The organism is Rheinheimera pacifica (assembly GCF_024809855.1).
In the GTDB taxonomy this organism is placed as follows: domain Bacteria; phylum Pseudomonadota; class Gammaproteobacteria; order Enterobacterales; family Alteromonadaceae; genus Alishewanella; species Alishewanella pacifica_A.
In genome coordinates this window covers 114,609-160,829 of the sequence record NZ_JANUEM010000011.1, presented here as the reverse complement: position 1 = coordinate 160,829, position 46,221 = coordinate 114,609, and the positions used below count along the sequence as shown (strand labels likewise).

Here is a 46,221-nt window from a genome sequence, read left to right as displayed (position 1 = left end):
CTTTGAATTCTGATGTAAAACGTTGCTTGGACATGGTGCCCTCCTAAAGTTGTATTCTAACCTAAGGAGTGTCTAGTGTTTTAGGGGAAGTCCAGTATGCCCTGGAGAGTAAACTAAAAACCAAGGCAGCAGAGGTGAAACACCAGCAAAGACAGGACATCGCCAAGCCCTTGCTACATCAGCTGAGGGACTGGCTGGAGAAATCCAAAGACACCATTCCAGCAGAAAGCGCGCTGGGTAAAGCCATCACCTACAGCCTAAACCAATGGCCAAAACTAATGCGCTATCTGGACGATGGCAGGCTAAACATCGACAACAACCGCGCCGAGCGAGCTATAAAGCCATTTGTTATCGGCCGCAAGGCCTGGCTGTTCGCTAACACCACATCAGGTGCCACTGCCAGTGCGGTACTCTATAGCCTGGTCGAAACCGCAAAAATCAATGGTCTGGAGCCGTATGACTACCTGAGCAGACTGTTAACAGAATTGCCACGGGCAGATACAGAAGATAAACTCAGGCAGTTGCTGCCATTCTAAACAAAGCGGCAATCACGCCGTAAGGTGTGGTTCCTGTTACGCTTACTTCGTTATCAATTGGTTTGGCGAAGAACCAAGCTCTTTTCTTCCTATCTTCTTCAAACACTGCTATTGGCAAAGCAATCAATGGGTCATTTGGATCGCCGACGACAACCCAAACAGAATGAATTGCTTTTTCTTCAATTGTTACTGGAAAATCTACATACACGAAGAATGAATTATTATTAATCTGTGTACTTACATCAAACAAGTGAGCATATTTTGAGCTCCATGCTGCTACTTGCTCATCACTTTGAACGCATGATGACCCATAAGAAGCAAAACTTAACAGATATAAGAAAACAAAACACCGCATTCTCGATTCACCTAAAAACCAACGCCGCGCACATGGGCGGCCGAAACAGAGCAAAGTGGCGTGTAGACCGTCAAAGCCCGCGTGTTTTGCGGGCGAATGCTACGCTTTGTTATCTTTCTTCATTGATAGTCAGCAGTAAAAGAGATCATTCACAGCCGCTCTACAAATGTTTGATTAAATCTTGAATGGTGTCGGGCTCAAAAAATCTCTTGTTGATCTCACCATTCACTATAAAGCCTTCATTCAACAACTCACCCAGTTGCTTCTCCGCTTCTCTATCAAACATTCCAGGATAAATCCCTTTATAAGTATTGAACGTAGCTCTCATCTTGCGGCATGCTTCGTCTGCGATAGGTATAGAAATGGACTCGCCCGAATTGAAGACAGGAATGAATATTTCTAATATATCGTTTTTTAGCTTTTGTCTAAGCTTTCTATGGTCTGATATTTTTGAGAACCACAAACCCAAAAAAAATGTCAGAACGCCAGGAATCCAGCCATTCATAAGGCCATTGAGCGACATTTTCCACCAAACTATATCGTTAATAAAAAAATCCATTAAACCTACTCATATAACTCAATCTGTTAGCAAACCGGAGCGCGGACTACCTGTACAAGATAACGTTTGGTTAAGAGGCGGGCTTTGCCAGTCCCAGTGAGCGAAGCGAGCGACTTGAACCAGTTGTTATACATCTTCCGCTCATATTTTAATCGAGAGGCGGTAGGCTTTTATCACACCTTTGAGCATTAGAGTGTGCTAGCACCTTACCTACAGAGGTTACAGTAAAGCCAGTGTGGATGTTATCCCACCATTCTCTAAGAGTTTTTAAGTTTGGCCTTTTGTCCCACTCGCTCAAGAATGAATTTACGTTATTTTGCCTTATGTTTTCGTCCTTGGAGTAAAGGTCATATATGGAGTGGATTGCTTGCTTCTGTTCTTCAGGAAGGTTCTGTTGGATACTGATTAATTTTCCGTCATGAATCATTGTGGTATTTAACGACAGTTCATTAATGCTGTTTTTGCTGCGAACGAAAAGCCTAACGTAGTCACTATTAAAGGCGTGCTCAATCAATATGCTGGTTGATAGGTTGTGGTTCTTTAGTATGTCAATGGCTTTATTATAATCCGCTGAGTTCTTTTCAATGCCCACATCAACATAGCCTGGTAACTGCTCCGGATAATATTGAGCTACTTTTTTCAAGCTCCCAAAGTGATTTAAGCGTATAGCATCCAATATGTCTAAGTGGTCAAGCCAGTCCTGCCCAACTGGAAGATCTCTGTAGAGTATTTTTCCAAATAGATCATTTAAGACGTCTAGCCCTTGATAAATATCTCCGCTTGTAGGAATAAAGCTGTCTAATGCATGCCTTACAGTCAAGGCTAGCAGGGCGTCATCAGAAACTTTATCTACAATCTCTACCGCAAGACTGATGCCTGCGCGTGCGATCCGATTTTCGCCTTTTTGGAATCTATATATTAGCAGTTCAGATAATAGATCATAGTCTACTGGTCTTTCAGTAGAAGCTGCGGTTTTCTGAGCTTCAACAAGAAGCAATTGGAAACTAGGATCTGCAAATGCTTCCAATGCACCTTCAACCTGAGTAATTTTAGGCATTAGCCTGTTTTCGAACTCTGTAACTCTATAATTTGCAATATTGAGAGCTTCTTGAGTGTAGTCATTTCTCAATTGCAAGTTCATTTCTTGGTAGATTTCTCTCGCGCGTTTTTCATCAATTCCAACATGCACTACCATTTGCTGAGCTTGAATGTTGGTGGAGCTATCTCCGCCTTTTTGATTCTGGCTATTAATCATCCTTATTGCCGCCTACTTTAAAATTTCCACCAATTTGTATATTTGTTGAGTTGTCGCCGCTCTTCTGGATTTGCTTATTTCGTCGGCTGGGAATTAACCAGCTAGCTATTGCAATTGGTATTGCAATAGCTATTCCACTAAAGAGCCACTCTTTATTGTTTAAAATCCATTCCATATGCATGCTCTCTGGCTATGATGTATAACATTTTATTTTTGATCATGCTCGTTTTCTAAACTCCTATAGAGGAAACACATCAGAATAGTCAATTGAAAAATAACTATAAGTACTTGACCTTGGTTATCGCGTTCCCAGAAAAACAAGCATGCGTTATATTTCGGAGGCCGTGCGTTATATTTCTATGCCTCACTGCCATAAGTACCTAATTTATAGCATGTAAATAAAAACAGCAATTACTTATGCGCAATGTTAACAGGATATCTGACCTGAAATGCCTGATATTTCAAATAGCACTGTATATAACAACTAAAACATCCATTTCACTGAAGGCACAAACCAGACCTTTAACAGGGCAGTTTGTTCTGTGGCTTTACAGTCTATTCCCTAAACCAACTGCTGATACTGCTGTAAAAAATCGACAAAGGCAGTTACCCGTGCGGGGCGGAAGCGGCCTGGTGGGTATACCGCGTAAATACCGCCTTGTGCTAAGTGCCAGTTTGGCAGTAGCCGGATTAACTTGCCGCTGCTTACCAGATCGCGGGCACTGTAGTCGGGCAGTATGCCCATACCGGCACCGGCCAGCATTAGTGCAGTAATGGTTTGGGTAGAACTGGTTTTAAGCGGTGCCTGTAAATACTGGCTATGCTGCTCTGTGGTGCCGGTGTGCGGATTAGTTTGGCTAAAGCTCCACTGCTGCGGCTGGTTAAGCGGGGTAAAGGCAATAAAACGCATAGCGGCTAAATCGGCCGGGTGTTGCGGTATGCCTGTTTGTTCCAGATAGCTGGGGGTGGCCAGTAGCCATTGTTCAAAGCTGCCGAGTTTACGGGCCTGCTGGCCGGAGTCTTTTAACCAGCCGGCCCGAATGCTTAAATCTATACCTTCTTTGATCAGATCTTTTACCTGATCACTGCTGCGAAACTCAACCTCCAGCGCCGGATGCTGTGCCATAAAAGCCACCACAGCAGGGGCCAGAATACGGTTGCTATAGTCTTCCGGCGCGCTTAATACCAGCTTGCCCTGTAATACCTTGTCGCTGCTTTGCAATTGTTGCAACGCTTGTTGCAGCTCGTCCAGCAGTGGCAGGCAGTCGTGCAGCAACTGCTCTCCGGCGCGGGTCAGGCTAAGTTGGCGCGTAGTGCGGCGAAATAGCGCCACACCTAATTGCTGCTCCAGCGCTTTTAACTGCAGGCTAATAGTGGTTTTACTGCAGCCCATTTGTTCAGCCGCCGCGGTAAAGCTGCCGGCCTGCTGTAAACGCTGCACCAGTTGCAGGCTATTTAAATCGGCTTGATTAGGCATAGTTGTTTTAATTTATTAAACAGTGATTTTAATATTAAGCTATTTTTCTATGTTAATCGAGCCGCGATAATGTCTGCACATTAATTGTTCAGGCAGCAACCTTGTGAGGAAAATAGTATGGAATTAGTAATTTTAGGTGCATCAGGCTTTATTGGTTCGGTCATTACCACAGAAGCATTAGCGCGCGGCCATCAGGTAACCGCGGTGGTAAGCAGGCCACAGCGGGTAGAAGCCAAAGCGGGCTTAACAGTAGTGGGGTTGGATATTAACGACACTGCAGCGTTAACTAAGCTGCTGAGCGGCAAAGCCATAGTGATCAGCGCCTTTAGCGGCCACGCGCAGCAAGACGTAAAGGGCTACTATTTAAAGGCGTTTAATTCAGTATTTACGGCGGCAACAGCTGCTAAAGTAGGCCGTTTGCTGGTAGTGGGTGGTGCGGCAACGCTAAAGCTGCCTGATGGCAGCCGCTTATTGGATAGCCCTGACTTTCCGGCAGAATACCGCGCTACTGCCGAAGGTGCGGCAGAGGTATTGCAGCAGTTACGCAGCCAAAACACGCTGAACTGGAGCTTTTTGTCACCGGCGGCAGAGATTTTTCCCGGCGATAAAACCGGCAGCTTCCGGCTGGGGTTAGATAATTTACTCACCGACAGTGAGGGTAACAGCCGGATATCTAACGGCGATTATGCCGCAGCTATGCTGGATGAAGCTGAACAGCCGCAGCATATAAACCAGCGTTTTACTCTGGCGTATTGATCCGCAAATAAGCCGGAAAGTTAAGCTAAGCAGCGGCAACTCTCTAGGTTGCTGCTGCCTGCATTGTCAGCCTTCACCTTGTCCTTCAGTGGTTAACCTGTAGCCATGTTGCGGCATCTTTGCTTATGTACTTGCTTATAGAGCTTGACCTTACCATGTGGGTAAGGTTCATACTGCTACTGCTGAGATACCGCAGGAGACAGTGATGAATATTGGTCAGGCAGCCGCCGCAAGTGGCCTTAGCGCAAAAATGATCCGCCATTATGAGCACAACGGGCTGTTGCAGCCCACGCAGCGCAGTGAGGCCGGTTACCGGCAATATCAACCTAAAGATATTGAAATACTTCAGTTTATCCGCCGCGCCCGTGTACTGGGCTTTTCACTGGCCGATATTGCCGGGCTGTTGGCGCTATGGCAAAACCCGCAACGTTCTAACACTGTGGTTAAACAGGTAGCGCAGCAGCATTTGGCTGAAGTCGAACAGAAGCTAAAGGAGCTGCAGGCAATGAAACAAACGTTGCAACTGATGATAGCGCAATGTGCGGCAGATGGTGGCGCACATTGTGCCATTTTACAGCATCTGGCAAAACCAGCAGCAGAGGTAAAATGATGTCGAAAATAACGCTTAATATCAGCGGTATGCACTGTGGCTCTTGTGTTGGCAAGGTAGAGAAAATCTTACTGGCTGTACCGGGCGTACAGGCAGCAGCGGTTAACCTGGCAACAGAGCAGGCGCAGGTAGAGGGCAGTGCCAGCGTAGCGGCGTTGCTGGCGGCACTGCAGGGCGGTGGTTATACAGCCACAGCGCTGGCACCAGAGACAGATAAACAGGCAGAACAACAGAAAGCGGCGCAAAAGCAGGCCGAGCAGGCGGTGTTGCTGCGCGATCTGTGGTTAGCTGCGGTTTTAACCTTACCGGTATTTCTACTGGAAATGGGGGCACACCTTATTCCGGCGTTTCATCACTGGGTAATGGCTACCTTAGGCCAAAGCCTGAACTGGCAAATTCAGGCCGCGCTGACAACGCTGGTGCTACTGGGGCCGGGGCGACGCTTTATTCAAACCGGCATGCCGCTGCTGCTAAAAGGGCAACCGGAAATGAATTCTTTAGTGGCGCTGGGTACCTTATCGGCCTGGGGTTTTTCAGTAGTGGCGACCTTTATGCCGCAGCTACTGCCACAAGGCAGCGCGCAGGTGTATTTTGAAGCGGCGGCGGTCATTGTTACGCTGATTTTGCTGGGCCGGTATCTGGAAGCGCGCGCCAAAGGCCAAACCGGGGCCGCGATAAAGCAACTGCTTAATTTACAACCTGCTACTGCAACACTGATAAAAGATGGCCAACAACAGAGTGTAGCGCTGACACATATTCAACCGGGTGATTTGTTGCTGGTACGCGCCGGTGAGCGTATTGCGCTGGATGGTATTGTAGAGCTGGGCGAGTCTTATATTGACGAATCAATGCTAAGTGGCGAGCCGCTGCCTAAAGCCAAACAGCCTGGTGATACGGTGTATGCCGGTACGGTAAATAAACAGGGCGTATTGCAGGTGCGGGTAAACAAAGCCGCAGGCGATACCGTACTGGCGCAAATTATTGCCCTGGTACAGCAGGCACAAAGTGGCAAATTGCCCATTCAGGCGCTGGTAGATAAAGTAACGGCGATCTTTGTGCCGGTGGTTATTGTGCTGGCGGTTGTCACTTTTGTTACCTGGCTGCTGTGGGGGCCGGCACCGGCACTTGGCCCGGCACTGGTAAATGCGGTGGCGGTGCTGATTATTGCCTGCCCTTGTGCTATGGGGTTGGCCACGCCTACTTCTATTATGGTGGGTACCGGTCGCGCGGCGCAGTTGGGTATCTTGTTTCGCCAGGGCAGTGCGCTGCAAACTCTGCGTGATTGTAAGGTGGTAGCACTGGATAAAACCGGCACCCTGACCCTGGGTAAACCACAACTAACCGACACCTTAATACAGCAAACGGATTTTAGTCAGCAAGATGTTTTGATACTGGCAGCAGCGCTGGAGCAACAATCTGAGCATCCGCTGGCGGAGGCCTTATTGGCTGCAGCGGCAAAGCAGCAAATGGCATTGCCGCCGGTAAGAGATTTTACTGTGCACAGCGGCATGGGGGTAAGCGGTACTATTAACGGCCAACAGGTTGCCATTGGTGCTGACCGTTTTATGCGGCAACTACAACTGGATGTCACTGCACATGAGACGCAGGTTGAGACATTAGCCAAGAGCGGCAAAACCGTGTTGTATCTGGCGGTGGAACATAAACTTGCGGCAATACTGGCCGTGGCTGATACGCTTAAACCCGGCTCAGCAGCGGCGGTAGCTGCGATGCATCAATTGGGTTTAAAAGTGGCAATGGTAAGCGGCGATAACCGCCATACTGCCGATGCTATCGCCAGGCTGTTGCAGATTGATACCGTAGTAGCTGAAGTGTTGCCACAGGGCAAGGTTGAGGCAGTAAAGCAATTACGCACAAAGTTTGGTGCTGTTGCCTTCGTTGGCGATGGTATTAACGATGCCCCGGCGCTGGCCGAAGCCGATATTGGCCTGGCGGTGGGCAACGGTACTGATATTGCTATAGAAGCAGCCGATGTAGTGCTGATGCAGGCAGATATTATGGCAGTGGTGAGTGCTATTGGTGTCAGCCGCGCGACTTTGCGTAATATCCGGCAGAATTTGTTCTGGGCCTTTGGTTACAACGCCCTGTTGTTGCCGGTAGCGGCCGGGGTGCTGTATCCGGCCTTTGGTATAGTGTTATCACCGATGCTGGCGGCCGGGGCTATGGCGTTATCCAGCGTGTTTGTGGTAACCAATGCGCTGCGGCTGCACCGGCTCACGCTTTAAGCTGTTAGTGCTGTAACCCAGCTTAAATACAGCGGCAGGCCAATTAACACGTTAAGCGGGAACGTTAGCCCCAGTGCCGCCAGCAATGCCAGACCAATATCGGCATCCGGTATGGCGGCGCGGATAGCGGCCGGGGCGGCGATATAAGAAGCGCTGGCCATTAATGCCGCCAGCACCAGTACACTGCCGCTGCTAAGCCCCAACAGCAGGCCCAGGCCAATACCCAGCCAGGCCAGCACAAAGGGCGCCAGCAGGGCAAACAGCATTAGCCGCCATTGCTTAACCGGCAATGGTGCGCACACTCTGGCCGTGCACAGGCCCATCTCTAGCAAAAACAACGCCAGCAAGGTGTTAAAACCGCCCAGTAGTACCGGGGTAATGTTGGCTAAGCCGTCGTGGCCATACAGCCAGCCAATTAGCAAGCCGCCGCCCAGCAGCAATACGCCACGGCTGGTAAGCGCCTCATGCAATATTGCCAGTGAGCTGGCTTTACTGCCGTTAACATAACGGTATAACCACAGCATGGTAACAATGGCCGGTAGCTCCAGCAGCACCAGATATAAGGTGGTTTGTGGCTGCATAGGCAAGTTATGTTGCATCGCCATAGCCATGACTACGGCAAAGGTGCCTGCACTGACTGAGCCATAGTGCGCCGCTACGCTGGCCGCATTGGCACTACTGAGGCGCACCAGTTTGCGCAGCAACGGATACAACAATAGCGGCAGTGCCACGCCGGTGGCGGCAATTAAACCAAGCTCAGGCAATATTGGCCGTAGCGGTACGCCATGTAGCGCCATACCGCCTTTTAACCCCAGGGTTAGCATCAATAAAATCGACAGGGTTTCGTAGATTGGCAGCGGCACTTTTAAATCCGATTTTACCAACCCGGCCAACAGGCCCAGGGCAAAAAACGCAATAACAACATCAGGCATGGCAGTGCTCCTTTAAAACAAACGGGCGCAGTTTGCCGAAAAAAAACTATATTGACTAATTAATAGTTTAATTATGATATATAGATAATTATCTATATATTGCGGTGGGCACAGCAGCATGGACGTAAGGCAACTCAGTTTCCGGCTATTACAGGTGTATATTAAAGTGGTACAGGCAGGTGGTATTTCGGCGGCTGCCCGTGAATTACATTTAACCCAGCCTACGGTATCGCTGCAGCTGAAAAAGTTGTCAGAGGTGGTAAAAGAACCGTTATTACTAAACAGCAATAGCGGCCTGCAGCCTACTGCTGCCGGCCTGGCGTTATACCAGGCGGCCTGCGATGTATTAAGCCGGTTTGATGATTTAAACAGCGAGTTAAATGAGCTTAACCAGGGCCGGCGCGGCAGTTTAAGTATAGCGGTGGTTAATACCGCGCAGTATTTAATGCCGCGTATTCTGGCGCCGTTTTACCGGCGTTTTCCGCAGATTGAAGTTACCCTGCATATCGGAAACCGTGCGCAGATTTTAAGCCGCTTTGAACAGCAGCAAGACGATATATACCTGTTTAGCCATCCGCCGGGTGGCGAGCATGTACTGGCAACGCCAATAGTGAAAAACCCGTTGCAGCTTATAGCGCCTTCAGATCACTGGGCAGTGGAGCGGCAGCAACTGAGTTTTGCACAGCTGAAACAAGAGCGGTTTTTACTGCGCGAACCCGGCAGTGCCACAAGGATGATGTTTGAAGCCTGGCTAAGCAGCCAGGGCATACAGCTTAGCCATAGTATGCAAATTGAAAGCAACGAAGCTATCCGTTTAAGTGTGGCGGCGGGGATGGGCTTGTCGGTTATTTCCGGCCATACCCTGCTGGAAGGGCGGGAAAAACTGGCCGTGCTGGATGTGGCGGGCTTTCCGCTGAACAGCCATTGGTATCTGGTACGTAATGCCGGTAAACGCTTATCTTATGCGGCGCAGTCGCTAACGCAGTTTATTGCCGCGCATTTGCCTGATTGCATTGAAGCAGACTGGTTGTTAGACAAGCTGAAAATATAACACCGGTGCGGCAGTTCAGTGCGGCACCGGTGTAGCGGGCGGTTGCCGTGTTACTTCAGTATTTCATCTACTGTACCCTGTGCCAGCGGGTGATAACCCGGGCGTGCTTTTTCATAGACGGCACGGGCAAAGGCCAGGCCCTCTGGCGTAGATGCCAGTTGGCGGTACAGCGGGATAATAAGCTTGCGTCTGCCGATATTAATCAGATATTGCTCCAGCGGGGCAGCAATTTCCTGATAACCGGTTTTAAGTGCCAGCAAATACCAGGCATGGGCTATTTCACTATTGCCCGATTGCGTCAGGCTGTAGGTGGCGTCTAGCTCGGCCATTTGCTCCGGCGTTATGGCCAGTGGCAGATTATTAATAAAATACAGCCATTCGTGTACTGTCCAGTTATCGGTGGGCAGGCTGCTTAGTTCACTATTACCGGCGAGCCAGTTATCGGCATGTTGTTGTACCTGATTAAATGCATCAGACTGCGGTTGCGGCGTACCCTCAGGTAAGCCCGGTTGATAGATCCAGGTTTTTGCTTCATCCAGGGATACTATGCCGGGGTATTTTTGCAATAAATGCGTATTTAAATATTTAACAAAGCGCCCGGTATCCAGGCTTTGAAAGGCGTGGTCGTCAAAGTATTGCCGCACGAACGGGTCGAACTTATCGCGGCCAAACTTTTGCTCCAGGTACATTAAAAACAACTGGCCTTTGGTGTACGGCACGCCGCTAAAGGCGTCGTCCGGATCACGGCCGTTAAGGTCGATATACAAAATGCTGTCGTTAGCGGGTAGTTCTGCCAGTTCTTCTTTTAAACTCTGTACCGACAAGGCTTGTTCCATAATGGCGCGATCAACGCCGAATACCTGCTCCATAATGCGGTTTTCAACATAGGAGGTAAAACCTTCGTTCAGCCATAAATCACGCCAGCTGGCGTTAGTTACCAGGTTACCCGACCAGGAGTGCGCCAGCTCGTGGGCAATTAAATTTACCAGGCTGCCATCACCGGCTACTACGGTGGGGGTAATAAAGCTTAGTACCGGGTTTTCCATGCCGCCAAACGGGAAGCTGGGCGGTAATATCAGTAAGTCGTAGCGGCCCCAGCGGTAAGCACCATACAGCTGTTCGGTGGCATCTATCATGGCCTGGGTACTGGCAAATTCTTCTGCTGATGCCTGCAGAATATAAGGTTCGGCATAAACGCCGGTTTGCTCACTCATGGCTTTAAATTGTAAATCACCGGCGGCAATGGCAATTAAATATGCCGGAATAGCCTTGGGCATAACAAACTGGTAATCGCCATCGCGAATCATGCCCGGTTCATTATTGGCACTCATAATAGCCAACACATCGTCACGGGTTTGAATGCGGGCGCTGTATGTCATGCGCACGGCCGGTGTGTCCTGAATCGGGATCCAGCTGCGGGCATGAATAGCCTGGTTTTGGCTAAACATAAAGGGCGTGGTTTTACCGGCGGTTTGCTCCGGCGTTAACCACTGCAGGCCCGAGGCTTTATCGGTAGAGCTATAGTAAATACGTAATGTTTGTGCCTGAAAGGCTGGCTTTACCGTAAGTTTGCTGCCCAGTACGGCATCGCGCTGCCCCAGCGTAAAAGGCACTTTTTGCCAGTTACCGTCGGCACGTTTAGCGTAAATGCGGTCTATAACCAGATCGCGGGTGTCCAGATACACCGTGTTGCTATTGTTGTTGAGCCAGTTAAGTTGTAAATCGGCAAAGCCGGTTAAGGCTTTTTGCTCAAAGTTCACGGCTAAATCCAGATGCAGATGCTTTACTGTTACCGCATCAACGTTGGCATAGGTATAGGCGTCGGTAGCAGCCATTGCACTGGTAGCGGTAAAAGCGTAGCTGCTGCATAAAAAAGCAGTGCTAAGGGTAAGCAGGCGTGCAGACATGGGGGTTTCCTTAAAAGCGAAAGAAGGCAGAGTGTAAAGGCAAACTCAGGCCAAATACAACTCTACAAATAGTAACAACTTAAGCCGCGCTGTTTTGCTGTAATGCGCGTTAAACACCACAGGAGTTTCAGATGAAATTAGCCACTATTACCACAGCTTTGGCATTAACCCTTAGCGGCGCCGTGCAGGCCAGCCCGCTGCCGGATTTTCCGTTTATTAATGTTACCGGTGCCGCCAAACTTGAAGTTGCACCCGACAAAGCCCGTATTCAGTTTGTGATCCGCCAAACGGCAGACAAAGCCGATGCTGCAACCGAAGCAGTGTATAAGCAGGGGCGCGAATTAATGCAGTTTCTGGCGCAGCAGGGCATTACCGAGGCCGATATTGATGCCGCCCAGATTAATAAAGAAGCCTTGTTTAAAGACTACAACAACAGAGCTATTACCGGTTACGAAGCCAGCCAACCTATTATGGTAACGCTAAATGAGCTAACCAATTATGTTGCGGTAATGGATTACCTGTTCAAACAGCCGCAAATTTTTTCAATAAGCGGCAGTTTTGACAGCAGCCAGCGTGAGCAATACGAGCAGCAGTTAAGCGAAAAAGCCGGTGCTGATGCCCGCCGCCGGGCTAACAGTTTAGCCGCAGCACAAGGCGTTAAAATCAGTTCTGTATTTGCTATCAGCGAAGCATCAGGCTGGGGCGCCATGGCTGGTGATTTTGGTTTCGGTGGCGGCTCGGTCAGCTATGGCGCTATGCGCAAAGCCGATATGGCTGAAAGTAGCAACAGTAACTTAATCGTGCCAAAGCATATTCAGTTAGAAAAATCAGTGAATGTAATTTACAAACTTAAGCCCTGATCCGGGCTGTTTGTCTCAATGCTGTCGTGTCCGGGCCGGTAATAGGCTAAGGTAAGCCTTCATTTTAGCTGTATAAGGAAACCTGATGACACTTCAGTTTAGCCCTTTGCTGGTAGCGGCAGTTAGCGCCAGCCTGTTAGTGGCGTCGTGTTCAAAACAGAATACGCCGCCACCGCCTGCACCACAAGAAACACAACCTCTGCTGCAAACCAGTTTTAACGCCAATTTTGCTACCTATTTTGAAAAAATTGCTTCAGATGAAATGCAGGGCCGTGCCCCGGCAACTAAAGGTGAAGAGCTCACTGTACAGTATCTGGAGCAGCAGTACGCCCGTATTGGCTTAATGCCATACAGCGGCGACAGCTATCGCCAGAGTGTACCGGTAGTGCAGATAGATCCGGTTAAAGTATCGGCATTAACACTAACTGATAACAACGGCGCCAGCACTAAACTTACCTATAAAACCGATATGATGGCCTGGTCTACCCGAATGCTGGGGCAAATTGATGTTGCCGACAGCGACGTGGTATTTGTTGGTTATGGCATAGTAGCACCGGAATATAACTGGAATGACTACGCTGGTTTGGATGTAAAAGGTAAAACCGTAGTAATACTGGTAAACGACCCCGGTTACGCCACCCAGGACCCACAGCTGTTTACCGGCAATGCCATGACATACTACGGCCGCTGGACCTACAAATACGAAGAAGCCGCCCGCCAGGGCGCGGCTATGGCGCTGATAGTGCACGAAACCGATGCCGCCAGCTATGGCTGGAATGTGGTAGCGGGCACCTCGCCAATCCGGTTTGAGCTGGCTAACAACAATAAAAACCTGCACAAAACTGAAGTAGAAGGCTGGTTGTCGCTGGATGCCGCCGAAAAACTGTTTGCTGCCAATGGCACTTCACTGGAGCAACTGCGTCAGCAGGCGCTGAGCAAAGATTTTAAGCCGGTAGCGCTTAATGCCAAAGCGGCGGTCAGTATTAGTAATAATTTGCGTGAGCTTAGCTCCAGCAATGTTATTGGTTATATTGAAGGCAGTGAAAAGCCCGATGAAGCTATTATTTATATGGCGCACTGGGATCACTTTGGCCTGGATTTCAGCCGCCCGGATGACAAAGTGTTTAACGGTGCCCAGGATAATGCCGGTGGTGTTGCCGCTTTACTGGCACTGGCTGAGCAGTTTAAAGCCAGCCCGGCGCCAAAGCGCTCGGTGGCATTTTTAGCCGTAACGGTAGAAGAGCGCGGCTTACTGGGTTCTGCCTGGTATGCGAACAATCCGTTATTTGCTTTAGATAAAACCGTAGCCGGTATTAATATGGACGTGATTAACGTATACGGCCCGATGCGTGATGTTATGGTGTTTGGCTATGGCAGCTCAGAGCTGGAACCAATACTGGAAAAATACGCCAAAGCGCAAAATCGCTATATAGCGCCTGAACCGACACCGCAGGATGGTTTTTACTACCGCTCAGACCACTTTAACCTGGCAAAAAAAGGCGTACCTATGTTGTATGCCCGTGGCGGCGTTGACAGTTTTATTCACGGTAAAGACTGGGGCCTGGAGCAGCGGCGTATTTATGTGCGTGACTACTACCACAAAGTAAATGATGAGTTTGACCCCAACTGGGATTTACGTGGCGCGCAGCAGGATTTACACCTGTACTATCAGGTAGGGCACGAGCTGGCTAACAGCGATAGCTGGCCAAACTGGTATCAGGGTAAAGAATTCCGCGCCGTGCGTGATGCTTCTTTACAGCAGCAATAGTGCTAATGGCACCTGCAGGCAGTTTGCTGCGGGTGCCTTTGTGGTTTTGTTAAACGCATTGCTGGTGACAAGTATAAAATAAGCAACAGGGCTGAATTATGGTGTCGAAGTTGGGCTGGCAATTAGTGCAGTTGGGCCGCAAGTTGTGGGTACGCACGGTGGCTTTTGCTGTGCTGGCATTGTTTTCAGCATTAGTTGCTGTGCTGGTGCAGGATCATATACCGGAAGCGCTGTCGGACATTATCGGTGCCGGTGCTGCTGAGAATATCCTTAATATACTGGCCTCCAGTATGCTTACGGTTACCACCTTCTCACTCAGTGTGATGGTGGCGGCCTATAGTGCATCTACCACTAATGTGTCGCCGCGTGCGACCCGTTTGTTAATGGAAGACAGCACTACACAAAATGCACTGGCAACTTTTGTTGGTTCGTTTTTGTTTAGTATTGTCAGCATTATTCTGCTTAATACCGAAGTGTACAATCAACGTGGCCGGGTGGTGTTGTTTCTTGCTACCATTTTGGTCATTGTACTGATTGTTGTGATGATCCTGATTTGGATCAGCCATTTGTCCAGCCTTGGCAGAGTAGGAGAAACCGCAGGTAAAGTGGAAGATCAGGCTTATGCGGCATTAAAACGGCACAATAAATACCCCTGGCTGGAGGCCCAGCCGCTGCAAAGTTTGCAGCAGATCCCCAAAGATGCCAAGCCAGTGCTGACAAATACCATCGGATATTTACAACATATTGATATTAAATCCATTAATAGCTGGGCAACAGAAAATAACTGCCATGCCTATGTGGCTGTGCGCCCCGGTGTATTTGTTGAGCCTTGCCGGCCATTGCTGTGGCTAAGCCCGGCACCGGCAGATACCAGCTCGGTGCCGCTGGATGCGTTTTGTATCAGTAATTACCGCACTTTTGATCAGGACCCGCGTTTTGGTTTGCTGGTACTGGCTGAAATTGCCTCTAAAGCCTTATCACCAGCGATTAATGATCCCGGTACTGCCATCGAAATTATTGGCCGTGGTATGCGGGTATTAAGTAACTGGCAAGTACCATCAATTGATAAAGCAACGATACAGTATCCGCAGGTATCAGTGCTATCGTTGTCATTAACCTGTTTATTTGATGATTTTTACACCCCAATCGCCCGTGATGGCGCCGCTATGCTGGAAGTGCAAATTCGCCTGCAAAAAAGCCTGCTGGCACTGGCCGGGCAGCGTGCAGAGTTTCGCCCGCATACGCTGCGCCATTCTGCAGCGGCGCTGGCCCGGGCTGAACATGCAATGGCCTACAGCGAAGATATTAAAACGTTAAAAGCACTGCACCAGCAGCTGTGCGACAGCTAGCGCCATAGCTGCAGGTTGTCGCCCCAATGTAGTTTACGCTGCAGTAAATTCAGGCTGTGCTGCTGCCCGGCTGAGTTATCATTTAGCCAGTAAATAAATACCGCTACAAACATGCTGCTTAATGCCAGCTCCTGGCCAATTCTTGCTACGCCACTGGCCGTTAAACCGGCTGCTTCCCGCAGCCACTGCACTGTGCGGCTGATGCGCAAAAGACCACCCAGTTGCAGATGAATATGGCCGGGTTCCAGCTTATACAACAGCATTTGCCCGGTGACTTTATGGCAAGGCGAAAGCGCCGCCAGCCACTGCTGCATGGCCTGTTGCAATCTGGTGCTGGCAGGTAAATCAGCACTTATCGGCATACTTAGCATGGCGGTATCTGCGCGGTCAAACCAGGCATCAACCAAATCATCTTTGGTCCGGTAATGCTGATAGATATCTGCCAGTTGTATCTGCATGGCGATGGCTATCTGTTGTAAGGTTAACTGCTCCCAGCCGGTTGTTGCCGCCAGTTGCAGTGCGGCATCCAAAATTTGTTGGCGCATAAGCTTTACCTGTTATCTGCTGTAGGGTTGCTGCTGGGTTTAAGTATAGAGATCTCAGTGCAAACAGCTGGTAAAGCGGCTTAAAAGCACTATAGTTTTGCAGTGTGTAAACTAGCAGGAATAATATGTTATGCAGAAATATCTGACAGAAATACGCTGGGGGGTTATTTTTACCGCGGTTATGCTGCTCTGGATGTGGTGTGAGCAACTGGCAGGCTTGCACGGCAGGCATATTGCGCAGCATGCCACCTATACCAACCTGTTTGCGATACCGGCAATATTGATTTATGTGCTGGCGCTACGGCAGAAAAAGCTACGCGATTATAGCGGCACTATGAGCTGGAAGCAGGGCATGCAAGCGGGTTTGGTAATCACTTTGGTGGTAGTTTTATTAAGCCCGGCGGCGCAGTGGCTTACACATATGGTTATTACCCCGAATTATTTTCTTAATATGCAGGCTTATGTTGTGACACAAGGCATGATGACCACGGAGCAGGCTTTAGAATACTTCAGTTTAACTAACTATATGCTGCAAAGTGCAATTGGTGCCGCCATTATGGGGGTGCTGACTTCGGTTATTGTGGCGTTTTTTCTGCGCAGTAAAAGCCAGCACTGAGCTGAAGCTTTTTTATCAATGGCAATTTAGGCCTGATTTTGTAGCTAATTAAGGAGTTGTTAATGCGGTATATCAGCGTACTGTTAATGTTATTTCTGCTGTCTTGCGCCAGTGATAGCACTATATGGTATCAGGGCCAGTGGCAGGTAACTGAGGCAAAGTTTCCCGGTGTCAGTGCAATGGGTATGGAAGACGCCAAAGCCTGGTTTGGTACTAAGGCAACCTATACTGATACCAAAGTGAGCTTTGCCGAAGCAGTATGCGACAAGCCGCAATTTACCCTTACAACTTTAACAGAGGGCGAGTTTTATGCGTTATACCGGGCCCGGTTTGAGCAGCTTGAAATAACCACTGAAGCCACTGAGGTGCTTACCGTAGGTTGCCCGTCAGACTGGCTGGCACCTGGGGCGGTGTTAATTAAAGTAACCAATAATAAGGCTTACACCGTGTGGGACGGTGTATTTTTTAAGCTGGATAAGCTGTAACCGGCCGCAACAGCGGCCAGCGGGGTAAACAGGTTATTTGGCGTTATTACCCAGCACAGAATCGGGCCAGGCCGGGTTGCCATCGTTAGCGGCGGGGGTTAACCCTAATATTCGGCACATCAGGTTATACAGCTCAATATTAGTAAATGCAGGTATAGTTTTGCCGGCTTTAAATGCCGGCCCGTGGCCAATAAAAATAGCCTGCATATATTCGCTGGCGTTGTCATAACCATGGCTGCCATTGGTTTTACCGGCAGCTGCCATTTGCTGGTAATTCACCTCTGCTTTTTGCTGAATTAACCGCCAGCCAGGCTCGGGGATCACCAGCAGCGGTGCTATACGTTTGCTGCCGGTGTAGTGCCAGCGCGCAGGTAAATCGGCTTTTTTATACACTTTAGCCTGTGGCGGTAAGTTGCGGCTTAATTGCTGATAAATATGCTCCAGCTTGCCCCCTTTAGGGAAGATAGACACAATTTCCGCTGTCCACAGCGCCAGAGCTGCGTCGCTGCTGTTAAACAATTTATCCAGCACGATAATTTGCTGCGGCGGTGTCTCAACCATACCGTGATCAGATACCAGCATAATATTCAGCTTATTGTACAAACCGCGCCGGGTTAAACCGGCCAGCAAGTGGCCAAGCGCCTGATCAACGTCGGCTATAGCAGCGGCTACTTCGGCTGAATTGGGGCCAAAAGCGTGGCCTGCTTCATCTACAGCACTAAAATACAGTGTTAGAAAACGTGGCCGTTCTGCATCCGGTAAATCCAGCCATTGCAGCACTGAGTCTACTCTTTCGTTGTGGCTGACATTGCCATCATAGCGTTGCCAGTAGCTTGGGCGCACATTTTTTATTGCAGCCTCTGAGCCGGGATAAAAATACGTAGCGGCTTTTACACCCTGAGATTCAGCCGTAACCCATACAGGTTCACCTTGCCACCAGCGGGCATTAGTGACTTCTTCAGCCTTGCTTAACCGGAAAGTGGCATCGAAATCAGCATCAAATATATTGTTTTCTACAATACCGTGGTTAGCCGGGTACAAGCCAGTAACAATACTGTAGTGGTTTGGAAAGGTTTTACTGGGAAACACCGGCTGCATACTGTCTGCCGTTAAGCCTTCCTGTGCCAGCTTATGTATGTTAGCGGCGGGGTATTGCTGCAGATATTGTGCGGCAAAGCCATCTATTGAAATCAGCAGCAGGCTGTCGGCTTGTTCTGCTTTAACTGCTGTTGCCGGTACCAGGCTGAATAACAGAGTAATTTGTATAATACGCAAAAAGATCATAGCTATAAGGTTTTCCGCTAAAAACTGTGTGTAGTGTACGGGTTGAATAACAAACTAAAATGACAGATCCGATAAAGTACCAGCTAAACGCTACAAAGGGCAGTGCAAAAATTCAAAGCGTAAAAAGCCAGTTTGTAACTAAGCGTAACCAACTGTTTTTAATGGTAAAGCGCCATAGCGTTCATTGCGTGAAATCCTTACTCTGAGCCGTTGTTACATTACCCTCAGGAAGATTACATGAAATCAGTTTATTCTTTACGTCTGCTGGCGCTTGGTGCCTTGCTGGGCCTGGCCGGTTGCGGTGGCGGCAGCAGTGATAATACTACAGCGGAGACTTATCTGCAGTTTTACAATGGCGCGGCCGGTGCCGGTAATACTTCGTTAAAGGCCGGTGATAAAGCCATTGGCAATGCTACTTACGGTGATGTCAGTGCCTTGGTTGCTGTAGCGCCAGATTCTTACACACTGGAACTAACCGATGTGGCCAGTGCTGACAAGTTGCTCAGTAAAGAAATGTCGCTGGCAGAGGGCAATAAAACACTGTTTATATTGACGCAAAAAGATGAGCAGTTTGATTACCTGGACCTGAGCTTTAAGCGTGATGAAAGCCTGGATAAACAATTTAAGCTGCATTTGGTCAACTTATCTGCGCAGCATCCAACGCTGGATGTTCATCTTAGTGCCGAGAGTAAAGGCTTTGCCGATGCCGAGCTGGTTGATTCGTTATCTTTTCAGGAAGTCAGTTCAGTTGCCGATGGCAAAGAGTTGGGTAGATTTAATGTGTACCTGACACAGGCTGGTGGCAATACGCCGCTTTTTGTGGCCAAAGGCGTTAATTTTGCCTACACCAGCAATTATGTAGTGATTGTACGCGACAAGTTTGGCCCCTTAGCCGGGCAGTTATCTGTGGATGTGGTGCTGAACTCTTCCACCGTAGCAGCTTATGATCATAGTGATGCCAGTGCCCAGTTCCGCTTATACAATAGCCTGGAACAGGATATTAGCGTTGCACTGGACAACCAGAGTGTTGCCAGCGTTGCCAGCGGCCAGTTAAGCGATTATTTGCCACTGACAAAAGGTGACTACAGTTTATCTGCCCGTGACAGTGACGGCGCTTTATTACTAAACAGCGCTTTATTAAGTGTGGCTGCCGGTAACAGTAAAGCGGTGTTGTTATATGCTAATGAGCAACAAAAGGTAGAAGCCTTAAGTGTTACTGAACCCGATAAACCGCAGGCGCAGGCGCATGATGTGGTAGTTGCTAACCTGGTAGCCGATTTTACCCAGCTACAGTTTTATTTTGTCCGCTCAAACGAAACCATTGCTAATGCCAGATACAACGTGAAAAACCTGGCATTTAAAAAGCAACAAACCCTGAGCCTGCCAAAAGATTACTATGCTATAGCACTGGTGCAGGTAGCAGAGAACGGCAGCACCACCTTACTGGACAAAACTGACAGCATAATGTTAACGCCGGGCGAGCACTATATACTGCTGGCCGAGCAAGACGACGCTGCACCATCAGGCTATAAATTAAAGCTGGTGCATTAATTTTATAGCAGATAAAACTGTAGTTAATAAAAAGGCGATCATCGGATCGCCTTTTTGCTGTGCTTAGTTTGTTAAGTTAAAAGCGGTAATTGGCCTGAATGGCAAACAGCTGGCCTCTGTTGCTGTAATCGCCCTGATAGCCGCTGTTATACAAGGCTTGATCCTGCACATTGTATTCACGCTCGTTTACACTGACATCGCCGGTAAACAGGTAGCCATAGGCAAGATCCAGGCTCAGGTTGTCGGCTAACTGCCAGTTGGCGCCTACTGTTAGCCATACCCGGTCATCGGTTGGAATACGCGCGGTTTTGTGTTCCTGGCTGATGGGGTTTTCATCAAAGGCCACACCGGCTTTTAGCGTTAAATCGCTCTGGTAAACATAGGTAGCGCCAAGGGCAAACGACCAGCTGTTTTGCCAGTATTCCGGGATATAACCAATATAACCTTCGGCATTCAGGTTTGCCGGTGACTGGGTATTTAAGGAAATACTGGGGTTAGCGTCGTTGCTGACAATGTCGATGCTTTGAAATTTGCTCCACTGGGTCCAGGCCGCGCTAAATTGCAGTGATAAGGCTTCGGTTACCTGCTGATCCAGGCTAAAAGCAGCACTGGCCGGGGTGGTTAATGCCAGCTTGCTGGCTTCAGTCAGGCGGCTGTTTGCTGCCAGTTTGCCGGTAGATAAATCAATAGCCGGCAGGTTTGGTGCCACAACAACATAGTTAGGGTTACCTACCACATTGGCACCGGTAATAGGGGTGTTGGTAATTTCTGAATCACCCTTTAAGGTATAACGCACCGCCGAGTGGTAGGTTAGTGCCAGGCGGGTACCGTCAACCGGCTCACCATGAATACCCAGCGTATAACCAAAGGCAATATCGTCGCCTTCTACTTCGTAGTGGCTGTTGCAATAAGCATCGTTATACACCGGCGCGCCAAACATAGCGTTAGTGGTTTGTTCACCCAGCTCACATAAACCGCTGTGGTCTTTAAATTTAGACAAAGTCCCTTCAACGCGGTTAATCGAAATACCGCCGCCAATAGACCATTGCTCATTTAGTTTATAACCAATGGCGGGCTGCAGGCTTAATACCTGTATGGCGGTTTCATCGGCAAAATAACGGCCAACAAAATCGTCATCGTAATCAGACGACAAACCAAAGGGCACATAAAAACCAATACCCCAGCTTAATTTGTCTGACACCTTGTCGCTGTAAAACACAAAAGGCACCAGCTCATTCAAACTATTTTCACCGTCGGTACGACCAACAACAGACTGGCCATTAGCACTTTGTGCCTGCGCATTACGGTAGTTGGTTTTAACGCTAATAAGATTAAGGCCGCCAGAGAGCTGCGCACCGTCCAGTTGGGTTAAGGCCGCAGGGTTAGAGTAAACCAGAGTAGCGTCAGTAATTTGCGCACCCCGGCCTGCGTAAGCATTACCCATACTGCTGACCGATTGTTCAAATAATTTATAGCCTTCAGCGTGGGCCGTCACACTGATAAGGGCGGAAAAAACAGCTAAGGACACGGCAGATTTTCTAAGCATATATACACCTGTTGAACGTGAAAGAGGGCGCAGTATAAAGAGGTCAGACCATGGAGTACAGGCTCTAGCTCTCACGTAATTGTAGTTTGGTCGTGCTGAACGTGATGTTAATGACTAAAAATTAGTGTTTTTAACCAAGTAAAACCGGCATTAAGAATGGAGAGTTGCATGAGTTTTTTTTATATCGTTGAAAATATTAATGAATTTCTTTTTTTCGGTGCTGGCATGGCCTCTGCATTAGCAGTATTAACTTGCTCAGTTTTTTGTTTTCCAAAGGATGAATCATGAAAACGTCATACAGTTTTAAACTTACTGCTGCTGCAGCCATACTGGCCAGCGTTTTGTTAACCGGCTGCAATCAGGCCAACAGTTCAACGGCCGCCACCACGGCTGAGGCTGTTATCGCCGTACCGGTAGAAGCCGCTCTGGCCCGCAATGGCGAGATTAGCAGCAGCTACCGCACAACGGCTACGCTTGAAGCAAGGGCTGAAGCAGAAGTGATCAGCAAAGCGGTAGGCATAGTGCAGCGTATTCTGGTTGAAGAAGGTGATGAAGTTAGCGCCGGCCAGTTACTGGCGGTGCTGGACAACGAGCGTCAGCAGTACAGCCTGAATAAAGAAAAAGCTGAATTAAACCGTCTGGGCAGTGAGCTAAAACGGATGGAAGAAATGTACCAGCGTAAATTGATCAGTGCTGATGTATTTGAAAAACTACAATGGCAGCATGATGCACTGCAGGCTACGGTAAGTCTGGCTGAGCTGGCGTTGAAAGAAACCGAAATTCGTGCGCCGATAAGCGGTGTGGTATCACGCCGTTATGTTAAAACCGGACAACTGGTAAATCAGCATGTTACCCAGTCATTGTTTCATATTGTGTCTAACCAGCAACTGGAAGCGGTAGTACATTTGCCTGAGCAGCAACTGGCACAGGCCCGTGTTGGCCAAACTGCGCTGCTGCAATTTGCCGGTATGACACCGGTAAGCGCTGAGCTGGTGCGTATTTCGCCGGTAGTGGATGCTGGCTCAGGTACTGTACGTGCAGTGTTAAAAGTGGCTAATGCACAACAACAGTTAAAGCCAGGCATGTTCGCCCAGGTGCAGTTGCAGTTTGATGTTAAAGCCGATGCATTATTGCTGCCCAAGCGCGCACTGATGAACACTGACAACAGCCAGACAGTGTTTGTGATTGACAGTGAAAACAAAGTTAGCCGCAAGCAGGTAAATTTAGGGTATCAGGCTGATAATACTGTAGAAATACTGTCTGGCCTGGCGGTAGGCGATCAGGTGGTGATTGCCGGGCAGTCAGCCCTGAAAGATGATGCCCTAGTAAATATAGTAACAGTACGCGAGTTTTGATCGAAAAAAACAATAATATAAGCACACAGGACCCGATGCCATGAAGCTGGTTGATATAGCTGTAACCCGCCCCGTTACTATCTGGATGTTTACACTGGGTATTTTACTCTTTGGTTTGGTGGCCGCCGGCCGCCTGGCAGTAAATTTACTGCCGGATTTATCTTACCCGTCGTTAACCGTACGTACTGAATTTGTTGGTGCTGCCCCGGCTGAAGTAGAGCAGTTGGTTAGCAAACCGATTGAAGAGTCTGTCGGTATTGTTAAAGGCGTGCGCAAAGTACAGTCGGTGTCGCGCTCTGGCCGCTCTGATGTGGTAATGGAGTTTGACTGGGGCACTGATATGGATCTGGCGGCGCTGGAGGTACGGGAAAAACTCGACGTACTTATGCTGCCGCTGGAAATTGAAAAGCCGTTGCTGCTGCGCTTTAACCCCAACCTTGACCCCATAGTACGGCTGGCATTAAGCCGTGATAACGCGGGTGAAGCGCTAAGCCCGGCGCAACTGGTTAGCCTGCGTACTTTTGCCGAAGAAGATTTACGCCGTGCGCTGGAATCATTACCCGGCGTAGCCGCCGTGCGGCCGGATGGTGGTTTAAGCCAGGAAATACAAATTTTGCTTAACCCGGAAAAGCTCAGCCAGCTGCAACTGGATATCAGCCAGATCACCGAGCGCTTACGCCAGGAAAACCTTAACCAGGCCGGTGGCCGGTTAGAAACGCCCAGTTATGACTACTTAGTGCGTACAATCAATCAGTTTGCCAACCTGCAGCAAATTGAAAACTTATATGTAGCAGAAGTAGGTGGCAGCCAGATCCGTTTGTCGGATATTGCCGAAGTGCGCGACAGCTTTGTTGACCGTCAGAGCATTACTTATATAGATGGCAAAGAAGCGATAGAAGTAGCCATTTATAAAGAAGGCGATGCTAATACTGTGCAGGTAGCGAAAACGCTGCTGGCGCAGTTACCCCGCCTGGAAAAATCCCTGCCTGCCGGCTACCGCTTAACGCTGGTGTATGACCAGTCTGAATTTATTAAACAGGCCATTGATGAGGTGAAATCTTCCGCTGTTGTCGGTGGTTTGCTGGCAATGCTGGTGCTGTATCTGTTTTTACGTAACGTCTGGGCTACGCTGATTATTTCAGTATCAATACCGGTATCGGTTATTGCTACCTTTAATCTGATGTACGGTCAGGGTATTACACTGAATATGATGAGCCTGGGCGGTATAGCCCTGGCAGTAGGTTTGCTGGTAGATAATGCTATTGTAGTGCTGGAGAACATTGCCCGTCACAAAGAGCTGGGCAAAGATGCTTTTACGGCAGCCAAAACCGGCACCCGTGAAGTGTCGATGGCTATTACGGCTTCTACATTAACTACAGTAGCGGTGTTTTTTCCGTTGGTGTTTGTTGAAGGTATCGCCGGGCAGTTGTTCCGCGATCAGGCATTAACGGTAACGTTTGCCTTACTGGCCTCGTTAGTGGTGGCATTAACCCTTATTCCGACAATGGCTGCGCGCGAGGGTAAAGCTAAAATGGCTGCGTCGGAACCGGTATCAGAGCCTGACACGGCGCCACAAATTCGCCGCTGGTATTACTGGCCAAGCTGGCCATTGCGTATGCTGGGCCGGGCGCTGCGCGGTTTAATGTTGTTGTTGGTTGCCGCGCTAACCTTAGTATTTCGCCTGGTTAGCCGTACTCTGGCCCTGGTATTTAAACCTCTGCTTTGGGCGGTGCAGTGGCTGCTTAACCGGCTGGAGGCGCTATACCGCTTTGCCCTGCAAAGGGCGCTGGCGTTAAAAGGTGTAACGATAGCCGTTACGCTGGCACTGGCCGGTGCCTGTTTTGCTTTGCTACCACGCCTGGGTGCCGATGTTATACCGGCTATGAGCCAGGGCGAGTTTTATGTTGAAGTACAACTGCCGGTAGGCAGCTCTATTGAGCAAACCGACAAAGTATTAGTGCGGCTGGCAGCAATTGCGGCAGAGCAAAGCGCAGTAAAACGCAGCTATGCCCAGGCTGGTACCGGTGCTCAAATGACCGTTGATCCCAGCATTGGCGGCAGCCACTGGGGCCGTTTGAATATCGTGCTGCAACATGGCACCAATGCGCAGCAAGAGCAGCAGGTAATAGCCACCTTACGTGATTACCTGGCGCAACTGCCTGACGTTACGGTAAAAATAGACCGGCCACAATTGTTTAGCTTTAGTACGCCGCTGGAGGTGGAACTATCCGGCTATGAACTGCCTGAGTTGAAAACTGCAGCAGACAATCTGGTTACCGCGCTGGAAGCCGACGCACGTTTTACTGATGTAAAAACCAGCCTGCGCCCCGGCCAGCCTGAAATCACGCTGTATTTTAACCATGGTTTGCTGTCACAGCTGGGCATGACCTCGCACGAAGTCGCCAAAAGAGTGGCAGCGTATGTGGGCGGGGAACTGGCCGGACAGTATTCGGTAAATGATCGTAAAGTAGATATCCGCGTGCGGTTAGCCGAGCAATATCGCCAAACCGAACAGCAACTGGCACAGCTGATTATTAACCCCGGTAGTGCCAAACCATTGCCATTGTCTGCCGTAGCCCGCATTGAGCGCGAAACTGGCCCCAGCGAAATTACCCGCATTGGTCAGCAACGGGTTGCAGTGGTAAGTGCTAACCTGGCCTTTGGTGATTTAGAGCAAGCCACCCAAAGTGCAGCAGCTATTTTAGCCGCCCAGCGTTTACCCTACGGCGTAACAGCGGCGGTTATGGGGCAAAGCGAAGAAATGCAGCGTGCTTATACCTCATTAACTATGGCGTTGTTACTGGCGGTATTTTTGGTGTATCTGGTAATGGCATCGCAGTTTGAAAACCTGCTGCAGCCACTGTTGATCCTGTTTACCGTGCCGCTGGCCGGTGCCGGTGCCATTCTGGGCTTATGGCTTACCGATACCCGATTGTCTGTTATCGTATTTATTGGCCTTATTATGCTGGCCGGTATAGTGGTTAATAACGCCATTGTACTGATTGACCGCATTAACCAGTTGCGTGGTGAGGGCTTGGTATTACATCAGGCGGTTATTGAAGCCGGGGCCAGCCGTTTACGGCCGGTATTAATGACTACTTTAACGACTATTCTGGGGTTGTTACCAATGGCATTGGGCGGTGGCGACGGCAGTGAAATCCGTGCGCCTATGGCTATTACCGTGATCTTTGGTTTGGCGCTTGCCACTATGCTGACACTGCTGTTTATACCTGTGTTGTATGCACTGGCGAGCCGCGATACCCCGGTTGTACAGCAAAGCAGCGATCAGGAGATCAGCGTATGAGCCAGCAACCGCTTGCTATAACCCGCTTTGCGCTGACACGGCCGGTTACCATTTGCATGATATTTTTATCAATGCTGGTGTTTGGTGTTATTGCCAGCCGTATGTTGCCGCTGGAGAAATTCCCCGGTATTGATATTCCGCAAATTTTTATTAATGTGCCGTACAACAATGCTACGCCAACCGAAATAGAGCGGCTTATCACCCGGCCGCTGGAAGAAGCGTTGGCCACGGTAACCGGCATTAAGCAAATGCGTTCCTGGTCAAATGAAAACAGCGCAGAAGTGTCGCTGGAGTTTAAATGGGAAGAAAACATTAACAGCAAAAGCATTGAGGTGCGCGAACGGTTAGACAGCATCCGCCATTTGCTGCCCAAAGATGTTGAGCGTGTACTGGTATTTCAGTTTAACACCAACGATATGCCGATATTTCAGCTGCGTATTTCCAGCGAACGTGATCTAGCCATGGCGTACGATCTGTTGGAGCGGCAAATAAAACGGCCACTGGAGCGGGTGCAGGGGGTATCTAAAGTTGAGCTGTATGGCGTAGAAAAGCGCCAGGTAGTGATCCGGCTTAACCCCGACAAAATGCGCGCACTGAATATAGACGCAGCAGCACTGGTAAGCACGCTGCAAGGCTATAACTTTGCTATGACCGCCGGAGAGCTGCGCAATATCGACAACAGTATTCTGGTAAAACCGGTAGGCGAATACCGTGAGCTGGAAGAAATTGCCTCATTACCACTGCGCCCCGGCTTAAGTTTACGTGAAGTGGCTACCGTGCAACTGGAACTGCCAAAACGTGAGGATGGCCGCCATCTGGATCAAACCTATGCCGTGGGCATGAATGTGTATAAAGAGTCGGGCGCTAACCTGGTTGAAGTGGCTAAAGCTGCGCTGGCAGTAGTGCAGGCGGCAGATGACGATCCGGCTTTTAATGGCATCAGCCTGTACATTATGGATGACACCGCTAAAGGCGTAACAACTTCGCTGGCCGATTTACTCAGCGCCGGTGGCGTAGGGGCGCTGTTATCCTTTGCTGTGCTGTATGTGTTTTTGCGCCATATTGGCACCACTATGGTAGTGGTACTGGCGGTGCCGGTATCTATTTGTATTGCGCTGGGCATTATGTATTTTCTCGGTTACAGCTTAAATATTTTAAGCATGATGGGGTTAATGCTGGCGGTGGGCATGCTGGTAGATAACGCCGTAGTGGTAACTGAGAGTATTTTTCGTGAGCGTGCTGCCGGTGGTGATGTAAAAACGGCTACTGCACGCGGTGTGCGCCGGGTAAGCCTGGCGGTTGTAGCCGGTACGGCAACTACTGCCATTGTGTTTTTGCCGAATATTGTTGGCCAGAAAATGGAGCTGACCATCTTTTTAGAGCATGTGGCTATTGCCATCTGCCTGTGTCTGGCAGTTAGCCTGTTGATGGCATTAACACTGATCCCATTGTTAACTACGCGTTTAAATGTACAGCCGGTAAAAGATCAGCAGGCCGGTGCTTTTGAAGCAAAGTACCGTAAAATACTGGGCTGGGTAATGTATCACCCGCGTTGGTCGGCGTTTATTGCAGTGTTATTGCTTAGCAGCATTGTCATACCAATAGGGGCAGTGTCAGGTGGGAATGATGACAACGAAGATACTGACCGTATTTTTTTAAATTACAATATTCAGGGTAACTATGCGCTGGCAGAAGTAGAAGCTGAAGTGAGTACTATGGAAGCCTATTTGTATGCTAACAAAGACAAGTTTGATGTTGAGTCGGTGTACAGCTATTACCGTGCCGGTTATGCCAACTCGATTATTATTTTAAAACCACAGCTAAGTCAGCCTCTGGCGCAGTTAAAAGAGGCCATCCGTAAAGACTGGCCTGCACTGGTAAGGTCTAAACCGTCTTTTGGCTGGGGCAACAATGGCGGTATGCAGGTGCATTTGCTGGGCAGTTCTACTGAAGTACTGCTAAAACTGGCTGCCGATATTGAGCCTATGCTGGCTGCTGTTACCGGGTTGGAGGATGTCAGCTCTGAAATTGCGCTGGGCCAGCAGGAAATTCAGATCACGTTAAAACTTGATCAACTGCAGCGTCACGGTTTAAACGCACAGCAGGTCGCCAATGCGGTATCACTGGCCTTACGTGGTACCAATTTGCGCACCTTTCGCAGTGCCGAGCAGGGTGAGCTGTTAATGCGTGTACTGTACGATGAAAAGGTGAGTCATTCACTGGCTGAACTGTCGGCATTGCCAATCCTGACCAAAGACAATGTTGTTATCAGCTTACAGCAACTGGCTGAATTAGCTATTGCCCCAAGGCTGGACCAAATTCGCCGCTTTGACCGCCAAACCGGCATCGCCATCAGAATGAATATGGCGAAAGATTATAAAATGGATACTGCCCGCGAAGACATTACAAAGGTCATGGATAAGCTGGCATTGCCTCCGGGTTATCGCTGGTCGTTTCAGGGCAGCTTTCAGCAACAGGATGAATCGCAGCAGGTGATGATGGTTAATATGCTGCTGGCTGTTGCCATGATTTATCTGGTCATGGCGGCGCTATTCGAATCCCTGTTGTTGCCCACAGCAGTAATAGGTTCGTTATTGTTCTCGCTGGTTGGCGTGTTCTGGACCTTTATGTTTACCGGCACCACCATGGGCATTATGGGCATGATAGGTATGCTGGTGCTAATGGGTATAGTGGTAAATAACGGCATAGTGCTGGTAGACAGGATCAACCAGGACAGGCAGGAGCAACCAGAAGCAACATTGCGTGAGCTTATCATCAGTGCCAGCGAGTCGCGGTTGCGGCCAATACTGATGACAGTATCTACCACCGTACTGGGTTTATTACCGCTGGCTATGGGCGGCACTCAAATTGGTGGTGACGGCCCAAGCTATGCGCCAATGGCCATTGCTATTATTGGCGGTTTGTTGTTTTCAACCCTGACCAGTTTAGTGCTGGTGCCACTAACATACTGGGGCCTGGTTAACCTGATCAGCACCTGGGCCAACTGGCGTGCTAATGCTAAACGTTGGGCTGATAAAGTTTGGGCCTGATGATTTATGGCGTGTTGATGTGGGCAAACTGCATCATGCGGGAGGTGGCGGATTAACGCTTTACAGCAGCGCGCAAACTCACTAGAATGCGCGCTGCCTTAAGGGAGTAATCTACGGTGTGGTTATACACCGGGTTGCGGTCAACATACTTGTGCCTCAATGCACATGGCCGTAACGTTCAGAGCCTGCTTTGAATTGATGAGACTTAAGACACACTACTGGCCCAAAGCGGGAGCCGGTGTTGTGTCTTATGTTTATATCCCGCCAAGGTGCAGTTGATGGAAGCCTTTTTATCCTCTTTTACCGCCGTAGCTATTGCTGAAATTGGCGATAAAACCCAATTACTCTCTTTATTTCTTGCTGCCAGATTTCGCTCTAAAAGCGCAATTATTGCCGGTATTTTAGTGGCTACTTTGCTTAATCATGCTGCATCGGCCTGGTTGGGTGTTTGGGTTGCGCAGTTTATTCCGCAAGGTTGGCACAACTGGCTGCTGGGCGGCTCTTTCATTGTTGTTGCGCTGTGGCTGTTAATTCCTGACAAAGATGACAGCGGTGATACCAATGTGCTTCGGTTTGGCGCTTTTGCTGCCAGTTGCATTTTATTTTTCCTGGCCGAAATTGGCGATAAAACCCAAATAGCCACGGTAATACTGGCTGCCAGTTTTGAAGATGCGGTGTGGATGGTTATTGTGGGCACCACGCTGGGCATGCTGGCTGCTAACGTACCTGTAGTGTATGCCGGTAGTTGGTTATTGCAGAAAATATCGCTGAACTGGGCACGCCGGGCTGCCTGCGCGGTATTTATGCTGCTTGGGCTTTATATTATCTGCTCTGACCAGCTTATGATGTTAGGGTAAATAGTTGTTTAGCGCATTGAAGCCGTTGATTAAGCTTGCATTTACCGATATGTTGCTTAACGAAACTGTTGAGTCAGCTTAACATTAGCTTGACGCTGGTTTTATTAAAAAAACAATAGCTGAAGTAAAGGAGATTAAGTCATGAATGACTTTAATGCAGTGCCAGCAGTCAATTCGTCAACAGCAAAGCTGGTGTATATTTTGTATCTGGTAGGCTTGGTATTCGGTATTACCGGTATTATTGGTGTTATTGTTGCTTATGTTAATAAAGACGATGGCCCGGAGTGGCTGCAAAGCCATTATCGCTTTCAAATCCGTACTTTCTGGATGGGGCTGGTATTTTTAATTGCCGCAGCAGTACTGACTGTCGTGCTGATTGGCTGGCTGGTTTGGCTGTTTTGGGTAGTATGGTTAATTATCCGCAGCGTTAAAGGGCTAAAACAGCTGGAAAAACAAGAGCCGGTGCTGGACGAACAAAGCTGGATGTTTTAAACGGGCAATATTAAAAAGCGAAGCCGGGTGCTTCGCTTTTTTGTGCCTGCTTTAACGCTCAGGTGATAAATACTCCCGGTCATAAAAGGTACGCAACCAGTGTGGCCGGTAAATGGCCATCAGCGTTATTGCACTGCCATTTAGCAGGGCTTCAGGAAACCAGATCAGTAGCGCTAATAGCCAGTAATCATTGGCTATAATATGCCAGCTGTAGCGCCCTTCGAGGCCAAACCACAGTGACGTCAGGCTAATTTGCAGCACTATCGTTAATGCCGCTGTAAGAAAACCTGCGACAAAAATATACACAAACAGGTGCCTGGTTAAGTAGCGGTAGCTGGCTAAAAACAAGGTATAGCTAAATAAGCCTGGCAGAATAAAGCTGGTTAGCGCATATAAACCAGCATCCGCCCAGTGCAATTTGCCAAAACCCATCAGTAATAGCATTGGCAGCAGGCAAATCCAGATAGCAATTCGCCAGCCGTGGCATAATACCAGCGTAGTTAGCAGCAAAAAATGCAAATTCAGTCCGTCTTTAATACCGGCCTGCACACTCCACAATAAACTCAGCACGACTGCAGAAGCTAAAACAAAATGCTGATAACCCGGCTCTGCTTTCAGTTTGGGTAAAAACTCGCGCGGATAAAAGTACAGTAAAACGGCCAATGCACTCAGGGTGCCTGCAATTTGCCAATTGGTCATCGTTTGGTATTCCGCCGTAATAACACGGGTTAATTGTAACGGCTGTTTGCTACTCAGTCATCGCTGTTATGGTCAGAATACTCCAGATAACGGCCAGCCCCCAGTGCTGTGCTGATCAGCAACACTGGTATGGCAACAAAGTGCATCATCAGCGATAACTCTGCGGCAAAGTTGATCCAGAAAATCACCAGCCAGCTCATCAGCCATGTGGCTATAGCCAGCCATTTTGTTGTAAGGCTACTCATACTGCCTCCTGTTTGCATTATTTAGGTCACGGCTATTCTAGTTCTTGCCTTGGCAGTAATGCAGTGTCACTATTGATAAAAATAAGGTGAATAGTGACAAGTTGCCTGTACAGGATAAACCGATGAAGCAGATTGCCATTCTGGCTAACCACAACAGTATCTGCAGCGATGTATTTGCGCTGCTGGATTATTTTGAATATTGCAATGTGCTATGGGCATTGCAGCAGCAAACAGTCGCGCCGCTGTTTCATTGTTATCTGGTGTCGCCAGATGGTGCGGCGCTTAAACTAAAGCCGGGTGTGGAGTTAGCGATACAGCCGCATCCGTGGCAGCAAGCCGATGCGCTGATTCTGGTGCCGGCTTATGCATACCGGCGCACTGAACTGGCGGCTTTAGCTGCGCAATCAAATGCCTATTACCCTGGTTTACATCAGGCGGCAGAGCGGGGCAGTTTAATTGCAGCCAGCTGTACCGGTACTTACATACTGGCGGGTAGCGGCTTGCTCGATCATCGTAAAGCCACCAGCAGCTGGTTTTTTAAAGATATATTTAAAAGTTTGTACCCCAATGTGCATTTGCAGCTGGACAAGCTGCTGGTGCAGGATGGCAACCTGCTAACTGCCGGGGCTACCACCTCTTATATTAATTTATGTCTGGCGCTAACCGAGCAGTTAGCCGGCGAGCAGTTTGCCCGGCAGATGGCAAAAATTATGCTGACCGATCCCAACCGCACCTCGCAGGTACCTTATATGGATTTATCTATCGGTTTGCAGCATAACGACTCATTAGTGGTGCAAATACAAAGCTACCTTAGCCAGCATCTGGCACAGCCTTTTGTACTGGATCAGTTGGCAGAGCAGTTTCACCTGACCAAGCGCACCTTACTGCGCCGTTTTAAAACCGCACTAAATGACACTCCACTGAATTATTTGCAGCGCTTACGGGTAGAACAGGCCAAACGTTTACTGGAAACAACCAACCAGCCAATAGAGCAGATTGTGTTGCAAGTGGGCTATGAAGATGTCAGCTCGTTTCGCAAGTTATTTATTAACTACACCGAACTTACCCCCAGCCAATACCGGCAAAAGTTTATGCTGGGCGACACCTTTCACTGCTGCCCGACAGAGCATCTTGTTGCAGAAGCCTGAAAAATAATTTTAGCATTAGCTTGCACCTATAGATTACATCTGTAATATTAAATGTATTACAAGTGTAATCCATAAGGTGCTTTATGATCGAAATCAGCAATGCCGAACTTAGCGTAATGCAGGTACTGTGGCAGCGTCAGCCATTGTCAGCCAACGACGTAGTCGAGGCGCTGGGCAATGACAAAGACTGGCATGAAAAAACGGTAAAAACACTGCTTAACCGGCTGGTAAGCAAAGGTGCATTGGGTTTTGATAAAGATGGCCGGGCTTATTTATATTACCCGCTTATTGCCGAGCAGGACTATAAGCTTGAGCAAAGCCGCTCTTTTGTTGAACGGATATTTGCCGGCCGTGTCGCGCCGCTGGTAGCCGGTTTTGCCAGCCAGAACAAACTTAATGCCGACGATGTGCAGCAGCTAAAGCAATTAATTGCTGATTGGGAGCAGGAGCAGCACCATGACTGATTACCTGTTGCATGTGTCGGTGCCGCTGTCGGTAATGCTGATAATTTTACTGCTGGCCCAGCAATATCTGCTTAAGCCCCTTGGCGCCCGCACCTTGTATGCATTATGGGTTGCCGTGCCGCTTCTGCTGCTTTGCGCTGCTATTACCCCGTTACTGCCAAAGGTTGTTGAGGCGGGTGCCATTGAGCGCTATCAGGTAGGAATACAGCAGGTGGCGGCAGCAGCAGATGATATTAACTGGCTGTTTTGGTTATGGCTTAGCGGGGTAATGCTGTGCGGCACTTTTTTGTTGCTAAGTTACATTAGCGGCCGTGCTCAGTTTAACCGTGCAACGCCGCTTAGTGGCAGTAATATGCCTGTATATTGCCGTCAGGCAGATAACAGTAGCGGGCCTTATATCACCGGCTTAATTACGCCACGAATTGTGCTGCCGCATGACTTTTTCAGCCGCTTTGACGCTACCCAGCAGCAGCTTATTTTGCAACACGAGCTGACACACTGGTACCGGGGTGATTTACATCTGAATTATTTTGCTTTGGCGCTGCTTAGCCTGTTTTGGTTTAACCCCTTGGTGTGGCTGGCATATCGCCAATACCGCCATGCACAAGAACTGGCCTGCGATGCACTGGTAACACAAGATGCCAGCAAGGCAGAAAGAATTGCTTATGGTTATGCCTTACTAAGCAGTACACAGCAGCTATCAGTAAACTGGTGGCCGCTTACCCATCATTATGGAGACTTTAACACTATGAAACAACGTATTACGCAATTACAGCGACAGCAAGGTGTCAGCAAAATTCTGGTACTGGCTGCAATGGCACTGGTAGTAAGTGCGACAGTATTATTACAACAACCGGTTATGGCTGGTGTCAGCAAAACACAACAGCTTGCTGCGGTTATGCGCATTGAACCGCGTTATCCACTGCAAGCTGCTGAACAGGGGATTTCAGGTTATGTGCAGATTAAATTTGATGTCGATGCACAAGGCAAAGTGAGCAACGCCAGTGTCGTGAAATCGAGCCCTGAGAAGGTATTTGATAAAGAAGCACTACGTGCGCTGGAGCAATGGCAATACACAGCAACCGGAAAAGTGCATAAAGACCAGTTAGTACAGCTGGATTTTGAGCTTGACGTAGTGCAAGCCGGTATAGAGCGGGTTAGCGTAACTCCGGTAGCAAAAAAGGGCTGATACTGTAGCGAAATCAGTTGGATAAAAGTGCAATAAAGCAGCGTTTACACCGCAGTGCCGTTTAATGGCGCTGCTTTATTGCATTTAAGCTTGGGTGTTTTACCAGCCAAATGCCAGCACGGTTTTGTGCAAGACTTTATCGTTAAACAGTAGCTGCGCGGTACTGCCTTTGGCGGCACCAAAGCAAACGTGCAGCGGCAGCAGGTGTTCTTCGCGCGGGTGCATTAGCCTGGCGTCAGGTGCCTGCTGCCAGTTAATCAGCCGCTTTGCCTGTTCAGCGTAACTGTGCTGTGGCTGCAGGCTGTCGATAAAATACTGATTAAATGCTTCAACCTGCGCATCGCGCACCAGATCCTGACGGAAAAACGCCTGCATATTATGAAAGCTCATACCGGAGCCGACAATCAGCACATTTTGTTGCCGTAAAAAGCTGATTGCTTCACCTAAAGCAATATGGGTTGCCGGGTCCAGGCCTTTTAGCAGCGATAGCTGCAGCACAGGAATATCAGCTTGCGGGCGTAGCATCAGTAGCGGTACAAAAACACCATGATCCCAACCCCGGTTGGTATTGAGCTGTGGGTTAAAACCTGCCTGTTGCAGTTTTTCTGCTATTTGTGCTGCCAGTTGTGGCGCGCCGGGGGCCGGGTAACTTAGCTGATAGCTTTCAGGCGGAAAACCTGAGTAGTCAAATAACAATGCCGGGTTGTCAGCAGCAGTAAGCGCTGGCTGGGCGGTTTCCCAGTGCGCACTGATCACCAGTATGGCGGCCGGGGTCGCCAGTTTATGGCCAAGCCCGGTGATAAACTGCGTTAGCATCTGGTGATTTGGATCATTAAGTAAAGGTAAAGGGCCACCACCGTGGGGTAAATACAATACAGGAGCCTGATTTGGGGGCATTGCGCTGCGCTCGTTGGCAAAATAATATGCTAAGGCTACGCCTGCTAACCATGCTATGCAATAGAGCAAGATCTGTAAATAATTGAGCTTTTAACAAATAAAATCGAACGATAGGCAAAAGGAGTTGGGGTATGACACCGGCAATTGAGTTAGCTAAACAGCGTGGTATTACGCATCAGGTACATCAGTATCAGCATGATCCTGCAGCGGCTTCTTACGGGCTGGAAGCTGCTGAAAAGCTCGGTTTATTACCACAGCAGGTATTTAAAACCCTGGTGCTGAGCCTGGACAGCAAGCAACTTGCTGTAGCTGTGTTACCGGTAGATCAATTGCTAAGCATGAAACAGCTTGCCAAAGCGCTGGGCGCCAAAAAAGCCGATATGGCCAATGCCGCCGATGTGATGCGCAGCACTGGTTATGTATTAGGCGGGGTAAGCCCGCTGGGACAAAAAAAGCTGTTGCCCACTGTTATTGACAGCTCGGCGCAACAGTTTGCCACTATTTACGTTAGCGCCGGGCGGCGCGGGCTGGAAATTGAGTTAAACGCGGAAGATTTGTGCCGGCTGCTCAATGCGCAGTTTGCGCCGTTGTGTCAGAGTTAACCACCAAATTCGGAGACTTATGATTGCCATTAATATAGGGCCGCTGGCGTTACCGGTGCCGCCATTGCTGTTGTTGTTTAGTGTTGTTGTGGGCCTGATTGTTGCCTCGCTGGTGGCGAAGCGGCAGCAAAGCCCGGTTACGGATCAGTTGCTAACAGTGTTGCTGGTAAGCCTGCTATTTGGCCGTATCGTTTTTGTACTGCGGTTTATACAAAGTTATGACTCGTTCTGGCAAATGCTGGATATCCGCGACCGCGGCTTTGATTTTTCTGCCACCATACTGGCTGCCATGATTATGCTTATGCTGCAAATAAGGTGCTACCCCAAACAGCGTAAAGCCTTGTTAAGCGGTGCGCTGTCGGCTGTAGCATTGTTCGCGGTATTAATAACCGTAGTAACGGCAGGCAGGCAACAGGCGCAGTTACCCGATATCGTGCTGTCGCAGTTAGATGGCGGTAGTATTAACCTGCAGCAAAATAAGGGCCAGCTTACCGTGGTTAATCTGTGGGCTACCTGGTGCCCACCATGCCGGCGGGAAATGCCGGTACTGGCCAAAGCAGAACAAAACAACCCTGATATTAACTTTGTGCTGATAAACCAAAGGGAACCGGCCGATACGGTAAAACAGTTTTTAGCGCAAATGTCGTTACAGTTTTCAGCGGTACTGCTGGATACCACCGGGCAGGTGCCGCAGCAGTTTGGCGCATTCGGCTTGCCGGTAACACTGTATTTTGATGCGCAGGGCCAACTGGTAGACAGCCATATGGGCGAGGTATCTGATGCCAGCCTGGCTGCGGCTATCAGCAGGTTGCGTAACAGTTCACCTTAGGCGACCATAAACAACTAGCGATAAAAAAGTAGCCAATAAAAAACGGGCGCTGTGCAGGCGCCCGTTTGTAGCTTATCACCCGTTTATGGTAGTGATTATTTTAAATCAAAGCGATCTGCGTGCATTACTTTGGTCCAGGCTTTTACAAAGTCTGTGACAAACTTCTGTTTAGCATCGCTGGCGCCGTACACTTCGGCAATGGCTCGCAGCTGCGAGTTAGAGCCAAAAATCAGATCAACGCGGCTGGCAGTCCATTTTACCTTACCGGTTTTACGATCCTTGCCTTCAAACTGCTGCGCATCTTTTGATACCGGAGCCCACTGTGTATTCATATCCAGCAGGTTAACGAAAAAGTCATTGCTTAGCGTGCCGGGGGTTGCCGTAAATACGCCGTGCTGGCTCTGGCCGTAGTTCGCATTCAGCACCCGCATACCGCCAACTAATACTGTCATTTCCGGTGCGGTTAAGGTTAACAGTTGTGCTTTGTCCAATAGCAGCTCTTCAGCCGATACGGTGTAAGCTTTTTTCATATAGTTACGAAAGCCATCCGCCAGTGGCTCCAGCACATCAAACGATTCTGCATCGGTTTGCTCGTCTGTGGCATCGGTGCGGCCAGGGGCAAAAGGTACTGCCACGGTTACACCTGCATCATTAGCGGCTTTTTCAATTGCTGCTGCACCGGCCAGCACAATAATGTCGGCCAGCGACACTTTTTTATTGCCGCTTTGTGCTGCATTAAAGTTTTGCGCAATAGTGCCCAGCACACTAAGCACTTGCTGTAACTGCGCCGGTTGGTTTACCTGCCAGTCTTTTTGCGGCGCTAAGCGGATACGGGCACCGTTGGCACCACCACGGCAGTCTGAACCACGGAAGGTAGAAGCTGACGACCAGGCGGTGTATACAAGCTGTGATACGCTTAAACCGGATGCCAGAATAGTAGTTTTTAGCTGGGCGATATCGGCATCATTTACCAGCTCGTGATCTACTGCGGGTACCGGATCTTGCCAGATTAAATCTTCTGCCGGTACTTCCGGCCCCAGATAGCGTGATTTTGGCCCCATATCGCGGTGGGTTAATTTAAACCAGGCGCGGGCAAAGGCATCGGCAAATTCGGCCGGGTTTTTATGAAAATGCTCAGAAATTTTACGATAGGCCGGATCTTCGCGCATGGCCATATCGGCGGTAGTCATCATAATGCCTACGCGCTGGGTTGCATCTTCCGCATCTGGTGCGTGGTCTTTTTCCGCCAGATTTACCGCTGCCCACTGATACGCACCAGCCGGGCTTTTAACCAACTGCCAGTCGTAACCAAACAATACGCCAAAATAGCTGTGATCCCATTGGGTTGGGGTGGGGGTCCAGGCGCCTTCAATACCACTGGTAATGGTGTCGCGGCCTTTACCGCTTTTAAAGCTGTTTTTCCAGCCAAAGCCCATTTGTTCAATAGGCGCCGCTTCAGGTTCAGCACCTACATTGGCAGCATCACCGGCACCATGCGATTTACCAAAGGTGTGACCACCGGCGGTTAATGCCACTGTTTCGTAGTCATTCATTGCCATGCGGGCGAAGGTTTCGCGCACATCACGTCCAGAGCCTAATGGATCGGGGTTGCCGTCCGGGCCTTCAGGGTTCACGTAAATTAAACCCATTTGTACCGCAGCTAGCGGGTTTTCCAGATCACGCTCGCCGGAATAGCGGCTGTTTGGTTTGTCGCTGGTTGCCAGCCACTCAGTTTCGGCACCCCAGTAAATATCTTCTTCCGGTTCAAAAATGTCGGCCCGGCCGCCACCAAAACCAAAGGTTTTAAAGCCCATCGATTCCAGCGCAACGTTACCGGCCAGAATAAATAAATCTGCCCAGGATAATTTGTTGCCGTACTTCTGTTTTACCGGCCATAGCAAGCGGCGGGCTTTGTCCAGGTTGCCGTTATCCGGCCAGCTGTTTAGTGGTGCAAAGCGTTGGTTACCGGTAGCGGCGCCACCACGGCCATCGCCCATACGGTAAGTTCCTGCGGCGTGCCATGCCATACGGATCATTAGTGGGCCGTAATGGCCGTAATCTGCCGGCCACCAGTCTTGTGAATCGGTCATCACATGTTCTAAATCTTTTTTTACTGCGGCCAGATCAAGTTTTTTAAACTCGGCAGCGTAGTTAAAATCTTCACCCAACGGGTTAGATTTTTTGTCGTTCTGGTGCAAAATTTTCAGGTTAAGCTGGTTAGGCCACCAGTCCATATTTTTTGTGCCGGTGCCACCAACTTTGGTATTGCCGCCGTGCATCACCGGGCATTTTCCGGCCGAACCATTATTGTTATTGTCCATATTTTACTCCTTGCAACGTGGGTTTTCTCAGGGTTAATACATCAACCTGCTTAAATCGTGCATTGACTATAGACCTGAAGGGATAACTGCGAAAGTCAGTTTTGCCTATCGTGTTAATCGTTTTTTTGAATCAATAGTTGCGAATTTAGTTAGTATTTTCAGTGGGTTTGTCAGCGGTTATGCAAGATGGTTCAATTAAAATGGTTTATGCTTTAAAGCATAAAAATGGTTGCCCCCTTGTGCTTTGCCGGTTAGCTTACAGGCTTTACCAACCAGAGGCTTGTCATGATCAGCGTTACCATTTTGGTAGATGTACAAAACATCTACTACACCAGCCGTGAAACCTGGCAGTGCAATTTTGACTATAACGCTTTCTGGCGCCAGATAACCGCGGGGCGTACGGTAATTAAAGCTATCGCTTATGCCATAGACCGCGGTGATGAAAAGCAGCGCCAGTTTCAGAATATCCTGCGAGCTATTGGCTTTGAGGTAAAACTAAAGCCGTTTATTCAGCGTGCCGATGGCTCGGCCAAAGGCGACTGGGATGTAGGTATAACACTAGATGCTATCGAGTACGGCCAGCACAGTGATGTACTGGTGCTGGCCTCTGGCGATGGCGATTTCGACCTGCTGGTAGACAAACTTACCACCAAGTACCAAACCGAAGTAGAAGTATACGGTGTGGAAGGTTTAACTGCTCAGGCGTTGGTAAAAGCCGCCACAAGGTTTATTGCGATTGACGAAGCACTATTGTTGCCAAAGTAAGCGCCAGCTTTTGCAATTACCTGGCGGCTGAATACTTATGCTTTAGCGGGTTCTGGTATCAGTGCATCATCCAGTTGATTGGCCTTAATGGCAGCTTCCCGTGCTTGCAACCGTTGTACGTACTCGGTAAAAGCAGGGCGTTTTTCCAGGGTATCAAACATCATGCCCCACTCAATATGGCTGCCTACATACACATCGGCCGCAGTAAATTGCTCACCGCAAATATAGGGGCCTTTAGTTAACGCAGTTTCCAGCGCATTTAACGTATCCTGATACAAACCGCAGCCTGCGGCCGCGGCGTTGTCAGCATCCAGGCGCCAGTTATAGGCTTTGGCAGTAGTGGCCATTTCCAGTGGGCCGGCAGCAAAAAACAACCAACGGTAATAGGCGGCACGTTCAGGGCTGTCGGCTACCGGGGCAAGCTGTTTGTCGGTAAACTGATCGGCCAGATAAGCACAAATGGCAGCAGCTTCGGTTACTACTACATCGCCGTGAGTAATTACCGGTACTTTGCCCATTGGGTTAAGTGCCAGAAATTCTGCCGATTTCATTTCCGGGCCGTATTGCAACACTTTTACTTCGTAAGCTATGTTCAGCTCTTCCAGCAGCCAGCGGATAATGCGGCCACGCGATTGGGGGTTGGTATATAGCGTGAGTAGTTTCATTTTACTTATTCCTTGTGGCTTATTTTCGTGGTTAGTAACAGTGGGTTGTTGGCGTTTTTTGCGCTACCGGCGTACTGTAAAACTTAAATAGGACAGAATACGTCCTAATTGTCAGTTATATTTGTGTTTTGCAGTAACGACAGGAATAGCCAATGTTTAAGCGAGGATCTCAATGAGTGGCCCGACTATCCGTGTGCTTAGCCTGCTTGAGTTGCTGCAGTCTCACGGCCGCTTAAGCGGCACCGAGTTAGCAGCGAGGCTGGGCGTAGATAAGCGTACAGTGCGCCGTTATATTCAGGCGCTTGAGCAACTGGGTATTCCGGTTACTACTGAGCATGGCTGCGACGGTGGTTATATGCTGGTAGCCGGTTTTAAACTGCCGCCAATGATGTTTACCAATGACGAAACCCTGGCGCTGTCGCTTGGCCTGTTAGCGGCGCACAATCTGAACCTGGCCGATACTCAGGGGGCTATCAGTAGTGTTCAGGCTAAATTAGAGCGGGTAATGCCAGCTAAGCTGAAATCCCGTTCCCGCGCTATTGCCGATACTATTAAGTTAATATTGCCAGCATCTGATGCTGGAACACCCGGCCAGCATTTAGCGCCCTTATTAGATGCACTGGAGCAACAGCGCTCGGTGAGTATCTGTTACACCTCTTATCAGCAAGCGTCGGTTGTAAGGCAGGTAGACCCTTATGGTTTGTTGTTTCGCAGCGGGCGCTGGTATATGAGTGGTTATTGTCATTTAAGGCAAGAACTGCGTACCTTCCGGCTGGATCGCCTGCAGCAGATTGAATTGCTGCAGCAGCGTTTTAACCGGCCAGAAAATTTTGATACGGCAGAGCATTTTACCCGCAGCTTATATGGCATGTCGGGTAATTTAGATGTACAGGTTATGCTGCATACCGATAAACATACTGCGACACAGGCGATGGGAGAAACGGCATCAATGCTAAAACCACAGGCCGGTGGTTTGCTGCTAAGCACCCGTACCGACAGCTGTTATTGTTTAGCGCAGTGGTTAAGCCAGCTGCCATTTGATTTTAGTATTATTGAACCGCCAGAGCTAAAGCTCGCACTGCAGCAGCATGCAGACCGTTTAATAGCTATTGCGCGAAGATAACCGGCGCGGCAATAAAAACCAGGGCAGTTTAGTTCATACGGTATTGTGGCAAAAAATATTTTGCATGATTAAATCCAAAGCACATCCGGCGTGCATCTAAGTTTCAGATTAACTCACCGGAAATTATTGTGATGCTTAAAACATGTATTACCCGTTATTGCGCTGTTGTATCTTGCAGCCTGTTATTTACCACTACAGTGTTTGCCGCGCAGCTGCCGGTTAAGCCCGCAGAACAAATACACCGCACCTTACAGGAAGAGTTGGCTTTAAAAGATGCCGAGTTCTTTGAACGTGGTTTTAACGAATGTGATTTGGCTTATATGGACGCCACTGTCAGCCCGGATTTGAGGTTTTATCATGACCAAGGCGGTTTTCAGGATAAAGCATTGTTTATGCAAAACACGCAAAAATACATATGTGGCGATATGGCACACAAGCCTGTGCGCAAATTAACGGCAGGCAGTTTGAGTACTTATCCGTTATACCGTGACGGTACTCTTTATGGTGCTGTGCAGCATGGCCTGCATGAGTTTTACCTGCGTGAAAACGGCAAGCCAGACCAAATTACCGGTACCGCACGCTTTACCTCAATCTGGCTAAAACAAGGCGATACATGGCAGCTTAGTGATGTGATCAGCTATGACCATCAGCCAGCTGAAACTCAGCATGATTAAGCTGTTGCTATTGTTGGTTGGCAACGACTAGATCCTGAGCCGGAGTAGCAACGGAGCTTGAACAACGGCTTTCGCGGTTGTACCTTGGTGCAGAACTTTGGCGACGAAATTAAGCATATAAATATGAATGGACAAGAATGGGCCGAAATCCTGGTGCCGCTTATCGTTTTTAGCGCTCTGGTTGCACTGCTGGGTTTGCTATTGCTGTATAAATACAAGAAAAAAAAGCTGTTTTTGCAGATGGTTGAACGCACCTTGCAGCAAAATGCATCCTTATCGCCGGAAATTATCCGTGAAGTGGCGCTGCACATTTTTGCCGCCAACCGTGATTTACGCAAAGGCATTTTTTTGCTGGTGCTGTCTGCCGGTATTCTGGCATTTTCGTACTTTGCCGATTTCCGTCAAAACGGCAATCTGGACTTGAATGATGCGCTAAACGGCATTGCTATTTTGCCTGGCTTGCTGGGGCTGGCGTTTTTACTGCTGGCCTGGCTTAACCGGCAAAAGCTGAATTAAGAGCGCACTGTGTCGCTAAAACAGGCGTCGGTTGAGCAGTTGGTTGCTATTGTCCAGGTGTCTGGCGATACGGCCGCGTTTAACGAGCTGTTTGGCCGTTATGACAGTAAACTGCGGGCTTTTTTGTTGTTTAAGTTAGCCGGACAGCGCCATGACGTTGACGATCTGGTGCAGGAAACCTACATTAAAGCCTTTTTAAATATTCAGCATTTTCAGCGGCAGGCCCAGTTTTCCACCTGGTTATTACGGATTGCAATTAATGAAATGCTACAGGCACAGCGCTCAGGTAATATTTTTGGCAGGCTTAAACAGCGCTGGTTTACTGCAGATAGCGACGCACTAACACATACCGACAATACGGCTGCGCATCTGGATGCGGCTACACTGATAGCGACATTATCAACTATTCAACAGCAAGTTTTTGTTTATGCAGAGTTTTATGGTTATTCGCAAAGCGAAATTGCCGACAAACTACAGATCCCGCTTGGCAGTGTAAAAACCTATATGATGCAGGCACGTCATTCGCTGGACAGGAATAACACCTTATGCTGAAACTCACAATCAGGAAAAAAATCAGGTTTTGGCTGTGGCAGCATCGCCGCAGTTTTATTATTACGCTGTTTAGCCTGCTGTCACTGGGCTTGCTGTTTAGCTACAACACCCGGCTAACACCTGATGTTACATTATTGCCACTGTTGACATTAGCGCAGTCAGGCGTTGCGGTGTTGCTGGTTATTGTAGTTATTATTCTGAGTGATTAACTAAGGCTTTGTTTTATTCAGCAAGGCTTTTAAATCCGCAAAAGGGTTGTGGGTTGCCGGTGCCACTTTTTGCTCGGTAGTACCGCCATACAGCACAAATTCGTGGAATTTATTATGCTCGTTGTCATGGCAATAAATGCAGAGTAACTCCCAGTTGCTGCCATCAGCAGGGTTATTGCTGTGGTTGTGATCAATATGATGAACGGTTAATTCGCGCAAATTAGAGTGTACAAACTCACGGGCACAACGGCCACATACCCAGGGGTACATTTTTAGTGCTTTATCGCGATAACCTTGTTCTTGCTGCTTATAGGCCGCAGCGCCGCTGTTAGCTTTGCTCATAACTGTCCTGGTACCGGATTGACAAGGCAGGTTAATACCTGCCAGATAGCTGTTAATGGCTGATTTTAACAGCCTGAGCATACGAAGCATAGTTAGTCGTTTTTTAACATAACAGCACTGCTGGTATCAGGCTTAGTAAAGCTGTTGCCGCACTAAGCCTGTTGTTACTTGATGCTCAGATTTTGCTGCCAAACAGCAGATAGTGGCAGTTATCTTTGCTTTATCCATGTACAATGCGCGGTTTATTAGCGCGTTCAGCTGTTGAGTGCCCACCTGTAGGAATTTTAATGAAAAAAACATTTGCTTTAACTCACGCTAAGCTGAATACGGCCCGTTTAACCGACGCCATTAAACACGAGATTAAAAAATACCTGGCCCGTGAACGGCGCAAGGCGCTGCCTGAGGGAACAGACTACTGGACATTTGATTGCCGCTTTGGTGCTTCAGCTGAGGTAGCCGAAAAAATCTTTACTTCTGAAATCAATAAACATATTGATGCAGCCGCAGCGCAACAACTGCCGCAATTTTATGTCGAGATCCTGGCCAGGGCTTGTCAGCATAAACCACGTTTACATGACGAAGCCACAGACTGATTTTTTACAGCCAGCTTCGCCCCTTATTTTGACTGTGGCCGGGCTACAGAGGAACTTATATGCAATTTTCATCGTTAGACTTAGCGCCTGATTTACTGCGCGCACTGGCTGAATGCGGTTACAACGAGATGACATCGGTGCAGGCTCAGGCTATTGTACCGGCGCGCCGTGGTAAGGATTTACAGGTGACTGCGCAAACTGGTACCGGTAAAACAGCGGCTTTCGCTATTCCGCTATTGCAACGCATGTTGGATACGCCAAAAGCCACGGCAGAGCGCCGCCCAAGGGCGTTGATCCTTACTCCAACCCGCGAACTTGCCGAGCAAATAGCCAATGCAATAAGCGGCTATGCGCAGTTTTTGCCTGTCAGTGTTACTGCTTTATACGGTGGTGTAAAAATGGGTGGCCAGGCGAGTAAACTAACCGCTGGTGTTGATATGGTGATAAGCACCCCCGGCCGCTTGTTAGAACACCTGGCTTTGGGCAACGTAATTTTAAGCGATGTTGAGTTTGTAGTACTGGATGAAGCCGACCGTATGCTGGATATGGGCTTTAGCGCTGATGTGCTGAAGTTGCTGCAAATGACAGCAACTAAACGCCAGACGTTGCTGTTTTCTGCCACTACGTCACCTGCGGTAAATGAGCTGTCGCATAAAATTTTGCATAACCATCAGCAAATCCGCGTGGCTAAAACCAATAGTGCAGCCGATACGGTAAACCATGTGGTGTACCCGGTTGAAGAAAATCGCAAAATTGAACTGTTTGAACAGCTGCTGGCAGAACACAACTGGTTTCAGGTGTTGGTGTTTACCAGCACCAAAGAACAGGCTGATCAACTGTTAGCTGGCTTGCAGCAGCGCAAAATTGATGCCGCAGTATGCCATGGTGACAAAAGCCAGGGCGCCAGGCGCCGCGCTATTGCCGATTTTAAAACCGCTAAACTGCAGGTGTTAATAGCCACTGAAGTAGCAGCACGTGGCCTGGATATTCAGGGGCTGGATTATGTTGTTAACTTTAACCTGCCTTATTTACCGGAAGATTATGTGCACCGTATAGGCCGCACCGGCCGGGCAGGGGCGGCAGGCACCGCTATTTCTTTTGTCAGCCGTGAAGAAGAGCAAAGCCTGGAGCGTATTCAAAAGCTGATGGGCAGCACTATTAAACGGGTTATTAAACCAGGGTTTGACGTGAGTAACCGTGGCTCACTGCTTAAGAGTATCTCGCGTAAGGTACTCACCGGGCGCTCGAACAAAGCAACCGAAACGGTAATAGATCTGGCAAGCTCTGGTAAGGCCGGGCGTAAAGCAAAACCACAGCGCACTAAGTAATAGTCAGGCCGTGTTCATAGTGTTGTGCCACGCTTAATGGTGTTTAACGGTATTACAACTAACATCTTTAAGGAGTAAGTTATGAATACGTCAGTAAAACCTGTTATTGCGTTAGGTTTAATCTGTGTGTTGGCAGTTGGCCTGTCAGGCTGTGAGAAAAAAGTTATCAATGAAAAAACCGGTGTGCCGGAAAACAACATGGTAGCTAAAGAAGGTCTGGCGGATGATGCCAATGTGTCCAGTGCTGTGATGGCTGCACTGCAACGTGAAGAGCAGCTTAAAGCTTTTAATTTTCATATTGAAACCCGTAAGGGCGA

General features: G+C 48.9%; 45 protein-coding genes and 1 pseudogene (1 of these 46 cut by a window edge). 30 read left to right on the top strand and 16 right to left on the bottom strand.

Features of this window, described 5'->3' with window-relative positions:
* Window positions 1-95: 95 nt before the first annotated feature.
* Window positions 96-536, top strand: a pseudogene (locus tag M2404_RS14635) (IS66 family transposase); the annotation flags it as partial.
* On the opposite strand, the gene M2404_RS14630 reads toward M2404_RS14635, so the two are convergent.
* From M2404_RS14630 to M2404_RS14610, 5 genes are all read right to left on the bottom strand, one after another.
* Window positions 514-891: a hypothetical protein gene (locus M2404_RS14630; RefSeq protein WP_259240499.1), complete on the bottom strand. Its 378-nt coding sequence runs from the start codon at window positions 889-891 to the stop codon at window positions 514-516. The pseudogene M2404_RS14635 and the gene M2404_RS14630 sit on opposite strands and share 23 nt — an antisense overlap.
* A gap of 160 nt (window positions 892-1,051) precedes the next feature.
* Window positions 1,052-1,450 (bottom strand): hypothetical protein, encoded by a 399-nt coding sequence (locus tag M2404_RS14625; protein WP_259240498.1) that lies wholly within the window; start codon window positions 1,448-1,450, stop codon window positions 1,052-1,054.
* Between the two features lie 148 nt (window positions 1,451-1,598).
* Window positions 1,599-2,705 carry an LPO_1073/Vpar_1526 family protein gene (locus M2404_RS14620; RefSeq protein ID WP_259240497.1) on the bottom strand — a complete coding sequence of 369 codons (1,107 nt, stop codon included), beginning with the start codon at window positions 2,703-2,705 and terminating at the stop codon, window positions 1,599-1,601.
* Entirely contained in the window at window positions 2,698-2,880 is a 183-nt protein-coding gene (locus M2404_RS14615) for a hypothetical protein (RefSeq protein WP_259240496.1), read from the bottom strand. Before M2404_RS14615 ends, M2404_RS14620 begins: the two co-directional genes overlap by 8 nt.
* A gap of 387 nt (window positions 2,881-3,267) precedes the next feature.
* Complete coding sequence (locus M2404_RS14610) at window positions 3,268-4,182, bottom strand: LysR family transcriptional regulator (RefSeq protein ID WP_259240495.1); 915 nt, start codon at window positions 4,180-4,182, stop codon at window positions 3,268-3,270.
* 117 nt (window positions 4,183-4,299) lie between these two features.
* Here M2404_RS14610 and M2404_RS14605 point away from each other — a divergent pair, with 117 nt between their 5' ends.
* The 3 genes from M2404_RS14605 (at window position 4,300) to M2404_RS14595 (ending at window position 7,791) form a co-directional block, all read left to right on the top strand.
* The gene (locus M2404_RS14605) at window positions 4,300-4,938 is read left to right on the top strand and encodes an NAD(P)-dependent oxidoreductase (protein ID WP_259240494.1); all 639 of its coding nucleotides are present in this window, start codon (window positions 4,300-4,302) and stop codon (window positions 4,936-4,938) included.
* Between the two features lie 205 nt (window positions 4,939-5,143).
* Complete coding sequence (cueR, locus tag M2404_RS14600) at window positions 5,144-5,548, top strand: Cu(I)-responsive transcriptional regulator (RefSeq protein WP_259240493.1); 405 nt, start codon at window positions 5,144-5,146, stop codon at window positions 5,546-5,548.
* Complete coding sequence (locus tag M2404_RS14595) at window positions 5,545-7,791, top strand: heavy metal translocating P-type ATPase (RefSeq protein ID WP_259240492.1); 2,247 nt, start codon at window positions 5,545-5,547, stop codon at window positions 7,789-7,791. Before cueR ends, M2404_RS14595 begins: the two co-directional genes overlap by 4 nt.
* Here M2404_RS14595 and M2404_RS14590 read toward each other — a convergent pair.
* Window positions 7,788-8,723 carry a sodium-dependent bicarbonate transport family permease gene (locus M2404_RS14590; RefSeq protein WP_259240491.1) on the bottom strand — a complete coding sequence of 312 codons (936 nt, stop codon included), beginning with the start codon at window positions 8,721-8,723 and terminating at the stop codon, window positions 7,788-7,790. The genes M2404_RS14595 and M2404_RS14590 overlap by 4 nt on opposite strands.
* A 118-nt stretch (window positions 8,724-8,841) precedes the next feature.
* Between M2404_RS14590 and M2404_RS14585 the strand changes: the two genes are divergently transcribed.
* Entirely contained in the window at window positions 8,842-9,774 is a 933-nt protein-coding gene (locus tag M2404_RS14585; protein WP_259240490.1) for a LysR family transcriptional regulator, read from the top strand.
* Window positions 9,775-9,824: 50 nt separating this feature from the next.
* On the opposite strand, the gene M2404_RS14580 is transcribed toward M2404_RS14585, so the two are convergent.
* Window positions 9,825-11,681, bottom strand: coding sequence for a M1 family metallopeptidase (locus M2404_RS14580; protein ID WP_259240488.1), 1,857 nt, complete (start codon window positions 11,679-11,681; stop codon window positions 9,825-9,827).
* Window positions 11,682-11,812: 131 nt separating this feature from the next.
* On the opposite strand from M2404_RS14580, the gene M2404_RS14575 reads away from it, so the two are divergent.
* The 3 genes from M2404_RS14575 (at window position 11,813) to M2404_RS14565 (ending at window position 15,658) form a co-directional block, all read left to right on the top strand.
* Window positions 11,813-12,541, top strand: a complete 729-nt coding sequence (locus M2404_RS14575; protein ID WP_259240487.1) for an SIMPL domain-containing protein — start codon at window positions 11,813-11,815, stop codon at window positions 12,539-12,541.
* Window positions 12,542-12,626: 85 nt separating this feature from the next.
* A complete protein-coding gene (locus M2404_RS14570; RefSeq protein ID WP_259240486.1) occupies window positions 12,627-14,309 on the top strand; it encodes a M28 family metallopeptidase in 1,683 nt (560 codons plus the stop codon).
* Between the two features lie 98 nt (window positions 14,310-14,407).
* Window positions 14,408-15,658, top strand: coding sequence for a DUF2254 domain-containing protein (locus M2404_RS14565; protein ID WP_259240485.1), 1,251 nt, complete (start codon window positions 14,408-14,410; stop codon window positions 15,656-15,658).
* On the opposite strand, the gene M2404_RS14560 is transcribed toward M2404_RS14565, so the two are convergent.
* Window positions 15,655-16,203 carry a TetR/AcrR family transcriptional regulator gene (locus M2404_RS14560; protein WP_259240483.1) on the bottom strand — a complete coding sequence of 183 codons (549 nt, stop codon included), beginning with the start codon at window positions 16,201-16,203 and terminating at the stop codon, window positions 15,655-15,657. The genes M2404_RS14565 and M2404_RS14560 overlap by 4 nt on opposite strands.
* Before the next feature lie 130 nt (window positions 16,204-16,333).
* Between M2404_RS14560 and M2404_RS14555 the strand changes: the two genes are divergently transcribed.
* Window positions 16,334-16,819, top strand: coding sequence for a DUF4199 domain-containing protein (locus M2404_RS14555; protein WP_259240482.1), 486 nt, complete (start codon window positions 16,334-16,336; stop codon window positions 16,817-16,819).
* A 62-nt stretch (window positions 16,820-16,881) separates the two neighbouring features.
* On the top strand, window positions 16,882-17,304 hold the full coding sequence (locus tag M2404_RS14550) for a hypothetical protein (protein ID WP_259240481.1): 423 nt from the start codon (window positions 16,882-16,884) through the stop codon (window positions 17,302-17,304).
* Between the two features lie 33 nt (window positions 17,305-17,337).
* Here M2404_RS14550 and M2404_RS14545 read toward each other — a convergent pair whose 3' ends face one another.
* Window positions 17,338-18,588 (bottom strand): alkaline phosphatase family protein, encoded by a 1,251-nt coding sequence (locus M2404_RS14545; protein WP_259240480.1) that lies wholly within the window; start codon window positions 18,586-18,588, stop codon window positions 17,338-17,340.
* Window positions 18,589-18,825: 237 nt separating this feature from the next.
* Between M2404_RS14545 and M2404_RS14540 the strand changes: the two genes are divergently transcribed.
* On the top strand, window positions 18,826-20,139 hold the full coding sequence (locus tag M2404_RS14540) for a DUF4397 domain-containing protein (RefSeq protein WP_259240479.1): 1,314 nt from the start codon (window positions 18,826-18,828) through the stop codon (window positions 20,137-20,139).
* Between the two features lie 76 nt (window positions 20,140-20,215).
* Here the strand turns inward: M2404_RS14540 and M2404_RS14535 are convergent, their stop codons facing one another.
* A complete protein-coding gene (locus M2404_RS14535; protein ID WP_259240478.1) occupies window positions 20,216-21,685 on the bottom strand; it encodes an OmpP1/FadL family transporter in 1,470 nt (489 codons plus the stop codon).
* Window positions 21,686-21,969: 284 nt separating this feature from the next.
* On the opposite strand from M2404_RS14535, the gene M2404_RS14530 reads away from it, so the two are divergent.
* The 5 genes from M2404_RS14530 (at window position 21,970) to M2404_RS14510 (ending at window position 30,743) form a co-directional block, all read left to right on the top strand.
* Window positions 21,970-23,040 (top strand): efflux RND transporter periplasmic adaptor subunit, encoded by a 1,071-nt coding sequence (locus tag M2404_RS14530; RefSeq protein WP_259240477.1) that lies wholly within the window; start codon window positions 21,970-21,972, stop codon window positions 23,038-23,040.
* Window positions 23,041-23,080: 40 nt separating this feature from the next.
* Window positions 23,081-26,344, top strand: coding sequence for an efflux RND transporter permease subunit (locus M2404_RS14525; RefSeq protein WP_259240476.1), 3,264 nt, complete (start codon window positions 23,081-23,083; stop codon window positions 26,342-26,344).
* Window positions 26,341-29,394: an efflux RND transporter permease subunit gene (locus M2404_RS14520; RefSeq protein WP_259240475.1), complete on the top strand. Its 3,054-nt coding sequence runs from the start codon at window positions 26,341-26,343 to the stop codon at window positions 29,392-29,394. The genes M2404_RS14525 and M2404_RS14520 overlap by 4 nt, the downstream gene beginning before the upstream one ends.
* 278 nt (window positions 29,395-29,672) lie before the next feature.
* The gene (locus M2404_RS14515; protein WP_259240474.1) at window positions 29,673-30,251 is read left to right on the top strand and encodes a TMEM165/GDT1 family protein; all 579 of its coding nucleotides are present in this window, start codon (window positions 29,673-29,675) and stop codon (window positions 30,249-30,251) included.
* A gap of 141 nt (window positions 30,252-30,392) precedes the next feature.
* Complete coding sequence (locus M2404_RS14510; RefSeq protein ID WP_259240473.1) at window positions 30,393-30,743, top strand: DUF4870 family protein; 351 nt, start codon at window positions 30,393-30,395, stop codon at window positions 30,741-30,743.
* Between the two features lie 51 nt (window positions 30,744-30,794).
* Here M2404_RS14510 and M2404_RS14505 read toward each other — a convergent pair whose 3' ends face one another.
* Window positions 30,795-31,442, bottom strand: a complete 648-nt coding sequence (locus M2404_RS14505; protein WP_259240472.1) for an energy-coupling factor ABC transporter permease — start codon at window positions 31,440-31,442, stop codon at window positions 30,795-30,797.
* Between the two features lie 53 nt (window positions 31,443-31,495).
* Window positions 31,496-31,687 carry a hypothetical protein gene (locus M2404_RS14500; RefSeq protein WP_215398094.1) on the bottom strand — a complete coding sequence of 64 codons (192 nt, stop codon included), beginning with the start codon at window positions 31,685-31,687 and terminating at the stop codon, window positions 31,496-31,498.
* A gap of 122 nt (window positions 31,688-31,809) precedes the next feature.
* On the opposite strand from M2404_RS14500, the gene M2404_RS14495 reads away from it, so the two are divergent.
* The 3 genes from M2404_RS14495 to M2404_RS14485 all read left to right on the top strand — a co-directional run bounded on the left by M2404_RS14495 (window position 31,810) and on the right by M2404_RS14485 (window position 34,488).
* Window positions 31,810-32,835 (top strand): GlxA family transcriptional regulator, encoded by a 1,026-nt coding sequence (locus M2404_RS14495; protein ID WP_259240471.1) that lies wholly within the window; start codon window positions 31,810-31,812, stop codon window positions 32,833-32,835.
* A gap of 83 nt (window positions 32,836-32,918) precedes the next feature.
* Entirely contained in the window at window positions 32,919-33,299 is a 381-nt protein-coding gene (locus tag M2404_RS14490) for a BlaI/MecI/CopY family transcriptional regulator (RefSeq protein WP_259240469.1), read from the top strand.
* Window positions 33,292-34,488, top strand: a complete 1,197-nt coding sequence (locus M2404_RS14485; protein WP_259240468.1) for a M56 family metallopeptidase — start codon at window positions 33,292-33,294, stop codon at window positions 34,486-34,488. Before M2404_RS14490 ends, M2404_RS14485 begins: the two co-directional genes overlap by 8 nt.
* Window positions 34,489-34,587: 99 nt before the next feature.
* Here M2404_RS14485 and M2404_RS14480 read toward each other — a convergent pair whose 3' ends face one another.
* A complete protein-coding gene (locus tag M2404_RS14480) occupies window positions 34,588-35,385 on the bottom strand; it encodes a DODA-type extradiol aromatic ring-opening family dioxygenase (RefSeq protein WP_259240467.1) in 798 nt (265 codons plus the stop codon).
* A 131-nt stretch (window positions 35,386-35,516) separates the two neighbouring features.
* Between M2404_RS14480 and ybaK the strand changes: the two genes are divergently transcribed.
* On the top strand, window positions 35,517-35,987 hold the full coding sequence (ybaK, locus tag M2404_RS14475) for a Cys-tRNA(Pro) deacylase (RefSeq protein WP_259240466.1): 471 nt from the start codon (window positions 35,517-35,519) through the stop codon (window positions 35,985-35,987).
* A 19-nt stretch (window positions 35,988-36,006) separates the two neighbouring features.
* Window positions 36,007-36,816 (top strand): TlpA family protein disulfide reductase, encoded by an 810-nt coding sequence (locus tag M2404_RS14470; RefSeq protein WP_259240465.1) that lies wholly within the window; start codon window positions 36,007-36,009, stop codon window positions 36,814-36,816.
* 95 nt (window positions 36,817-36,911) lie between these two features.
* Here the strand turns inward: M2404_RS14470 and katG are convergent, their stop codons facing one another.
* Window positions 36,912-39,137, bottom strand: coding sequence for a catalase/peroxidase HPI (gene katG, locus M2404_RS14465; protein ID WP_259240464.1), 2,226 nt, complete (start codon window positions 39,135-39,137; stop codon window positions 36,912-36,914).
* Between the two features lie 285 nt (window positions 39,138-39,422).
* On the opposite strand from katG, the gene M2404_RS14460 reads away from it, so the two are divergent.
* Window positions 39,423-39,902 (top strand): NYN domain-containing protein, encoded by a 480-nt coding sequence (locus M2404_RS14460; protein WP_259240463.1) that lies wholly within the window; start codon window positions 39,423-39,425, stop codon window positions 39,900-39,902.
* 35 nt (window positions 39,903-39,937) lie between these two features.
* On the opposite strand, the gene M2404_RS14455 is transcribed toward M2404_RS14460, so the two are convergent.
* Complete coding sequence (locus tag M2404_RS14455) at window positions 39,938-40,567, bottom strand: glutathione S-transferase family protein (RefSeq protein WP_259240462.1); 630 nt, start codon at window positions 40,565-40,567, stop codon at window positions 39,938-39,940.
* A gap of 172 nt (window positions 40,568-40,739) precedes the next feature.
* On the opposite strand from M2404_RS14455, the gene M2404_RS14450 reads away from it, so the two are divergent.
* From M2404_RS14450 to M2404_RS14430, 5 genes are all read left to right on the top strand, one after another.
* A complete protein-coding gene (locus M2404_RS14450) occupies window positions 40,740-41,690 on the top strand; it encodes a helix-turn-helix transcriptional regulator (RefSeq protein WP_259240461.1) in 951 nt (316 codons plus the stop codon).
* A gap of 131 nt (window positions 41,691-41,821) precedes the next feature.
* The gene (locus tag M2404_RS14445; RefSeq protein WP_259240506.1) at window positions 41,822-42,364 is read left to right on the top strand and encodes a nuclear transport factor 2 family protein; all 543 of its coding nucleotides are present in this window, start codon (window positions 41,822-41,824) and stop codon (window positions 42,362-42,364) included.
* 123 nt (window positions 42,365-42,487) lie between these two features.
* Entirely contained in the window at window positions 42,488-42,880 is a 393-nt protein-coding gene (locus M2404_RS14440; protein WP_259240460.1) for a DUF6249 domain-containing protein, read from the top strand.
* 9 nt (window positions 42,881-42,889) lie between these two features.
* Window positions 42,890-43,432 carry an RNA polymerase sigma factor gene (locus tag M2404_RS14435; RefSeq protein WP_259240459.1) on the top strand — a complete coding sequence of 181 codons (543 nt, stop codon included), beginning with the start codon at window positions 42,890-42,892 and terminating at the stop codon, window positions 43,430-43,432.
* Window positions 43,426-43,641, top strand: a complete 216-nt coding sequence (locus tag M2404_RS14430; protein WP_259240458.1) for a hypothetical protein — start codon at window positions 43,426-43,428, stop codon at window positions 43,639-43,641. The genes M2404_RS14435 and M2404_RS14430 overlap by 7 nt, the downstream gene beginning before the upstream one ends.
* On the opposite strand, the gene M2404_RS14425 is transcribed toward M2404_RS14430, so the two are convergent.
* The gene (locus M2404_RS14425; protein WP_259240457.1) at window positions 43,642-43,983 is read right to left on the bottom strand and encodes a YajD family HNH nuclease; all 342 of its coding nucleotides are present in this window, start codon (window positions 43,981-43,983) and stop codon (window positions 43,642-43,644) included. It lies immediately after the preceding gene.
* Between the two features lie 287 nt (window positions 43,984-44,270).
* On the opposite strand from M2404_RS14425, the gene M2404_RS14420 reads away from it, so the two are divergent.
* The 3 genes from M2404_RS14420 to M2404_RS14410 all read left to right on the top strand — a co-directional run.
* Window positions 44,271-44,576: a DUF6172 family protein gene (locus tag M2404_RS14420; RefSeq protein WP_259240456.1), complete on the top strand. Its 306-nt coding sequence runs from the start codon at window positions 44,271-44,273 to the stop codon at window positions 44,574-44,576.
* A 59-nt stretch (window positions 44,577-44,635) separates the two neighbouring features.
* On the top strand, window positions 44,636-45,904 hold the full coding sequence (locus M2404_RS14415; protein WP_259240454.1) for a DEAD/DEAH box helicase: 1,269 nt from the start codon (window positions 44,636-44,638) through the stop codon (window positions 45,902-45,904).
* Window positions 45,905-45,985: 81 nt separating this feature from the next.
* Window positions 45,986-46,221 carry the 5' portion of a BON domain-containing protein gene (locus M2404_RS14410; protein WP_259240453.1) on the top strand. The gene runs 118 nt beyond the window's last position, so 236 of the gene's 354 nt are visible here — the first part of the coding sequence; it begins with the start codon at window positions 45,986-45,988; its stop codon lies off the right edge, out of view.

Excerpts from the sequence above, each read along its gene's own strand:
- M2404_RS14630 (WP_259240499.1), bottom strand. The coding sequence starts at position 891 with ATGCGGTGTTTTGTTTTCTTATATCTGTTAAGTTTTGCTTCTTATGGG.
- M2404_RS14625 (WP_259240498.1), bottom strand. The coding sequence starts at position 1,450 with ATGGATTTTTTTATTAACGATATAGTTTGGTGGAAAATGTCGCTCAAT.
- M2404_RS14620 (WP_259240497.1), bottom strand. The coding sequence starts at position 2,705 with ATGATTAATAGCCAGAATCAAAAAGGCGGAGATAGCTCCACCAACATT.
- M2404_RS14615 (WP_259240496.1), bottom strand. The coding sequence starts at position 2,880 with ATGGAATGGATTTTAAACAATAAAGAGTGGCTCTTTAGTGGAATAGCT.
- M2404_RS14610 (WP_259240495.1), bottom strand. The coding sequence starts at position 4,182 with ATGCCTAATCAAGCCGATTTAAATAGCCTGCAACTGGTGCAGCGTTTA.
- M2404_RS14605 (WP_259240494.1), top strand. The coding sequence starts at position 4,300 with ATGGAATTAGTAATTTTAGGTGCATCAGGCTTTATTGGTTCGGTCATT.
- cueR (WP_259240493.1), top strand. The coding sequence starts at position 5,144 with ATGAATATTGGTCAGGCAGCCGCCGCAAGTGGCCTTAGCGCAAAAATG.
- M2404_RS14595 (WP_259240492.1), top strand. The coding sequence starts at position 5,545 with ATGATGTCGAAAATAACGCTTAATATCAGCGGTATGCACTGTGGCTCT.
- M2404_RS14590 (WP_259240491.1), bottom strand. The coding sequence starts at position 8,723 with ATGCCTGATGTTGTTATTGCGTTTTTTGCCCTGGGCCTGTTGGCCGGG.
- M2404_RS14585 (WP_259240490.1), top strand. The coding sequence starts at position 8,842 with ATGGACGTAAGGCAACTCAGTTTCCGGCTATTACAGGTGTATATTAAA.
- M2404_RS14580 (WP_259240488.1), bottom strand. The coding sequence starts at position 11,681 with ATGTCTGCACGCCTGCTTACCCTTAGCACTGCTTTTTTATGCAGCAGC.
- M2404_RS14575 (WP_259240487.1), top strand. The coding sequence starts at position 11,813 with ATGAAATTAGCCACTATTACCACAGCTTTGGCATTAACCCTTAGCGGC.
- M2404_RS14570 (WP_259240486.1), top strand. The coding sequence starts at position 12,627 with ATGACACTTCAGTTTAGCCCTTTGCTGGTAGCGGCAGTTAGCGCCAGC.
- M2404_RS14565 (WP_259240485.1), top strand. The coding sequence starts at position 14,408 with ATGGTGTCGAAGTTGGGCTGGCAATTAGTGCAGTTGGGCCGCAAGTTG.
- M2404_RS14560 (WP_259240483.1), bottom strand. The coding sequence starts at position 16,203 with ATGCGCCAACAAATTTTGGATGCCGCACTGCAACTGGCGGCAACAACC.
- M2404_RS14555 (WP_259240482.1), top strand. The coding sequence starts at position 16,334 with ATGCAGAAATATCTGACAGAAATACGCTGGGGGGTTATTTTTACCGCG.
- M2404_RS14550 (WP_259240481.1), top strand. The coding sequence starts at position 16,882 with ATGCGGTATATCAGCGTACTGTTAATGTTATTTCTGCTGTCTTGCGCC.
- M2404_RS14545 (WP_259240480.1), bottom strand. The coding sequence starts at position 18,588 with ATGATCTTTTTGCGTATTATACAAATTACTCTGTTATTCAGCCTGGTA.
- M2404_RS14540 (WP_259240479.1), top strand. The coding sequence starts at position 18,826 with ATGAAATCAGTTTATTCTTTACGTCTGCTGGCGCTTGGTGCCTTGCTG.
- M2404_RS14535 (WP_259240478.1), bottom strand. The coding sequence starts at position 21,685 with ATGCTTAGAAAATCTGCCGTGTCCTTAGCTGTTTTTTCCGCCCTTATC.
- M2404_RS14530 (WP_259240477.1), top strand. The coding sequence starts at position 21,970 with ATGAAAACGTCATACAGTTTTAAACTTACTGCTGCTGCAGCCATACTG.
- M2404_RS14525 (WP_259240476.1), top strand. The coding sequence starts at position 23,081 with ATGAAGCTGGTTGATATAGCTGTAACCCGCCCCGTTACTATCTGGATG.
- M2404_RS14520 (WP_259240475.1), top strand. The coding sequence starts at position 26,341 with ATGAGCCAGCAACCGCTTGCTATAACCCGCTTTGCGCTGACACGGCCG.
- M2404_RS14515 (WP_259240474.1), top strand. The coding sequence starts at position 29,673 with ATGGAAGCCTTTTTATCCTCTTTTACCGCCGTAGCTATTGCTGAAATT.
- M2404_RS14510 (WP_259240473.1), top strand. The coding sequence starts at position 30,393 with ATGAATGACTTTAATGCAGTGCCAGCAGTCAATTCGTCAACAGCAAAG.
- M2404_RS14505 (WP_259240472.1), bottom strand. The coding sequence starts at position 31,442 with ATGACCAATTGGCAAATTGCAGGCACCCTGAGTGCATTGGCCGTTTTA.
- M2404_RS14500 (WP_215398094.1), bottom strand. The coding sequence starts at position 31,687 with ATGAGTAGCCTTACAACAAAATGGCTGGCTATAGCCACATGGCTGATG.
- M2404_RS14495 (WP_259240471.1), top strand. The coding sequence starts at position 31,810 with ATGAAGCAGATTGCCATTCTGGCTAACCACAACAGTATCTGCAGCGAT.
- M2404_RS14490 (WP_259240469.1), top strand. The coding sequence starts at position 32,919 with ATGATCGAAATCAGCAATGCCGAACTTAGCGTAATGCAGGTACTGTGG.
- M2404_RS14485 (WP_259240468.1), top strand. The coding sequence starts at position 33,292 with ATGACTGATTACCTGTTGCATGTGTCGGTGCCGCTGTCGGTAATGCTG.
- M2404_RS14480 (WP_259240467.1), bottom strand. The coding sequence starts at position 35,385 with ATGCCCCCAAATCAGGCTCCTGTATTGTATTTACCCCACGGTGGTGGC.
- ybaK (WP_259240466.1), top strand. The coding sequence starts at position 35,517 with ATGACACCGGCAATTGAGTTAGCTAAACAGCGTGGTATTACGCATCAG.
- M2404_RS14470 (WP_259240465.1), top strand. The coding sequence starts at position 36,007 with ATGATTGCCATTAATATAGGGCCGCTGGCGTTACCGGTGCCGCCATTG.
- katG (WP_259240464.1), bottom strand. The coding sequence starts at position 39,137 with ATGGACAATAACAATAATGGTTCGGCCGGAAAATGCCCGGTGATGCAC.
- M2404_RS14460 (WP_259240463.1), top strand. The coding sequence starts at position 39,423 with ATGATCAGCGTTACCATTTTGGTAGATGTACAAAACATCTACTACACC.
- M2404_RS14455 (WP_259240462.1), bottom strand. The coding sequence starts at position 40,567 with ATGAAACTACTCACGCTATATACCAACCCCCAATCGCGTGGCCGCATT.
- M2404_RS14450 (WP_259240461.1), top strand. The coding sequence starts at position 40,740 with ATGAGTGGCCCGACTATCCGTGTGCTTAGCCTGCTTGAGTTGCTGCAG.
- M2404_RS14445 (WP_259240506.1), top strand. The coding sequence starts at position 41,822 with ATGCTTAAAACATGTATTACCCGTTATTGCGCTGTTGTATCTTGCAGC.
- M2404_RS14440 (WP_259240460.1), top strand. The coding sequence starts at position 42,488 with ATGAATGGACAAGAATGGGCCGAAATCCTGGTGCCGCTTATCGTTTTT.
- M2404_RS14430 (WP_259240458.1), top strand. The coding sequence starts at position 43,426 with ATGCTGAAACTCACAATCAGGAAAAAAATCAGGTTTTGGCTGTGGCAG.
- M2404_RS14425 (WP_259240457.1), bottom strand. The coding sequence starts at position 43,983 with ATGAGCAAAGCTAACAGCGGCGCTGCGGCCTATAAGCAGCAAGAACAA.
- M2404_RS14420 (WP_259240456.1), top strand. The coding sequence starts at position 44,271 with ATGAAAAAAACATTTGCTTTAACTCACGCTAAGCTGAATACGGCCCGT.
- M2404_RS14415 (WP_259240454.1), top strand. The coding sequence starts at position 44,636 with ATGCAATTTTCATCGTTAGACTTAGCGCCTGATTTACTGCGCGCACTG.